At 72.0% G+C, this 57,671-nt stretch carries 45 protein-coding genes (2 of these 45 running past the window's edge); 28 read left to right on the forward strand and 17 right to left on the reverse strand.

Annotated elements, in window-relative coordinates; genetic code table 11:
* Positions 1-941: the 3' end of a DNRLRE domain-containing protein gene (locus tag ACIBAF_RS18780; RefSeq protein ID WP_399464319.1), read on the forward strand. The gene continues 5,323 nt to the left of window position 1, outside the view; 941 of the gene's 6,264 nt are visible here — the last part of the coding sequence; the start codon falls outside the window, past its left edge; it ends in the stop codon at positions 939-941.
* 303 nt (positions 942-1,244) lie between these two features.
* On the opposite strand, the gene ACIBAF_RS18785 is transcribed toward ACIBAF_RS18780, so the two are convergent.
* The 3 genes from ACIBAF_RS18785 to ACIBAF_RS18795 all read right to left on the reverse strand — a co-directional run bounded on the left by ACIBAF_RS18785 (position 1,245) and on the right by ACIBAF_RS18795 (position 6,094).
* Complete coding sequence (locus ACIBAF_RS18785) at positions 1,245-2,219, reverse strand: hypothetical protein (protein WP_399464320.1); 975 nt, start codon at positions 2,217-2,219, stop codon at positions 1,245-1,247.
* Positions 2,216-3,703 carry a hypothetical protein gene (locus tag ACIBAF_RS18790; protein WP_399464321.1) on the reverse strand — a complete coding sequence of 496 codons (1,488 nt, stop codon included), beginning with the start codon at positions 3,701-3,703 and terminating at the stop codon, positions 2,216-2,218. The genes ACIBAF_RS18785 and ACIBAF_RS18790 overlap by 4 nt, the downstream gene beginning before the upstream one ends.
* Before the next feature lie 78 nt (positions 3,704-3,781).
* On the reverse strand, positions 3,782-6,094 hold the full coding sequence (locus ACIBAF_RS18795; RefSeq protein WP_399464322.1) for a glycoside hydrolase family 3 N-terminal domain-containing protein: 2,313 nt from the start codon (positions 6,092-6,094) through the stop codon (positions 3,782-3,784).
* 113 nt (positions 6,095-6,207) lie between these two features.
* Here ACIBAF_RS18795 and ACIBAF_RS18800 point away from each other — a divergent pair, with 113 nt between their 5' ends.
* From ACIBAF_RS18800 to ACIBAF_RS18825, 6 genes are all read left to right on the forward strand, one after another.
* Complete coding sequence (locus tag ACIBAF_RS18800) at positions 6,208-7,266, forward strand: LacI family DNA-binding transcriptional regulator (RefSeq protein ID WP_399464323.1); 1,059 nt, start codon at positions 6,208-6,210, stop codon at positions 7,264-7,266.
* Between the two features lie 105 nt (positions 7,267-7,371).
* Positions 7,372-8,739: an endo-1,4-beta-xylanase gene (locus tag ACIBAF_RS18805; RefSeq protein WP_399464324.1), complete on the forward strand. Its 1,368-nt coding sequence runs from the start codon at positions 7,372-7,374 to the stop codon at positions 8,737-8,739.
* A 149-nt stretch (positions 8,740-8,888) separates the two neighbouring features.
* Complete coding sequence (locus ACIBAF_RS18810; protein ID WP_399464325.1) at positions 8,889-9,947, forward strand: LCP family protein; 1,059 nt, start codon at positions 8,889-8,891, stop codon at positions 9,945-9,947.
* A 105-nt stretch (positions 9,948-10,052) separates the two neighbouring features.
* Positions 10,053-10,409 carry a YciI family protein gene (locus ACIBAF_RS18815; protein ID WP_399464326.1) on the forward strand — a complete coding sequence of 119 codons (357 nt, stop codon included), beginning with the start codon at positions 10,053-10,055 and terminating at the stop codon, positions 10,407-10,409.
* 93 nt (positions 10,410-10,502) lie between these two features.
* On the forward strand, positions 10,503-11,819 hold the full coding sequence (locus ACIBAF_RS18820; protein ID WP_399464327.1) for an RNA polymerase sigma factor: 1,317 nt from the start codon (positions 10,503-10,505) through the stop codon (positions 11,817-11,819).
* 251 nt (positions 11,820-12,070) lie between these two features.
* Positions 12,071-14,146 carry a cell wall-binding repeat-containing protein gene (locus ACIBAF_RS18825; RefSeq protein ID WP_399464328.1) on the forward strand — a complete coding sequence of 692 codons (2,076 nt, stop codon included), beginning with the start codon at positions 12,071-12,073 and terminating at the stop codon, positions 14,144-14,146.
* A 59-nt stretch (positions 14,147-14,205) separates the two neighbouring features.
* Here the strand turns inward: ACIBAF_RS18825 and ACIBAF_RS18830 are convergent, their stop codons facing one another.
* Positions 14,206-15,375, reverse strand: a complete 1,170-nt coding sequence (locus ACIBAF_RS18830; RefSeq protein WP_399464329.1) for a methyltransferase domain-containing protein — start codon at positions 15,373-15,375, stop codon at positions 14,206-14,208.
* 276 nt (positions 15,376-15,651) lie between these two features.
* On the opposite strand from ACIBAF_RS18830, the gene ACIBAF_RS18835 reads away from it, so the two are divergent.
* The 4 genes from ACIBAF_RS18835 (at position 15,652) to groL (ending at position 19,748) form a co-directional block, all read left to right on the forward strand.
* A complete protein-coding gene (locus tag ACIBAF_RS18835) occupies positions 15,652-16,536 on the forward strand; it encodes a polysaccharide deacetylase family protein (RefSeq protein WP_399464397.1) in 885 nt (294 codons plus the stop codon).
* On the forward strand, positions 16,533-17,342 hold the full coding sequence (locus tag ACIBAF_RS18840) for a polysaccharide deacetylase family protein (RefSeq protein ID WP_399464330.1): 810 nt from the start codon (positions 16,533-16,535) through the stop codon (positions 17,340-17,342). Before ACIBAF_RS18835 ends, ACIBAF_RS18840 begins: the two co-directional genes overlap by 4 nt.
* A gap of 362 nt (positions 17,343-17,704) precedes the next feature.
* Positions 17,705-18,013 (forward strand): co-chaperone GroES, encoded by a 309-nt coding sequence (gene groES / locus ACIBAF_RS18845; RefSeq protein WP_020132158.1) that lies wholly within the window; start codon positions 17,705-17,707, stop codon positions 18,011-18,013.
* 109 nt (positions 18,014-18,122) lie between these two features.
* Complete coding sequence (gene groL, locus ACIBAF_RS18850) at positions 18,123-19,748, forward strand: chaperonin GroEL (protein WP_399464331.1); 1,626 nt, start codon at positions 18,123-18,125, stop codon at positions 19,746-19,748.
* A gap of 108 nt (positions 19,749-19,856) precedes the next feature.
* Here the strand turns inward: groL and ACIBAF_RS18855 are convergent, their stop codons facing one another.
* From ACIBAF_RS18855 to ACIBAF_RS18865, 3 genes are all read right to left on the reverse strand, one after another.
* Positions 19,857-20,564 (reverse strand): ester cyclase, encoded by a 708-nt coding sequence (locus ACIBAF_RS18855; RefSeq protein ID WP_399464332.1) that lies wholly within the window; start codon positions 20,562-20,564, stop codon positions 19,857-19,859.
* A gap of 102 nt (positions 20,565-20,666) precedes the next feature.
* Positions 20,667-21,440: an SDR family NAD(P)-dependent oxidoreductase gene (locus ACIBAF_RS18860; RefSeq protein WP_399464333.1), complete on the reverse strand. Its 774-nt coding sequence runs from the start codon at positions 21,438-21,440 to the stop codon at positions 20,667-20,669.
* A 96-nt stretch (positions 21,441-21,536) separates the two neighbouring features.
* The gene (locus tag ACIBAF_RS18865) at positions 21,537-22,205 is read right to left on the reverse strand and encodes an MOSC domain-containing protein (protein WP_399464334.1); all 669 of its coding nucleotides are present in this window, start codon (positions 22,203-22,205) and stop codon (positions 21,537-21,539) included.
* Between the two features lie 81 nt (positions 22,206-22,286).
* Here ACIBAF_RS18865 and ACIBAF_RS18870 point away from each other — a divergent pair, with 81 nt between their 5' ends.
* Entirely contained in the window at positions 22,287-23,243 is a 957-nt protein-coding gene (locus tag ACIBAF_RS18870) for a LysR family transcriptional regulator (protein WP_399464398.1), read from the forward strand.
* An 87-nt stretch (positions 23,244-23,330) separates the two neighbouring features.
* On the opposite strand, the gene ACIBAF_RS18875 is transcribed toward ACIBAF_RS18870, so the two are convergent.
* On the reverse strand, positions 23,331-23,660 hold the full coding sequence (locus ACIBAF_RS18875) for a WhiB family transcriptional regulator (protein WP_020132152.1): 330 nt from the start codon (positions 23,658-23,660) through the stop codon (positions 23,331-23,333).
* A gap of 379 nt (positions 23,661-24,039) precedes the next feature.
* Here ACIBAF_RS18875 and ACIBAF_RS18880 point away from each other — a divergent pair, with 379 nt between their 5' ends.
* The 4 genes from ACIBAF_RS18880 (at position 24,040) to ACIBAF_RS18895 (ending at position 28,710) form a co-directional block, all read left to right on the forward strand.
* On the forward strand, positions 24,040-24,651 hold the full coding sequence (locus ACIBAF_RS18880) for a response regulator transcription factor (RefSeq protein WP_003948568.1): 612 nt from the start codon (positions 24,040-24,042) through the stop codon (positions 24,649-24,651).
* Between the two features lie 561 nt (positions 24,652-25,212).
* On the forward strand, positions 25,213-25,800 hold the full coding sequence (locus ACIBAF_RS18885; RefSeq protein ID WP_079660367.1) for a sigma-70 family RNA polymerase sigma factor: 588 nt from the start codon (positions 25,213-25,215) through the stop codon (positions 25,798-25,800).
* Positions 25,801-25,967: 167 nt separating this feature from the next.
* Complete coding sequence (gene guaB / locus ACIBAF_RS18890) at positions 25,968-27,470, forward strand: IMP dehydrogenase (RefSeq protein ID WP_399464335.1); 1,503 nt, start codon at positions 25,968-25,970, stop codon at positions 27,468-27,470.
* Between the two features lie 115 nt (positions 27,471-27,585).
* Entirely contained in the window at positions 27,586-28,710 is a 1,125-nt protein-coding gene (locus tag ACIBAF_RS18895; RefSeq protein WP_399464336.1) for a GuaB3 family IMP dehydrogenase-related protein, read from the forward strand.
* 672 nt (positions 28,711-29,382) lie between these two features.
* Here the strand turns inward: ACIBAF_RS18895 and ACIBAF_RS18900 are convergent.
* Positions 29,383-30,591: a nucleotide sugar dehydrogenase gene (locus ACIBAF_RS18900; RefSeq protein ID WP_399464337.1), complete on the reverse strand. Its 1,209-nt coding sequence runs from the start codon at positions 30,589-30,591 to the stop codon at positions 29,383-29,385.
* 336 nt (positions 30,592-30,927) lie between these two features.
* Here ACIBAF_RS18900 and ACIBAF_RS18905 point away from each other — a divergent pair, with 336 nt between their 5' ends.
* From ACIBAF_RS18905 to ACIBAF_RS18945, 9 genes are all read left to right on the forward strand, one after another.
* Complete coding sequence (locus tag ACIBAF_RS18905) at positions 30,928-32,634, forward strand: glycerol-3-phosphate dehydrogenase/oxidase (RefSeq protein WP_399464338.1); 1,707 nt, start codon at positions 30,928-30,930, stop codon at positions 32,632-32,634.
* A gap of 264 nt (positions 32,635-32,898) precedes the next feature.
* Positions 32,899-35,049 carry a serine/threonine-protein kinase gene (locus tag ACIBAF_RS18910; protein WP_399464339.1) on the forward strand — a complete coding sequence of 717 codons (2,151 nt, stop codon included), beginning with the start codon at positions 32,899-32,901 and terminating at the stop codon, positions 35,047-35,049.
* A 176-nt stretch (positions 35,050-35,225) separates the two neighbouring features.
* Positions 35,226-37,892 carry a protein kinase gene (locus ACIBAF_RS18915; RefSeq protein WP_399464340.1) on the forward strand — a complete coding sequence of 889 codons (2,667 nt, stop codon included), beginning with the start codon at positions 35,226-35,228 and terminating at the stop codon, positions 37,890-37,892.
* 147 nt (positions 37,893-38,039) lie between these two features.
* Positions 38,040-39,791 (forward strand): serine/threonine-protein kinase, encoded by a 1,752-nt coding sequence (locus ACIBAF_RS18920; RefSeq protein ID WP_399464341.1) that lies wholly within the window; start codon positions 38,040-38,042, stop codon positions 39,789-39,791.
* A 62-nt stretch (positions 39,792-39,853) separates the two neighbouring features.
* On the forward strand, positions 39,854-41,491 hold the full coding sequence (locus ACIBAF_RS18925) for a serine/threonine-protein kinase (RefSeq protein ID WP_399464342.1): 1,638 nt from the start codon (positions 39,854-39,856) through the stop codon (positions 41,489-41,491).
* Positions 41,492-41,601: 110 nt separating this feature from the next.
* A complete protein-coding gene (locus ACIBAF_RS18930; RefSeq protein ID WP_399464343.1) occupies positions 41,602-41,772 on the forward strand; it encodes a hypothetical protein in 171 nt (56 codons plus the stop codon).
* A gap of 661 nt (positions 41,773-42,433) precedes the next feature.
* Positions 42,434-42,958 (forward strand): hypothetical protein, encoded by a 525-nt coding sequence (locus tag ACIBAF_RS18935; protein ID WP_399464344.1) that lies wholly within the window; start codon positions 42,434-42,436, stop codon positions 42,956-42,958.
* Between the two features lie 104 nt (positions 42,959-43,062).
* Positions 43,063-44,724 carry a succinic semialdehyde dehydrogenase gene (locus ACIBAF_RS18940; protein WP_399464345.1) on the forward strand — a complete coding sequence of 554 codons (1,662 nt, stop codon included), beginning with the start codon at positions 43,063-43,065 and terminating at the stop codon, positions 44,722-44,724.
* A gap of 47 nt (positions 44,725-44,771) precedes the next feature.
* Positions 44,772-46,634 (forward strand): GMC oxidoreductase, encoded by a 1,863-nt coding sequence (locus ACIBAF_RS18945; RefSeq protein WP_399464346.1) that lies wholly within the window; start codon positions 44,772-44,774, stop codon positions 46,632-46,634.
* Between the two features lie 92 nt (positions 46,635-46,726).
* Here ACIBAF_RS18945 and ACIBAF_RS18950 read toward each other — a convergent pair whose 3' ends face one another.
* From ACIBAF_RS18950 to ACIBAF_RS18970, 5 genes are all read right to left on the reverse strand, one after another.
* Positions 46,727-47,749: an LPXTG cell wall anchor domain-containing protein gene (locus ACIBAF_RS18950; protein WP_399464347.1), complete on the reverse strand. Its 1,023-nt coding sequence runs from the start codon at positions 47,747-47,749 to the stop codon at positions 46,727-46,729.
* 195 nt (positions 47,750-47,944) lie between these two features.
* Positions 47,945-48,676, reverse strand: coding sequence for a hypothetical protein (locus ACIBAF_RS18955; RefSeq protein WP_399464348.1), 732 nt, complete (start codon positions 48,674-48,676; stop codon positions 47,945-47,947).
* Positions 48,677-48,816: 140 nt separating this feature from the next.
* The gene (locus ACIBAF_RS18960) at positions 48,817-49,872 is read right to left on the reverse strand and encodes a hypothetical protein (RefSeq protein ID WP_399464349.1); all 1,056 of its coding nucleotides are present in this window, start codon (positions 49,870-49,872) and stop codon (positions 48,817-48,819) included.
* A 65-nt stretch (positions 49,873-49,937) separates the two neighbouring features.
* Positions 49,938-50,555: a hypothetical protein gene (locus ACIBAF_RS18965; protein ID WP_399464350.1), complete on the reverse strand. Its 618-nt coding sequence runs from the start codon at positions 50,553-50,555 to the stop codon at positions 49,938-49,940.
* 776 nt (positions 50,556-51,331) lie between these two features.
* Positions 51,332-51,655, reverse strand: a complete 324-nt coding sequence (locus tag ACIBAF_RS18970) for a chorismate mutase (protein WP_334581203.1) — start codon at positions 51,653-51,655, stop codon at positions 51,332-51,334.
* Between the two features lie 287 nt (positions 51,656-51,942).
* Between ACIBAF_RS18970 and guaA the strand changes: the two genes are divergently transcribed.
* The gene (gene guaA / locus ACIBAF_RS18975) at positions 51,943-53,523 is read left to right on the forward strand and encodes a glutamine-hydrolyzing GMP synthase (protein ID WP_079660351.1); all 1,581 of its coding nucleotides are present in this window, start codon (positions 51,943-51,945) and stop codon (positions 53,521-53,523) included.
* An 18-nt stretch (positions 53,524-53,541) separates the two neighbouring features.
* On the opposite strand, the gene ACIBAF_RS18980 is transcribed toward guaA, so the two are convergent.
* Both ACIBAF_RS18980 and ACIBAF_RS18985 read right to left on the reverse strand, forming a co-directional pair.
* The gene (locus ACIBAF_RS18980; protein WP_399464351.1) at positions 53,542-54,015 is read right to left on the reverse strand and encodes a pyridoxamine 5'-phosphate oxidase family protein; all 474 of its coding nucleotides are present in this window, start codon (positions 54,013-54,015) and stop codon (positions 53,542-53,544) included.
* 58 nt (positions 54,016-54,073) lie between these two features.
* The gene (locus tag ACIBAF_RS18985; RefSeq protein ID WP_399464352.1) at positions 54,074-54,700 is read right to left on the reverse strand and encodes a hypothetical protein; all 627 of its coding nucleotides are present in this window, start codon (positions 54,698-54,700) and stop codon (positions 54,074-54,076) included.
* Between the two features lie 110 nt (positions 54,701-54,810).
* Here ACIBAF_RS18985 and ACIBAF_RS18990 point away from each other — a divergent pair, with 110 nt between their 5' ends.
* Complete coding sequence (locus ACIBAF_RS18990) at positions 54,811-55,605, forward strand: class II aldolase/adducin family protein (RefSeq protein WP_399464353.1); 795 nt, start codon at positions 54,811-54,813, stop codon at positions 55,603-55,605.
* A gap of 11 nt (positions 55,606-55,616) precedes the next feature.
* Here ACIBAF_RS18990 and ACIBAF_RS18995 read toward each other — a convergent pair whose 3' ends face one another.
* A complete protein-coding gene (locus ACIBAF_RS18995) occupies positions 55,617-56,540 on the reverse strand; it encodes a DUF4429 domain-containing protein (RefSeq protein ID WP_399464354.1) in 924 nt (307 codons plus the stop codon).
* Positions 56,541-56,741: 201 nt separating this feature from the next.
* On the opposite strand from ACIBAF_RS18995, the gene ACIBAF_RS19000 reads away from it, so the two are divergent.
* Positions 56,742-57,671: the 5' portion of a hypothetical protein gene (locus ACIBAF_RS19000; RefSeq protein WP_399464355.1), read on the forward strand. Its footprint extends 360 nt past the window's final position; 930 of the gene's 1,290 nt are visible here — the first part of the coding sequence; the start codon lies at positions 56,742-56,744; the stop codon falls past the right edge of the window.

The following is a 57,671-nucleotide window of genomic DNA, read 5'->3' on the forward strand; positions in this document are numbered from 1 at the left end:
ACTACGCCAACGACCTCGTCCGGCAGCAGACCTCCGGCGCCAGCCGGCAGACCTGGAGCCTGGACGCGGCCGGCCGCCTCGCCTCCTGGACCACCGAGTCCGACAGCAGCGGCACCTGGACCCAGACGGGGTCCAAGACCAACCACTACGGATCGGACGGCGACAGCCCGGACTGGACCCAGGAGACCGGTTCCACCATCACCCGCAACGTCCAGGGCGTCGACGGCGGCCTGGGCGCGGTCACCAGCGCCACCGGCGACACGGTGCTGCAACTGAGCGACATCCACGGCGACGTCACCGTCCAGCTCCCGCTGGACACTGCCAAGGCGCCGGTCGCCCAGTCGTACGACGAGTACGGCAACCTGGAGGCCGACACCGCGGCCACCCGCTACGGCTGGCTCGGCGGCAAGCAGCGCTCCAGCGAGACGGTCACCGGCGCCACCCTCATGGGCGTGCGGCTGTACGACCCGACGACGGGCCGCTTCCTCTCCGTCGATCCGGTCCCGGGAGGCAACGCCAACGCCTACGAGTACTGCAACGGCGACCCCATCAACCGCTACGACCTCGACGGGAGGTGGTGGCACTGGCGCCACTGGGCCCGAAGGGTCGGCGGTTTCGTGGCGAAGCACCAAACGTGGGTCTCGTACGGCCTGGCTTTCGGCTGCTCATTCGTCACGGAAGGATGGGGGGCGCCGGCGTGCGCGGCAGGAGCCGGCGCTGTCACCGGCTGGATCTCCTACCGATACGGCACCAAGAGGCACAAGCGCCACATAGGCGGCTACTGGGCGAGCACATGGCGTGGAGCCCGGGACGGGCTGCTCGGCTACAGCGCAGGAAACGGCAGGAAGTACTACACCGGAGTGCGCAGGGGGTTCAGCAGTGTCCGCTCATGGTGGCGTGGCGGCCACGGCCGGTACACGCACAGGTGGCCCAACTACTGACGGATGGGAACGAGATGGTCTCAGACCCGCGCGTACACACACGCAGATGGGCGTCCAAGCATCCGATCTACACGGGACTGATCTTCGGGACGCTGTTCTATCTCGTGGAAATCCTGGCGACCGGAGACGCCCTCGGGGCCCTGCCGTTCGCCATGGCGATCGGAGCGATTTTCACTCTGACCGCTTTCGGTGAGCGGCGCCGTCAACGCAGAGCGAGGCTGATCCGTAAATAGCGGTCACCCTCGAGCAGAAATGAAGACACCGCCGTCGGACCATGGTCCGACGGCGGTGTTCTGCTGCTCTCTACGGCTGAGGCGAGGACAGTGCCCACACCGATGTCAGCAGTGTTCCCGCGCACAGGGCGAAGGCCAGTGCCGCGATCACGCTTCCGTCGGTCAGGACGAAGCCCGCGAGGACGCCGAGGGCGGTGCCGGACGCGGCGGTCATCGCGCCGCGCCACCACGGACGGGCGGGGGGCACGAGGGTGCCGGCGGGGAGGACGAACGCGTCCTCCAGGTCGACCCGGACGGCCTCGTGGTCGTCGAAGGACAGGAACGGCGGACGGTGCCTGCGCAGTTTTCCGAGCGGGACCAGACGGGTGCCGTCGGGAAGCGTGACGGCGGCCGGGCGCAGGCTTGTGCCGCCCGCGCGGTGCACGGTCACCTCGACCTCGCCGGAGAGCTCGTCCAGCGCCGGGTGCCACATGACGCGCTGCCAGTGACGATCGTCCTCGGGGGCCGTCAGCGCCAGCCAGGTCGTCCGCGGGTCCCGCCACGGCGACGCCAGGCGTCGGCCGTAGAGGACGCGCCCCGTCATCGGGCGGCCGGGCCGCCGCACCCTGAGGCGGAAGCGCAGGCCTCGCCAGACCCAGACGCAGGTCAGGAGCAGGGCGACCACTCCGCCCAGGACGACCGGGAAGATCAGGTCGTCCTCCGCCGCCGTCTCGTCCCCGTCGGCCGGAAAGCCCTTGGGGGTCGGGTCGTCGGCGTCGTAGGCCACCGGGAAGCGGGCGCCCTCGGTGTAGCGGTCGGTGTCGTAGATCCCGAACCGCTGGACGTGCGCATGCCCCCCGGCGTCGGTCCAGCGCACGCGGACGTCGTCCTCGTCGTCGACGTCGTCCTCGACGACCACGCCGACGGCGCTCGCGGTGGCCCGGTCGCGGGCGTCGGCGTAGCGCTGCAGGTGCAGGCCCAGCCAGGCGGCGAACAGGGCGTAGCCGGTGAGGGTGACGGCCACGCCCAGCAGGCCCACGCGCAGGGCGGGTCCGGGGCGTCTCATACGGCCCACTCCTTCGGTTCGGCGGACGCCCACAAGGTGCGTACCGGTTCGAGGTCGCCGCCGCGCACGGCCTCGTTCAGCAGTTCGTGCAGGTCGACGACCCGGCCGTCGTCCGGCGCCGTGACGACCGTGGTGAGCCAGCGGTTGGTGTACGTCCAGCCCGCCGCGCACAACGCCTCCGCGAAGGGCGGGCTCACGGCGCCGGCCAGCACGCTCCGGACGAGCGCCGGACGGACGGTCGCCGGCGCCCACCGCACCGCGGGTTCGATACGGCGGGCCAGCCGGGGCCCGGCGCCGTCGGCGAGAACGTCCAGGGCCAGGGCCACCGCCTCCGTCGCACTCTCGCGGCGGACGGCGTGCAGGAGGACGAGGCGGGTGTCGAAGCCGAGTTCGCGCAGGCGGCTGTGCGGCAGGTCGAGGAGTCGTACCGGACTCGCCTCGCCGTCGCGCGGCCCGTCGTCCGGATCCCAGTCCCGCCCGGTCAGCTCCCGCACGCACCACGCCTCGACGGCCGCCCCGGTCCGCAGGGCGAGCGGAGCCGTGCCGTACGGGCTCTCGGCGTGCGCGGGCAGCGCGGCCGCGCGGTGGTCGAGGGGCGGGTGGTCGGCCGTGGCGTACGCGTCGACGGCGTCCTCCTCGGCGGCGGCGCGGGCGGCCCGCCGGGCGACGTGCGGGTCGCTCAGGGCGGTGTCGAGGGCGTCGTAGAAGTCCTCGGGCCAGGCGTCCTCCTCGGCCAGCGCCGACAGCCAGCCCGCGCCGAGCCCCTCGAACGCGGCATCGAGCAGGCCGGCCAGGCGCAGCGCCTCGGCGGCGGCCTCGGCGCCCGCGACCCGGGCCGCGTCGGCGTCGGCGGCCAGCTCCGCGCGCCAGAGCAGGGGCTGTGAGGCGCGCAGCAGCGGGCCCGCCAGGGGCGCGAGCGGGCGGAAGCGGCCGTCGAGCCGCTCCGCGAGCACGGCGCGGGAGTACCGCAGCAGGCCGGAGCGCCGGTCGCCCATCTGCCGCTCGTGCGCCAGCTCGTGCGCGATCACGGACGCCAGCTGGGCCTCGGTGAGGTTGCGCAGCAGGGGCAGGCCGAGAAGGAGCACGCGGGTGTGCACGCCCCCGACCTTCGCGCGCCCCAGCGCCGCCTGGACGCCGGGCACGATCCGCACGAGGAGCGGCTCGCGGAAGCCGAGCCGCTCGGCCACGTCCCGCACCAGGCCGGCCAGCTCCGGTTCGTCCCCGGGGCGCACCGCCCGGCCGGGCAGCGGGCCGCGTGCCGCCATGACGGCCCTGGAGACCTCGACGGCGACCAGGAACAGCGGCGCGGCCGGCGCCCACGGGGGACCCCAGAGGAAGAGCGCGACGAACAGGACCGCTCCGGCGACCGCCCTCGGCAGCCAGGCCAGCGCGAGCATGGCGAGGCCGAGCAGCCACCCACGGGCCCTGCGGTCCTCGCCGGTGCCGGAGGCTGCCTGTGCGGTTGTGGGTATGGGGGTGTCCATGCGTCTTCCCGTCGCGTTCCCGTCACCTGGCTGGGCGGGTCGGCGGATTCTGACACGCGGGCACCCCCCGGCCACGTCTCAGGTGCGCAAAACCTCCACGTCGCAGTGCAGCCGCCGTTCCGTCCCGACCTCGCGCACCGGCCCGGTCAGCCGTACTCGGGCCACCTCCCGCGCGTGCGCGCTGGACGTGCCCAACCGCAGTTCCAGCGCCCCCGGTTCGACCACGCGCTTCCCGGACCGGTCGGTGAACGCCGACAGGTCGGCGTGGAAGCGGAACGCCACCCGCGCCGACTCGCCCGCGGCCAGCTCCAGCCGCCGGTAGCCGATCAGCCGCACGTCGGGACGGGTCACGCTGGCCACCGGGTCGTGCAGGTACAGCTGCACGACCTCCGCGCCCGCCCGCTCCCCGGTGTTGCGGACGGTGACGGACAGGTCGTAGGAGCCGTCCGTCGGGATGTCCGCGTCGGGACCGCTGAAGTCCTCCCAGGCGAACGCCGTGTACGAGCGTCCGTGGCCGAAGGGGTACAGCGGGGTCGGGTCCAGGCTGCTGACCTCGCCCGCCAGCCCCAGCGGCGGCTGGAGGTAGGTCCAGGGCTGGCCGCCCGGCACGCGCGGCACGCTCACCGGGAGGCGGCCCGAGGGGTTCACACGGCCCGACAGCACTCCCGCGACCGCCGGACCGCCCTCCTCCCCGGGGAAGAACGCCTGAACGACCGCGCCCAGCCGCCCGTGCCAGCGGCCCAGCGCGTACGGGCGGCCGGTGAGCAGGACGAGGACGACCGGGACGCCCGTCGCCACCAGCGCGTCCAGCAGTTCGCTCTGGACGCCCGGCAGATGCAGGTCGGCCACATCGCAGCCCTCGCCCGAGGTGCCCCGGCCGAACAGTCCCGCCCGGTCGCCGAGCACGGCCACGCAGACGTCCGCCTCGGAGGCGCGCGCGATGGCCTCCGTGAACCCGGACGGGTCCGGGTCCGAGACCCCGCAGCCCTCCGTGAACGTCACCTTCGCGTCCGGGAGTTCGGCCCGCAGGGACTCCAGCAGGGTCGGGATCTCGACGCCCAGGTCCGCCTCGGGGTGCTGGGTGAGGACATGGGAGGGGAAGGAGTAGCAGCCGAGCATGGCGAGGGCGTCCGCCGCCCTCGGGCCCACGACGGCGATGCGCGTGTCGGGGGAGAGGGGGAGCAGGGCGTCGGGGTTGTCCAGCAGGACCACCGACTCCTCCGCCAGCCTGCGGGCCAGGACGCGGTTGGTCGCCGGGTCGAGGTCGACCGGCCCGGCGGTCTCCGCCGGCTCGGGCCGCCAGTCCTCGTCCAGGAGGCCCAGCTCGCACTTCTGGAGCAGGACGCGGCGGGCGGCCCGGTCGACCAGTTCCTCGGGGACTTCGCCGTCCCGCACGGCGGCGACCAGCGCCTCGCCGTAGTACTTCACCGTGGGCAGCTCGACGTCGACGCCGGCCGTCAGGGCGAGCAGGGCGGTCTCGGCGGGTGTGCCGGCGACCCGGTGCAGGGTCTGCAGGAAGCCGATGCCGAAGTAGTCGGCGACGACCGTGCCCGTGAAGCCCCACTCCTCGCGCAGGAGGCGGGTCAGCAGCTCCGGGTCGGCGGAGGACGGGACGCCGTCGCGTTCCGTGTAGGCCGCCATCACCGAGCGGGCGCCGCCTTCGCGGAGCGCCATCTCGAACGGCGGAAGGGTGACGTCGGCGAACTCGCGGGTGCCCGCCCGCACCGGCGCCTGGTTGCGGGCCCCGGCCGAGGAGGCGTACCCGGCGAAGTGCTTGAGCGTGGCGACGATCCCGGCCGACTCCAGCCCGCGTACGTAGGCCGTGCCGACCGTGCCCACCAGGTACGGGTCCTCGCCGATCGTCTCCTCGACCCGTCCCCAGCGCAGGTCGCGGACGACGTCCAGGACGGGGGCCAGACCCTGGTGGACGCCGACCGCGCGCAGGTCGCGGCCGATCGCCCGGCCCATCTCCTCCACCAGCGGCGGATCGAAGGCAGCGCCCCAGGCCAGCGGGACCGGGTAGGCGGTGGCCCGCCAGGCGGTGAAGCCGGCCAGGCACTCCTCGTGGGCGACCGCCGGGATGCCGAAGCGGCCGGCGGCGGCGATCCGGCGCTGGGCGAGCGCCAGCGCGCGGACGCCGACCGCCGGGTCCACGGGGGCGGTGCCGAAGGAGCGGGTCAGCTGGCCGAGCCCCCGGGTGATCAGCTCGGCCCAGTCGTGGTCGACGGTCATGTCGTGCTGGTGCGGGGCGACTCCGTCGCCGTCCGTCGCGGCGCCGACCCACACGCCGTACAGCTGGGCGGTCTTCTCCTCGAGGGTCATCCGGGAGAGGAGGTCGTCGACGCGGGCGGCGGCGGGCAGGGCGGGGTCACGCCAGGAGGCGGTGGTCATGAGACTCCTGTCCCGAAGGATTCGAATGTTTCGTAATGCACTTCGAATGTTCCGGGAACCTATGGCGTCCCCATAGGTTCGTCAAGGGGGCGCGTGGGGATACGATCGCCGCCATGACACCCTCGGAGCCCGTGGAAACGCGGACAGAAGCGCGGCCGACACAGACCGCGACGCTCGCGGAGATCGCCCGCGAGGCCGGCGTATCGGCACCGACTGTTTCGAAGGTCCTCAACGGCCGGGCCGATGTCGCCCCCGCGACCCGCACTCGCGTCGAGGAGCTGCTGCGCGCCCACGGCTACCGGCGCCGCCGCGCCGAGGCGACCCGCTCCCCCCTGATCGACCTGGTCTTCCACGAGCTGGAGAGCGCCTGGGCGATGGAGGTCATCCGGGGCGTGGAGAACGTGGCGCGGGACGCCGGACTGAGCGTGGTGCTGAGCGAGAGCGCCGGGCGGCTCACTCCCGGCCGGACCTGGGCCGACCAGGTCGCCGCCCGCCGTCCGCACGGCGTCGTGCTCGTCCTGTCCGGGCTGGACGAGTCCCAGCGGGCGCTGCTGACCAGCCGTTCCATCCCGTTCGTGGTGATGGACCCGGCGGGCGACCCGGGGGCGGACGTGCCGTCGATCGGGGCCACCAACTGGCAGGGCGGCCTCGCCGCCACCCGGCACCTGATCGAGCTGGGGCACCGGCGGATCGGGGCGATCAGCGGGCCGCCGCAGATGATGTGCAGCCGCGCCCGGATCGACGGCTACCGGGCCGCGCTGGAGACGGCCGGGCTGCCGGTCGAGCAGGACCTCGTCAAGACCGGCGACTTCCACCACGAGACCGGCTACCGCCTCGGCCGCGAGCTGCTCTACCGCCCCGACCGGCCCACCGCCGTCTTCGCCGGCAACGACCTCCAGGCCCTCGGCTGCTACGAAGCGGCCCGCGAACTGGGCCTCAGGATCCCCGAGGACGTGAGCGTGGTCGGCTTCGACGACCTGCCGGTGGCGCGGTGGGTCGGCCCGCCGCTGACGACCGTCCGGCAGCCGCTCACGGAGATGGCGGAGGCGGCGGCCCGGCTCGTCCTCGAACTGGGCCGCTCGACGTCCGAGGAGGCGCCGACGGCGACCCGGGTGGAACTGGCGACGAGTCTGGTGGTGCGCACGAGCACCGGGGCGCCGCCCGTCTCTTAGGGGCTGCCGTGGCTGGAAGTTGACGTATTGACGGGTGTGGCGCGCGCCTCCACACTCCTCCGAAGTCAATCGGTTGGACGACCGAAACTTTCGGAGGCACCCGCAATGAGATCCTCCAGAACCCTCTCCGCACGGACCTGGCTGACCACGCTGGTCACCGGGGCCACCGCCGCCGCGGCGCTGCTCGTCGCGGCCCCCGTCTCCCATGCCGCCGACACCCCGCTGCGCGACCTCGGCGCCGCCAAGGGCAAGGTCATCGGCACCGCGGTCACCGGCTCCAAGCTCACCGGCACGTACGGCGACCTCGCCGGGGCGCAGTTCAGCTCGCTGACCCCCGGCAACGCCATGAAGTGGGGCTCCGTCGAGCCGACCCAGGGCGCCTTCAACTGGGCGGAGGCCGACCAGATCGTCGCCTTCGCCCAGGCCCACAACCAGCAGGTGCGCGGCCACACCCTGGTCTGGCACAGCCAGAACCCCGGCTGGCTGACGAACGGCAGCTGGACGCCCGCCCAGCTCAGCACCCTGCTCCAGAACCACATCAGCACCGAGGTCGGCCGCTACAAGGGCAAGCTCGCCGCCTGGGACGTCGTCAACGAGCCCTTCAACGAGGACGGCACCTACCGCTCGACCCTCTGGTACAACGGCCTCGGCGCCGACTACATCGCCAACGCCCTGACCTGGGCGCGGGCCGCCGACCCGGCCGCCAAGCTCTACGTCAACGACTACAACGTCGAGGGCGTGAACGCGAAGTCGACGGCCCTGTACAACCTGGTCAAGTCGCTGAAGGAGCGCGGGGTTCCCATCGACGGGGTCGGCCTCCAGGCCCACCTCGTCCTCGGCCAGGTGCCGTCCACCCTCCAGCAGAACATCCAGCGCTTCGCCGACCTCGGCGTCGACGTGGCGATCACCGAGCTGGACATCCGGATGACGCTGCCCTCGGACAGCGCCAAGCTCGCGCAGCAGAAGGCCGACTACAAGGCGGTCACCGCCGCCTGCGTCGCCGTCGCCCGCTGCGTGAACATGACCGTCTGGGGCTTCACCGACTCCGACTCCTGGGTGGAGAGCACCTTCCCGGGCCAGGGTGCGGCGACGCCGTACGACGCGAACTACGCGCCGAAACCGGCGTACTACGGCATCTCCGAGGCGCTCGGCGGCGGGACGACCACTCCGCCCCCGACGGGTGCGTGCACGGCCGCGTACAGCGTGGGCAGTCAGTGGAACACCGGGTTCACCGGGAACGTGACGATCTCCTGCTCGGGCGCCTCGCTGTCGTCCTGGAAGGCGACCTGGACGTACGGCGCGGGCCAGCGGATCACCCAGGCCTGGAACGCCACGTGCACCCAGTCGGGCGCGGCCGTCACGTGCGCGAACGCCTCGTACAACGGGATGGTCCCGGACGGCGGTTCGGTGTCGTTCGGGTTCAACGCGAGCTGGAGCGGCAGCAATCCGGCGCCGACGGTGACGTTGGGCTGACCTCGGGCTGCCTCCGGGCTGATCCCGGGCTGCTTCCGGGGCGATCCCGTCCTGAGAATCATGAGATTTCCACAAGAAGTTCGGCTCGCGTCCGCTCTCCTGACACTTCGCTTACAACTCGGACTTATGTTCGCCTTGTGACGGGAGACGTGGCGAGACATGACGCGAACGGGCCGGACGGCGGCAGCGGGGCGGGCCGGCGGTCGAGAGCGCTGAAGGCCGCCGGCCTCACGCTGGCCGCCGCCCTGGTGGTGGGCATCGGCACGGCCGGCTGGGCCTACTGGCACCTCAACGGCAACATCAAGAGCGTCGACATCGACAACGCGCTCGGCGACAACCGCCCGGCGAAGGCGGTGGCGACGCCCGCCCCGTCCGGCTCGGCGTCCGCCGTTCCGCTGCCCACCGAGGCCGTCAACATCCTGGTGCTGGGCTCGGACTCGCGCAGCGGCGCGGCGAACCAGGCACTCGGCGGCGGCGACAGCACGGGCGCCCGCTCCGACACGGCGATGGTCGTGCACATCGACGCGGGCCGCACGTCCGCCACCGTCGTCAGCATCCCGCGCGACACCCTCGTCACCCGCCCCTCCTGCCCGCTCGCCGACGGCGGCTCGACGGGCGTGGCGTACGGCGCGATGTTCAACACCGCCTACTCGGTCGGCGGTCCGGTCTGCGCCGTCAAGACCGTCGAGTCGATCACCGACGTCCGCATGGACCACTACGTCGAGGTCGACTTCTCGGGCTTCGCGAAGCTCGTGGACGCGCTCGGCGGGGTCACCGTCACCACCGACGCGGACATCGACGACGACGACAGCCATCTGCACCTCAAGGCCGGCGTCCACCACCTGAACGGCGCCCAGGCCCTCGCCCTGGCCCGCACCCGGCACGGCATAGGCGACGGCAGCGACCTCGGCCGCATAGGCCTCCAGCAGAAGCTCGTGAAGGCCCTCCTGGAACAGATCGCCGCCACCGACCTCCTCACCAGCCCCACCAAGCTCTACCAGGTCGCCGACGCCGTCACCGGCAGCCTCACCACGGACACCGGCCTGAACTCCCTCGCCGAACTGACGAAACTCGGCCAGAGCCTGAAGAACCTCGCGTCCGACCAGGTCAGGACGGTGATGATGCCCGTCGTACCGGCCCCCTCCGACCCCAACCGGGTGGTGGCCGAGGAACCGGCGGCGAGCGCCCTGTGGAAGTCGCTGAAATAAATTCCGGCGCGTGTGTCGATCCGGCCGTCCGCCGTTCGACGCAGAGGTGAGAGGCCGGGAAGGACCCGGCCCGCCGGAGTCGTCCGGACGCCATGAGGAGTCACCATGCCCCGTTACCTGTCGCTCGTGCGGATCGACGAGAACAACGCGCCCGCCGAGGGCCCGAGCCCCGAGCTGATGCAGCGCATGGGGGAGCTGATCGAGGAGATCACCAAGGCCGGCGTGATGCTGGAGACCGCGGGGCTGACCCCGACCTCGCAGGGCACCCGGGTGCACTACGAGGGCGGCAGGATCTCCGTCACCGACGGCCCCTTCACCGAGTCCAAGGAGGCCATCGGCGGCTACGCGATCATGCAGTGCAAGGACCAGGCCGAGGCCATCGAGTGGGCCAAGCGGTTCCTGAAGGTCCACGACGACTTCTGGACCGTGACCTGTGAGGTGCGGGAGATCGCCGAGGGCTGAGCGTTCCCCGGTGCGCACGTAGGTGCGTACGTCGGTGCGCAGGCCGGTGCGTTTCTTGGTCTGAGCGCGGCGCGGGGTGTTCGATGGTGGGCTGTGGAACAACAGCCCGCCCCGGACCCCCGGACCGCCTCGGCCGCCCGTGCCGCCTCGGACCCCCGGACCGCCATCGAGACCGTCTTCCGGCTGGAGTCGCCCCGCGTCATCGCCGCCGTCGCCCGCGTCGTGCGGGACGTCGGCATCGCCGAGGAGCTGGCGCAGGACGCGCTGGTCGCCGCCCTTGAGCAGTGGCCGAAGGACGGGGTGCCGGACAACCCGGGCGCCTGGCTCACGGCCACCGCCCGGCACCGCGCCGTCGACCTGGTCCGCCGCCGGGAGAACTACGCCCGCAAGCTCCAGCAGATCGGCCGTGACCTGGAGACCACGACCGCCCCGCCCGAGGAGCCCGCCGACCCCGACGCCATCGACGACGACCTGCTCAGGCTCGTCTTCACCGCCTGCCACCCGGTGCTGTCCGCCGAGGCCCGCATCGCCCTCACCCTGCGCCTGCTCGGCGGCCTCAGCACGCCCGAGATCGCCCGCGCCTTCCTGGTCCCCGAAGCGACGGTCGCCCAGCGCATCGTCCGCGCCAAGAAGACGCTGGCCGCGAAGAACGTGGCCTTCGAGGTGCCGTACGGGCCCGACCGCGAGGCCCGGCTCGGCTCGGTGCTGGACGTCATCTACCTGATCTTCAACGAGGGCTACGCGGCCACCGCCGGCGACGACTGGCTGCGCCCGGCGCTCTGCGAGGACGCCCTGCGGCTGGCCCGGCAGTTGGCGGCGCTGATGCCGAAGGAGCCCGAGGTGCACGGCCTGGCGTCGCTGTTGGAGTTCCAGGCCTCCCGCACGGCCGCCCGCACCGCCCCCGACGGCGCCCCGGTCCTTCTCAGGGACCAGAACCGCCGCCGCTGGAACCGCAGACTCATCGCCCGCGGCATCGCCGCCCTCGACCGCGCCGGCGCCACGTCCACCGGCGCCCCCGGCCCCTACGCCCTCCAGGCCGCCGTCGCCGCCTGCCACGCGCACGCCCCCGCCTACGAGGACACCGACTGGTCGGCCATCGTCGCCCTCTACGGCCTGCTGGCCGCCCGCGCCCCCTCCCCGGTCGTCGAACTCAACCGCGCGGTCGCGGTGTCGATGACGGACGGCCCGGTGCCCGCGCTGGCGATCGTCGACGGCCTCGCCGCCGAGCCGGCCCTGCGCGACTACCACCTGCTCCCCAGCGTCCGCGGCGACCTGCTGCTGCGCCTGGGCCGTACGACGGAGGCGAGCGCGGAGTTCGAACGCGCGGCGGAGCTGACGGCCAACGCCCGGGAACGGGAACTGCTGCGGGCGCGGGCGGAGGCGTGCCGGCCGACTGAACCCACCGACTGAACCGACCGACTGAACCGACCGAACCGGCCGACCTGAACCAGACGACCTAAAACCCGCGCAATATCGAACAGTTGTGGCTCGATATTCCGTTCCCTCTGTGTCTGATGCGCACTAAAGTGACCGAGCCGCTGTGAAACGGCTGTGTGGTCGACGGGGGATATGGCGACGGGGGAACGACGCCGACCCGGCCCGCGCGCGCGGCTCATCGACATGCGCATCGACATTTTTGTGATCCCTGGGGGGTCGACAACTTGAGACTTTTCACGCGCCGCCGTACCGCGGCGCTCGCCACCGCTGTGGTGCTCGCCGCCGCGGGCACCCTGGCCACCGCATCCGGCGCCCTCGCCGACGACGCCGGACCCTGGCCCGGCACCGAGGGCCGCATCCTCAACGACGGCGGTGGCGTGATCGACGCCGCCACCGGCACGACCGGCCGAATCCCCAACGTGGGGAGCTACGCCACCTGGGCCCCGGACGGCAGCCGGGTGCTCAGCGTGTCCGGCCAGATCTACAGCGTCCTGCCCAACGGCACCAAGAAGATCGCCCTGCCGTGGGCGCAGGGCATGCGCTCCAGCGCCCCGTACGAGGACCTGACGTTCTGGTTCGGCGGCCGTTACGTCGTCTTCGCCAGCGGCGGCCAGCTCGCCTACGGCCCGTCCGACGCCGCCTGGGCGCCCGGCCCGCTGATGCCGGCGAACCTGGAGCCGGCCACCGTCTGCGACTCCGAGCCGAGCGTGAACCCCGACGGCCTGGTCGCGTTCGAGCGCCGCGCCGGCAGCTGCGACGCCGACGCCGCCGGCGTGTACGTCTTCGACAGCAACACCAAGACGGTCAAGCTCGCCATCGCCGACGCCGAGCAGCCCGCCTGGTCCCCGGACGGCGCCAAGCTGGCGTTCGTCCGCAAGGACGCCGACGGCAACCCGCAGATCTTCACGGCGAACGCCGACGGCACCGACGCCAAGCAGGTCACCAGCGGTCCGCGCCGGTTCGCCAACCCGTCCTGGTCGCCCACCGGCAAGCGGATCGTCTTCGACGCCCACACCTCGCCGAACAGCGACGACGTGCACACCACCGAGTACGTCGACCTGGCCACCGGCGAACTCACCAAGGTCGGGGACACCGCCACCGGCGACAACCCCAGCTGGCAGCCGCTGCGCAAGAACGGCACCGGCCGGGTCTGGGGCGGCAACGCCTACCTCACCGCCACCGCCGCCTCGCGCTGGACGTGGAACACCGTCGGCCACAGCGAGCCCGGCCTGATGGACGCCAAGTCCGCGGTCCTGGTCAACCAGGACAACCCGGCGTACGCCGTCACCGCGCCCGCCCTGGCCGGCCGGAAGGAGGGCCCGGTGCTGATGACGCAGAAGACCGGGCTGTCCTCGACGACGAAGAACGAGCTGAAGCGGACCCTGAAGCCGGGCAAGCCCGTCTACCTGGTCGGCAGCACGGCCGTCCTCGACAACACGGTCGCCGCCCAGGTGAAGGCGCTCGGCTACACGCCGGTGCGGCTGACGGGCACGGACCCCTACTCGACCTCGGTCATGGTGGCCAAGACCGTCACCTCCGCCCCGAAGTACGTCTTCCTGGCCGGTGGCGCCGAGTACCGTGCGGCCCTCTCGGCGGCGGCCGCGGCCGGCTCCGACGGCGCGGCCAGCGCGGGCGGGGTCGTCCTCACCAACGGCAACAAGCTGCCCGCGTCGACGCAGGCGTACCTCAACAGCCTGAACCCCGACAAGACCATGATCATCCCGGTTGGTGCGGCGGCGCGGTACGCGCTGACCCACTCGAGCTTCTCGCGGTGGCCGTCGACGTACTCGTACTACCCGATCTCGGGCACCACGGACCCGTCCATCTCGGTGGCCATCGCCATGTTCTGGTGGACCGCGCCGAGCCAGGCCGGCCTCGCCTACTCGGGCTCCTGGCGCGACGGCGTGTCGGCCGCCTCGGCGATGAACGTCTTCGGGCCGGTTCTGTGGACCACCAGCGCCGCGGCCCCCTCGGCCGAGCTGACCAACTACTTCCAGCGTGAGTCCGCCAGCGTCAACTCCGCGGTGGCCTTCGGCGTGAACAGCTCGATCTCCCCGGCCGCGCTGAACACCGTGGGCGCCACGATCAGCGCGGGCAGCTCCTACTTCGTGTACCACCCGTACTTCAACGGGGACATCCCGGCGGGCGCACAGGCGGGCGCGCCGACGAGCTCCTTCGCCGCACCCGTCAACGGCGACGACAACGGCGACGGCCAGGCCGCCGCCACGGTGAAGCGTCCCGCCCCGGCCGGCTCCCACGAGTCGAACCTGGCGCCGCTCAAGACGCTCCAGCGCCAGTAACCGCAGGCAGCGACACCGGGCAACAGCAGGAAACAGCAGAAACAGCAGGAAACAGCAGGTCAGGCGGGGGCGCCGAGGAGCATCGTCGGCGCCCCCGCCACCCGCGTCAGGAACACGGTCACGGAGTTGGGCCCCTGCGGCCTGGGCAGCGCCTTCTTCCGCAGCTCCTCCGGCTCGACCGCCGACCCCCGCTTCTTCACGGTGAGGATCCCGACCTCCCGCTCCCGCAGCAGCGCCTTCAACTTCTTTACGTTGAACGGCAGTTGGTCGGTGATCTCGTAGGCGGCGGCGTACGGCGTGGCGCGCAGGGCATCCGCGGTGACGTAGGCGATGGTCTCGTCGATCAGCCCGCCGTCGAGGTCCCGGGCCACGTCAGCGACCAGATGCGCCCGGATGACGGCGCCGTCGGGCTCGTACAGATACCGCCCGACCGGTCGGACCGCCGGGTCGGGCAGACCGCCGCCGAGCAGCGTCCGCGGCCCCGGCAGCAGGGTCGCCCGAACGGCCCCCGCCTCGCCGGTCCCGAACCACAGCACGGCCTCCTTCACGTCCCCGCCGTCCGAGATCCACTCGGCCTCGGCCTCGGCGGGGATCGCCTCGTGCGGCACACCGGGCGCGATCTTCAGGGCGGCGCGGGGCGCGGCGAGGGCGGCCCCGACGGCCCACGACAGGGGAGGCGAGTACGCCTCCGGATCGAAGACGCGGCCGCGGCCACCGCGCCGCGCCGGGTCGACGAACACGGCGTCGTAGCCGCTCGTGTCGACGTCCGTGACGTCGGCCTCCCGCACCTCGACGAGGTCGGCGAGCCCCAGCGCGTCGGCGTTCGCGCGCGCCGCCTGCACCGTCAGCGGGTCCCGGTCCACGGCCAGGACCCGGATCCCGGCCCGGGCCAGCGCGATCGCGTCGCCGCCGATCCCGCAGCACAGGTCGGCGACGGAGGTCACGCCGAGCGCCTTCATCCGCCCGGCCCGGTACCCGGCGACGCTCGCCCGCGTCGACTGCTCCACCCCGTTCGGTGTGAAGAACATCCGCTCGGCGTCCGCGGCCCCGAACTTCGCCGCCGCCCGCTGCCGCAGCCGGGCCTGGCCCAGGGCCGCGGACACCAGGCCGGCGGGGTGTTCGCGGCGCAGCCGGGTGGCGACGGCGAGTTCGTCGGCGGGGGCGGTGCCGCGCACGGCGTCGAGGAGGGCGCGGCCCTCGGGGGTGAGGAGGGGGGCGAGGTCGTTCACCGGGTCATTGTGGGCCAGTCGGTGGATGGTGCGCCTCCGGCGGCGGTGTCGGGCGGGGTTCCGGGGCGGTGACTGCGAGGATCCGGCGCCATGGGATCTGTCGTACAAAATGATGACAATAGTGGCCGCTGCGGGGCTCGTTACCGCCCCGCCGGGGCCGGGAGAACGGGGCGCACCGGGCCCGTGAGGCGCACTGGACACAAGAGACGCACTGGGCACAAGAGGCGCACGGCGCTCCGCCTCACGGGCCTCCGGAGCGCGGCCGCCGTCCTCACCCTGGCCGCCGTCGCGACGGGCTGTGCGGGAGGCGGTGCCGCGACCGGCGGGGGAGGCAAGGGGACCCGTCCCGCGCCGGGTCAGCAGCCGGACCGCGCGCAGCACCCCGCGGCGCCCCCGGCCCGCGCCCTGCACGAGTACGCCTCCCGGCTCCGCGCCGCCCAGCAGGCCCGGGTCGCCGCGGCCAAGCGCTGGGGCCTGAAGAAGGTCCCGCTGACGCCGCCGGCGCCGCCCGCGCACACACCGGAGATCACGACCCGCGAGGGCTTCGAGGTGGACGACCACGAGGAGCTCGGCCTCCCCCCGGTCTTCACCACGATCCCGACCAAGGACCGGGTCGTCTTCCTCACCATCGACGACGGCTCCGAGAAGGACCCGGCGTTCCTGCGCATGATGAGCGACCTGAAGATCCCGTACACCGCGTTCCTCAGCGACTATCTGATCAAGGACGACTACGGCTACTTCAAGAAGATGCAGGACCGTGGCGTCGTCCTGAACAACCACACCCTCCACCACCCCTACCTGCCGGGGCTGTCGTACCGGCAGCAGAAGCGCGAGATCTGCGGCATGCAGGACGTGATGGAGCGGCACTACGGCAAACGCCCCACCCTGTTCCGCCCGCCCTACGGCAACTACAACCAGGACACCCTGCGCGCCGCCAAGTCGTGCGGCATCAGATACGCCCCCATCTGGGACGAGGAGGTCTTCGTCGACCACTGGGAGTACCGCGAGTGGGACCAGGACATCCACGCCGGCGACATCGTCCTGAGCCATTTCCGCGGTCGCGGCGACTGGAAGGGCACGATGCCCGACATGGTCCGCCGGTTCCTCGACAAGGTCACGGAGAAGGGGTACGCGGTGGCACGGCTGGAGGACTACCTGTGAGCCTGCGGTCCCTGGCTGCCGCCGTCCTGGCGCTCGGCCTGCTCACCGGCTGCGCCCAGTCCGTCGACCCGATCGAACGGCTGGGCAAGAAGGCCGCCGCCCGGGTCCGCCCACCCGGCCCGGCCGCCCAGGACCCGTACCGCCGCTGGGGTCTGACGTCCCCTCTGGCCGCCGCCCCGTCCCACCCGGCCGTCCGCCCCCTCGCCGGCAGCCCCGGCGCAGGCCTCCCCCCGGTCGTCGACCACGTCCCGACCGCCGACAAGGTCGTCTTCCTCACCTACGACGACGGCGCCGAACGCGACCCCCGCTTCGTCGACATGGTCCGCGAACTGCGCCTCCCCGTCAGCATGTTCCTGACGGACAGCGTGGTCGGCCCCGGCTACGGCCACTTCGCCCGCCTGAGGTCCGTCGGCGCGAACATCCAGAACCACACCCTGGACCACCCGGCCCTGCGCGGCCTGCCCTACGCCGGCCAGCACGCCGAGATCTGCGGCCAGCAGGACAAACTCCATGCCCGCTTCGGCCTGCGCCCCCGCCTCTTCCGCCCGCCCTACGGCGCCTACGACACCGCCACCCGCCGCGCCGCCGCCGACTGCGGCATCACGGCGATCGTCCTCTGGCGCGCCTCCATGGGCCCCACCGACCTCGTCTACACCCGCGGCTCCCCCCGCCTCCGCCCCGGCGACGTCATCGCCGTCGACCCGGACGAGTCCCTGGGCCCGACCCTGCGCGACCGCACGACGCGCCTGCTGCGCCGGGTGCAGGAACAGGGGCTCACGGTGGGCCGCTTGGAGGACTATTTGTAGGGCCACACCTTGGCGCCGGCCAGGATCCCTCAGCCCGTCTGGGGGTCCCCCCTCTGGGGGGTTGAGGACGAGGCCCTTTCAGGGCCGAAGCGGGGGCCCGGGGGCGGCAGCCCCCGGTGACGTCCACACGAACTCCGGGCAGCCGACGACACGAACGCCCACTGAAAACCGGCCGACGCGCCGCAGGCATTGGCACTCCGCTTGACCGAGTGCTAATCGCAGTCATAGTCTCGGCTCTGGCACTCACCACTGGAGAGTGCCAACACAGCGACGGGCAGGTCCGGCACCCGCGACGACGGATCCACCTGGTCGCCACCTCAGACAGTTAACCCCGTGAGATCTCCGAAGGGGGAGGTCGGATCGTGACGACCACCAGCTCCAAGGTTGCCATCAAGCCGCTTGAGGACCGCATCGTGGTCCAGCCGCTCGACGCCGAGCAGACCACCGCCTCTGGCCTGGTCATCCCGGACACCGCGAAGGAGAAGCCCCAGGAGGGCGCCGTCCTCGCCGTGGGCCCGGGCCGCTTCGAGAACGGCGAGCGCCTGCCGCTCGACGTCAAGGTTGGCGACGTCGTCCTGTACAGCAAGTACGGCGGCACCGAGGTGAAGTACAACGGCGAGGAGTACCTCGTCCTCTCGGCTCGCGACGTGCTCGCGATCATCGAGAAGTAGTTCACCCAGTTTTGCAGTGATCTGCGCCCCTGGCCCCCGCGACTTTGTGAAGCCGGGTGCTGGGGGCGCAGTTCGTTCCCACGTTTTCCGAGAGGGCTGAACCGCTCCCATGGCGAAGATCCTGAAGTTCGACGAGGACGCCCGTCGCGCCCTCGAGCGCGGCGTCAACAAGCTTGCCGACACGGTCAAGGTGACGATCGGCCCCAAGGGCCGCAACGTCGTCATCGACAAGAAGTTCGGCGCCCCCACCATCACCAACGACGGTGTCACGATCGCCCGTGAGGTCGAGCTCGACGACCCGTACGAGAACCTCGGCGCGCAGCTGGTGAAGGAGGTGGCGACCAAGACCAACGACATCGCGGGCGACGGCACCACCACCGCCACCGTCCTGGCCCAGGCGCTCGTCCGCGAGGGCCTGAAGAACGTCGCCGCCGGCGCCTCCCCGGCCTCCCTGAAGAAGGGCATCGACGCCGCCGTCAAGGCGATCTCCGAGGATCTGCTGGCCACCGCCCGCCCGATCGACGAGAAGTCCGACATCGCCGCCGTCGCCGCGCTGTCCGCCCAGGACACGCAGGTCGGCGAGCTCATCGCCGAGGCGATGGACAAGGTCGGCAAGGACGGCGTCATCACCGTCGAGGAGTCCAACACCTTCGGTCTGGAGCTGGACTTCACCGAGGGCATGGCCTTCGACAAGGGCTACCTGTCGCCGTACTTCGTGACGGACCAGGAGCGCATGGAGGCCGTCCTCGAGGACCCCTACATCCTCATCAACCAGGGCAAGATCTCCTCCATCGCCGACCTGCTGCCGCTCCTGGAGAAGGTCATCCAGACCAACTCCTCCAAGCCGCTGCTGATCATCGCCGAGGACCTGGAGGGCGAGGCGCTCTCCACCCTCGTCGTCAACAAGATCCGCGGCACGTTCAACGCGGTCGCCGTGAAGGCCCCCGGCTTCGGTGACCGTCGCAAGGCGATGCTCCAGGACATGGCCGTCCTCACCGGCGCCACCGTCATCTCCGAGGAGGTCGGCCTCAAGCTCGACCAGGTCGGCATCGACGTGCTCGGCTCCGCCCGCCGCGTCACCGTCACCAAGGACGACACCACCCTCGTCGACGGCGCCGGCAACTCCGAGGACGTCGTGGGCCGCATCGCCCAGATCAAGGCCGAGATCGAGAACACGGACTCCGACTGGGACCGCGAGAAGCTCCAGGAGCGCCTCGCGAAGCTGGCCGGCGGCGTGTGCGTGATCAAGGTCGGTGCCGCCACCGAGGTGGAGCTGAAGGAGAAGAAGCACCGCCTGGAGGACGCCATCTCCGCGACCCGCGCCGCGGTCGAGGAGGGCATCGTCTCCGGTGGCGGTTCCGCGCTCGTCCACGCCGCCAAGGTGCTGGAGGGCGGCCTGGGCAAGACCGGCGACGAGGCGACCGGTGTCGCCGTCGTCCGCCGCGCCGTCGTCGAGCCGCTGCGCTGGATCGCCGAGAACGCCGGCCTGGAGGGCTACGTCATCACCTCCAAGGTCGCCGAGCTTGACAAGGGCCAGGGCTTCAACGCCGCCACCGGCGAGTACGGCGACCTGGTCAAGGCCGGCGTCATCGACCCGGTCAAGGTCACCCGCTCCGCCCTGGAGAACGCCGCCTCCATCGCCTCCCTCCTCCTGACGACCGAGACCCTGGTCGTCGAGAAGAAGGAAGAGGAAGAGCCGGCCGCCGCGGGCCACGGCCACGGCCACGCCCACTGAGGCACGCAGCACCGAGCAGCACGAAGAAGCCCCCGTTCCGGTCACGGAACGGGGGCTTCCCCCTTCGCGGGCGGTCTCTTCGCGGGCAGTCCTGTGGCCCTGCGGCTCTCAGGTCTCAAGCGCGTCCAGCGCCCCCAGCTGCCCCATCAGCCCGAGCCGGTCGTACTGCCACCAGCCCTCGACGATCTTCCCGTCCTCCCGGCACCGGAAGACGGTCGTCCCGGTCATCGTGACCTGCCTCCCGGTGGCCGGGAGCCCCATGAAGTCGCCCTTGTGGGTCCCGCGCCAGGTCCACCGGTTGCACACCCGGTCACCCTGGCCGATCTGGTCCTCCACGGAGAAGGCGAAGTCGAAGCCGCCCCGCCACATCTCGACCTCCCGCCGCATCGCGTCCATGCCCATGGTGTCCTGCTCGTTGGCGGGATCGTGGTCGTGATAGTCCTCGGCGATCAGCCCGTCGAGCGGCGGCAGTTCACCGTGCATGCCCACGGTCTCGAAGAACCGCCGCGCGGTCTGCGCGTACAACTGCTCGTCCCGCACGACGTCGAGATCCGTGAACGTCGGCATCTCGTCGCACAGGGCCACCAGCTCCCGGAACACCTTGTCGGTCTCCGGCAGGTTCGAGTTCCGCATCGCCTCCTCGTACGACGGGAACTCCACGATCTCGATGAAGTGCGACGCGTCCGAGCGGTCCTTGCCGACCACCGCGTGCGTCGCCGTCCGCTTCCCCTTGGTCTGTTCGACCCATGTGTCCATCAGCCGGTCCATCTCGTCGAACCGGCTGGTCCTGCAGTCGATGAGCTGTACGAACGTCATAGCGCAGCCTCCGGCCCCCCTGGGTCCGGTCCCCGTCACGCCCATCTTCCCACCGGAGCGCCGACGCCACCTGCCCACCAGGGCGGTCGTTGCCGAGACCGGTCACTGAGGCCCGTACTTCCGTCCCGTCTTCGAGCTGATCCCGCCCAGCAGCGACCGCGGCGCCACCTTCACCAGCCCCATCAGCGCCTTGTAACGCGGGTCGGGGATCGACAGCGACTTCCCGCGCGCCAGATCGTCCAACGCCGCGGCGACCAGTTTGTCCGCGTCCAGCCACATCCAGCCCGGGATGTTGTCCGTGCCCATCCCGGCCCGCTCGTGGAACTCCGTGCGCACGAACCCCGGGCACAGCGCCATCAGCCGCACCCCGCTGCCCGCCAGGTCCTTCGCCGCGCCCTGCGTGAACTGCACGACCCACGCCTTGGACGCCCCGTACGTCCCGCGCGGCAGGAACGCCGCCACCGAGGCCACGTTGACGACACCCCCGCGCCCGCGCTCCCGCATCGTCGCCGCCGCCGCGGACGTCAGCCGCAGCACCGCCTCGCAGTGCACCTTGAGCATCTTCAGCTCGTCGGCCATGGACACGTCGAGATAGCGGCCCTTGTTGCCGAAGCCCGCGTTGTTGATCAGCAGGTCGATGGGGTTCTTGCGGTCGCCGAGGCGGGCGGCCACCGTCTCGATGCCCTCGTCCGTCGCCAGGTCGGCCGTCAGCACCTCCGCCTCGATGCCGTGCCGGTCGTGCAACTCGGTCGCCTGCTCGCGCAGCCGCTTGGTGTCCCGTGCCACGAGGACGAGATCATGCCCGTCCGCCGCGAGTCTGCGCGCGAACGCGGCGCCGATGCCCGCGGTCGAACCCGTAATGAGAGCCGTTGTCATGGCAGAAGCGTAGTGACCCGGAGTGCCCCCGTCCGTTCTCTGCACGCGGCCTCCAGAACGTGAAGACCCGGTGAGCGCCCGGCCCGTGACCTGGGCTCAGCCCCCCAGCTCCGCCGCGTGCTTGCGGGCCGCGGCCAGCAACTCCGGATGCAGCGCCTCGCCCGCCGCGAGCAGTCGGGGCAGCAGCTCCCGGTGCGTGGTGACGGCCCGGAACTGCAGGGCCACCGTCACGTCGTGGTCCGGCCGGTGCACGATCTCGACCGGGTCCCCGGCGCGGATCTCACCCGGCGCGATCACCCGCAGGTACGCCCCCGGCGCGCCCCGCTCCGTGAACCGCTTCACCCACCGCTGCTCGCCCAGGTGACCCTGAAAGGTCATACAGGGGATGCGCCCGCAGGTGATCTCCAGGACGACACCGGACCCGATGCGCCAGCGCTCGCCGATCAGCGCGCCGGACACGTCGAGGCCCGCCGTCGTGAGGTTCTCGCCGAACGAGCCGTCGGCCAGAGGGCGCCCCAGCGCGCGTTCCCACTCGTCGAGGTCCTCGCGCGCCATCGCGTACACGGCCTGGTCGTCGCCGCCGTGGTGTTGTCGCTTGCACACCGCGTCCCCGGCCAGCCCGCTCCCGCCGATGCCCTTGGGTCCGGGCGCGGCCACCCGCACCGGCCCGTCCACCGGCCGCTTGTCCATCCCGGTCACGCCTTCCGGGTTGTCCGTGTACGGCACAGCCTTCGCGCGGCCCAGGTTGACTGACAGAAGCCTCATGTCGCCACGCTAAGCGACCGGATGTCAAAGCGTCGACCGATTATTCGCCGACCTACCCAAGGTTCACTTATGCTCGACCTCATGATCGAGGCCCGTCATCTCCGTGTCCTGCGCGCCGTGGCCGCCACCGGCTCGTTCTCGGCGGCCGGCCGAGAGCTGGGCTGCACCCAGCCGGCCGTCAGTCAGCAGATGAAGGCCCTGGAGGCGTCCGTCGGCACGCCCCTGCTGGTCCGCAGCGGCCGCGAGATGCGTCTGACCCAGGCGGGCGAGGCCCTCGTCCGGCATGCGGCCGGCATCCTCTCCGGGCTGACCGCCGCCGAGGAGGAGGTCGCCGCCATCGCGGGCCTGCGGGCCGGCCGGGTCCGCCTGGTCTCCTTCCCCAGCGGCAGCTCCGCCCTCGTCCCGACCGCCCTCGCCGCCCTGCGCGCCGCCCACCCCGGCACCCGCGTCTCCCTGGAGGAGGCCGAGCCGCCACGGTCGGTCGAACTGCTGCGAGAGGGCGACTGCGACATCGCCCTCGCCTTCCGCTACGAACGCGCCCCGGCCGGCGGCTCCGGTGAGGCAGGGAAAGCGGGGGGTGCGGGGGAGGCCGGCGAAGGCGAGTGGGACGACCTGGTCGTACGGCCGCTGCTGACGGACCGGCTGGTCGCCCTCGTCCCCGAAGGCCACCGCCTCGCCCGCACCGGCTCCTCGGGGTCCGTCGCCATCGGCGACCTCGCGACCGAGCCGTGGATCGCGGGCTGCCCGCGCTGCCGCGGCCAGCTCGTCCAGGTGTGCGAGAACGCGGGCTTCACGCCCCGTATCGACTTCGCGACCGACGACTACCCGGCAGTGGTCGGCCTGGTGGGCGCCGGCCTGGGCGTCGCCGTCCTGCCCCAGCTCGCGATCGACTCCGTACGACCCCGGGGCGCCCGTGCGGTGACACTGGAACCGGCGGTGCGGCGGGAGATCGTCGCGCTCACCCTGCCCGACCTGGCCCAGGTGCCGGCGGTGACGGCCACGCTGGAGCAGCTGGGACGGGCCGCGGCGCGCCACTAGGGCGACGGACGGCGCGCCGGCAGCACGGCGCCCCAGTACGAAGCGGAGGGCACGCGCGCGTGCCCTCCGCTTTGAAGAAACGTTCCTTCATGTGTTCGACGAGGCGTCTCTCGCACCCGAGGACGCCGATACCAGGCGGTTGCGCGCCCGCCCCATGAGCTCCTCGCGCTCGTCCTCGGTCAACCCGCCCCACACGCCGTACGGCTCGCGTACCGCCAGCGCGTGCGCTGCGCACTGCGCACGGACCGGGCACCTCATGCAGACCTCCTTGGCCGAGTTCTCTCGAGCGCTCCGAGCCGCCCCGCGCTCACCCTCCGGATGGAAGAAGAGCGAACTGTCCACCCCGCGGCAGGCAGCCAGCAGCTGCCAGTCCCACAGGTCAGCGTTCGGTCCGGGAAGGCGGGAGAAATCTGCCATTACGTGACCCCTTGTAGCCGTTCTGAGCGGATACGGTGCCCACGACCGTACAACTACGATCTAAGGAGATGAAAATATGACTCATTGCGAATCTAGCCTCAGACACCAGTAAAAGGGAAGAAATAGGGCCGAATGGGGCATGGGTTGTGATGAAAGCTTGAGGGTCCGTGTGGCTGCCTCCTCTGTGTCCACGCCCTCACGTAGAGTGCCGAAGAATGCACGCAGCCCCGTAACTCTTTCGAGTGACCGTCGTTGAGAGTGCGGTGGCGGTTGAAAACACAAACGCTCGGGCAGGCGTCCGAGACGGTCGACCGCACAGGTGACGATTCGTACCAGCCTGGAGGCACAAGGTGACGCGCATCAGCTGCGGAGGGCGGCCATGACTTCCGTCCTCGTCTGCGACGACTCCCCGCTTGCCCGAGAGGCGCTCCGCCGCGCGGTCGCGACCGTGCCCGGCGTCGAGCGCGTGACGACGGCGGCCAACGGCGAGGAAGTCCTCCGCCGCTGGGGAGCCGACCGCTCGGACCTGATTCTGATGGACGTACGCATGCCCGGACTGGGCGGCGTCGAGACCGTACGGCGGCTGCTGTCCGCCGACCCCGGGGCACGCATCATCATGCTGACCGTCGCCGAGGACCTCGACGGCGTCGCCCTCGCGGTCGCCGCCGGCGCCCGCGGCTACCTGCACAAGGACGCCTCGCGCGCGGAGCTGCGGGCGACCGTCACCCAGGCCCTCGCCGACCCGACGTGGCGGCTCGCCCCGCGCCGGCTGCGCTCGGCCGAGATGGGCGCGGCGCCCACGCTCACCGCGCGTGAGATCCAGGTACTCGAAGGCATGAGCCACGGCCGCTCCAACGCGGAGATCGGACGCGAGCTGTTCCTCTCCGAGGACACCGTCAAGACGCACGCCCGGCGGCTGTTCAAGAAACTCGGCGCGTCGGACCGCGCGCACGCCGTGGCGCTCGGCTTCCGCTGGGGACTGGTCCGCTAGGGCGCGTTTCGAAAGTAGCGTCGTCTGCCCGAAGGGCAGGCCCGGCGGCGCCATGGGGGTCCCCCCGCGCGAGCGCAGTCGAGCGTGCGTGCGTGCCAGGCGTCGCCGGGCAGACGGGACTTTCGAAACACGCCCTACGGACTGCCCGGCTGCCCGGCCCCGTGGCCCGGACCGGTCCGCGGTGGGACAGGTCCTGGGCCGTCCGGCCGACCGGACCGGTTCGGAACGATTCGGATCGGGCCGGTTCAGGGTGACATCGGTCATTCAGTGAGGGGAGCGGGCTCATGGGCGAACCTACCTGCTCAGAAGCGGTCCGGAGGCGGGGCGAGACCCCCTCCGACCGCACGGCGGGCGAGAGCGGCGCCCCGTCCCGCCGGGTGCCCGCTGCTCGTTTCGCCGCGGATGCCGCATCCTTGAGGTGTGGAGTTCCTCGGGGACGAGTCGGTCGAGCGGAAGGGGAGGGCGCACGGGATGAGTTCCAGCGCACCTGCTCATAACGCTTCGGTGCACAACGACGGGCACGGTGCCGCGGCCGGTCCGGCCGCAGTGCACCATGGACCGATGCGCGATGACGAGGCGGTCACTGCCGTGGGGACGATCGGATCGCTCGTCCATCGCGCCGTGGACGGCGACGAGCAGGCCACCCACGACCTGCTGGCCCACGTCCACCCGCTGGCCCTGCGTTACTGCCGCACCCGGCTGTCCCGGCTGCCCGGCGACGCACGGCACTTCGTGGAGGACCTCGCCCAGGAGGTCTGCGTGGCCGTCCTCCTCGCCCTGCCCCGCTACCGGGACACCGGCAGGCCCTTCGAGGCCTTCGTCTTCGCCATCGCCGCGCACAAGGTCGCCGACCTCCAGCGCGCCGCGATGCGCCACCCGGGCTCGACGGCGGTCCCGTCCGACGAGATGCCCGAACGCCCGGACGACTCGCTCGGCCCCGAGGAGCGCGCCCTCCTCAGCAGCGATGCCGAATGGGCCAAGAAACTGCTGGCCAACCTGCCCGAGAACCAGCGGGAACTGCTCCTGCTGCGCATCGCGGTGGGCCTCACCGCGGAGGAGACCGGCCAGATGTTGGGAATGTCACCCGGCGCGGTCCGCGTGGCCCAGCACCGGGCGCTGAGCAGGCTTCGGGCACTCGCCGAGCAGTAACGATCCCGGTGACAGATCCCGGAAACAGCGCCTTCGGTGAACAGGCGGCCCACTGTTTCCGTACGAACATACGAAGCCCGGAGTCACACTCGACCGTGGAATTCGGGAGGTGCGCTTCCCGTTAGCATGGACATCCGCACCGATCAAGGCCATTTGGGGAAGGTGTCATGACTGCCAACGTCGACGGAGTGCCCGGAAAATTCGCGACCCTCGGGCTCACCTACGACGACGTGCTGCTGCTGCCGGGCGCATCCGAGGTGCTCCCCAACGCGGTCGACACCTCGTCCCGCATCTCCCGGAACGTCCGTGTCAACATCCCGCTGCTCTCGGCGGCGATGGACAAGGTCACCGAGTCCCGCATGGCGATCGCGATGGCCCGCCAGGGCGGCGTCGGCGTGCTGCACCGCAACCTCTCCATCGAGGACCAGGTCAACCAGGTCGACCTCGTGAAGCGCTCCGAGTCCGGCATGGTCACCGACCCGATCACCGTGCACCCGGACGCCACGCTCGCCGAGGCCGACGCCCTGTGTGCGAAGTTCCGCATCAGCGGCGTCCCGGTCACCGACGGCGACAAGAAGCTCCTCGGCATCGTCACCAACCGCGACATGGCCTTCGAGACCGACCGCACCCGCCGGGTGCGCGAGGTCATGACGCCGATGCCGCTGGTCACCGGCCATGTCGGCATCTCCGGCACGGACGCCATGGAACTGCTGCGCCGCCACAAGATCGAGAAGCTTCCGCTGGTCGACGAGGCGGGCGTCCTCAAGGGCCTCATCACCGTCAAGGACTTCGTCAAGGCCGAGCAGTACCCCCGGGCCGCGAAGGACGCCGAGGGCCGCCTCCTCGTCGGCGCCGCCGTAGGCGCCAGCCCCGAGGCGCTGGAGCGCGCCCAGGCCCTCGCCGAGGCCGGCGTGGACTTCCTGGTCGTCGACACCTCGCACGGTCACAACAGCAACGCCCTCAGCTGGATGTCCAAGATCAAGTCGAGCGTCCGCGTCGACGTGATCGGCGGCAACGTCGCCACCCGCGACGGCGCCCAGGCCCTGATCGACGCCGGCGTCGACGGCATCAAGGTCGGCGTCGGCCCCGGCTCGATCTGCACCACCCGCGTGGTCGCCGGCATCGGCGTCCCGCAGGTCACCGCCATCTACGAGGCCTCCCTCGCGGCCCGCCCGGCCGGGATCCCGCTGATCGGCGACGGCGGCCTGCAGTACTCCGGCGACATCGGCAAGGCGCTCGCCGCCGGCGCCGACACGGTGATGCTGGGCTCGCTGCTCGCGGGCTGCGAGGAGTCCCCGGGCGAGCTGCAGTTCATCAACGGCAAGCAGTTCAAGTCGTACCGCGGCATGGGCTCGCTGGGCGCCATGCAGTCCCGCGGGCAGGCCAAGTCGTACTCCAAGGACCGCTACTTCCAGGCCGAGGTCGCCGCCGACGACAAGCTCGTGCCCGAGGGCATCGAGGGCCAGGTGCCCTACCGCGGCCCGCTCGGCAACGTGCTGCACCAGCTCGTCGGCGGTCTGCGCCAGACCATGGGCTACGTGGGCGCCGCCACCATCGAGGAGATGGAGTCCAAGGGCCGCTTCGTCCGGATCACCTCCGCGGGTCTCAAGGAGAGCCACCCGCACGACATCCAGATGACGGTCGAGGCGCCGAACTACAGCAGCAAGTAGTCGCACGCGCGCGTGCGGCACGGCGCGAGGGCGGTCCCGGAGCACCGGGGCCGCCCTTGTCGTACCCGTCGGCGATACTGGAAGACGCTGAACGCATCAGGGAAAGGCCACACACGTGACTGAGATCGAGATCGGGCGCGGCAAGCGCGGCCGCCGGGCGTACGCCTTCGACGACATCGCCGTCGTCCCCAGCCGCCGTACGCGGGACCCGAAGGAGGTCTCGATCGCCTGGCAGATCGACGCCTACCGTTTCGAGCTGCCCTTCCTGGCCGCCCCCATGGACTCGGTCGTCTCCCCGGCCACCGCGATCCGCATCGGCGAGCTGGGCGGCCTCGGCGTGCTCAACCTTGAGGGCCTGTGGACGCGGCACGAGGACCCGCAGCCGCTGCTCGACGAGATCGTGGGCCTGCCCGTCGAGGCGGCCACCCGCCGCCTCCAGGAGATCTACGCCGCTCCCATCAAGGAAGAGCTGATCGGCCGGCGCATCAAGGAGGTGCGCGACTCCGGCGTGGTCACCGCCGCCGCGCTCTCCCCGCAGCGCACGGCCCAGTTCTCCAAGGCCGTCGTCGACGCGGGCGTGGACATCTTCGTCATCCGCGGTACGACGGTGTCGGCCGAGCACGTCTCCGGCTCGCACGAGCCGCTGAACCTGAAGCAGTTCATCTACGAGCTCGACGTCCCGGTGATCGTCGGCGGCTGCGCCACCTACACGGCGGCCCTGCACCTGATGCGGACGGGCGCGGCGGGCGTCCTGGTCGGCTTCGGCGGCGGCGCGGCGCACACCACGCGCAACGTGCTGGGCATCCAGGTCCCGATGGCGACCGCGGTGGCCGACGTCGCCGCCGCCCGCCGCGACTACATGGACGAGTCCGGCGGCCGGTACGTGCACGTGATCGCGGACGGCGGCGTCGGCTGGTCCGGCGACCTGCCCAAGGCGATCGCCTGCGGCGCCGACTCCGTGATGATGGGCTCCCCGCTCGCGCGCGCGACCGACGCGCCCGGCCGTGGCCACCACTGGGGCATGGAGGCCGTCAACGAGGAGCTGCCGCGCGGCAAGAAGGTCGACCTCGGCACGGTCGGCACCATCGAGGAGGTCCTCACGGGCCCCTCGCACACGCCCGACGGCTCCATGAACTTCTTCGGCGCCCTGCGCCGCGCCATGGCCACCACCGGCTACAGCGAGCTCAAGGAGTTCCAGCGGGTCGAGGTCACGGTGGCGGACTCGGTGCACCGGCGGTAGCCCGCAGTCCCTGGGACGTGACAGGGGCCGGTCCGCTCACTCGGGTGAGCGGACCGGCCCCTTTCGCATGCCCGTCGGCATCCCAGGGGGCGGTCCGGGGCGTGTGGCGTGGGGCGGGGGCGCGCGGTTGCGTTCGGGCCGGATGCGGGCTGGTCAGGGGGGTTGCGGGCGGTAGCGTCCTTGTCGGCGCCCCAGTTGTGTGGGGTGCCCCCTTCCAAGGACATCGATCCGGACCCCGGCCCTCGGGGCCCGGCCCGAGTTCCTGAACGTGCCGTCCACCGGGACATGGGCGGTGTCGTGGAAGGGGGCGCCCATGGGCCGCCACCGCAAGCCCACCCGCTGGGATCGCATCCGTCTTCGGATGGTGCAGTACCGGAGGAGGTGGATCTTGCGTCTTTTCGGATGGTGAGCGGCCGCCCCCAAACACATTAGGGGCGGACACTCTGTGATTCATCCAGGAGCCTGCCGCAGTTACCGGCTGCGGTGGGCTCCACCTGTTTCGGACGGTGAGCGGCCGCCCCCAGACACACTAGGGGCGGACACTCTGGGATCCATCCAGGAGCCTGCCGCAGTTACCCGCTGCGGTGGGCTCCACCTGTTTCGTACGTTACCGGTGAGCCCTGCCGCACGCCACCAGCCCCCGGAGCCCGGGTCGGCCGTGTGCGCCCCGCTTCACAACCGGTGCGCCGCCCCCGTGGGCGTGGCACCCCGCGTGTCCAGCAGCAGCTGGGCCTTCACCGACAGGCCCTGGAGGTCGTACGTGCGGTGCTGCTGGAGGAGGATCGTCAGGTCGGCTTCGGCGGCGGCCTCGTAGAGCGAGTCGGCGCGGGGGACCGGGCGGTCCAGGACGCTCCAGGACGGGACGTGCGGGTCGTGGTAGCTGACGGCCGCGCCCAGCTCCATCAGGCGGATCGCGATCTCGCGCGCGGGTGTGCCCTGCTGGTCGGCGAGGTCGGGCTTGTAGGTGACGCCGAGCAGCAGCACGCGCGCGCCCCGCGCCGACTTGCCGTGCTCGTTGAGGAGGGCCGCGGCGCGCTGGACGACGTAGCGGGGCATGCGGCTGTTGACCTGCTGGGCGAGTTCCACCATGCGCAGGGGGCTGCCGGGGTGGCCGGTGCGGTCCAGGGGGACGGAGTGGCCGCCGACGCCGGGGCCGGGGCGGAAGGACTCGAAGCCGAACGGCTTGGTCTCCGCGCAGCGGACGACGTCCCACAGGTCGACGCCCAAGTCGTGGCAGAGGACGGCCATTTCGTTGACGAGCGCGATGTTGACGTGTCGGAAGTTGGTCTCCAGGAGCTGCACGGTCTCGGCTTCCCGCAGGCCACGCGCGCGTACCACCTTGTCGGTGAGGCGGCTGTAGAAGGTCGCCGCGGACTCGGTGCAGGCGGGGGTGAGTCCGCCGATGACCTTCGGCGTGTTGGCCGGGGTGAAGGCGCGGCTGCCCGGGTCGACCCGGCTGGGGGAGTAGGCGAGGTGGAAATCGCGGCCCGCGCGCAGGCCTGACATCTCCTCCAGCAGCGGTCGCAGGAATTCCTCCGTCGCACCGGGGTACACGGGCGACTCAAGGATCACGGTGGTGTGCGGGCGCAGGTGTCCGGCGAGGGTGCGGGCGGCCGCCTCCACCTGGCTCAGGTCGAGTGCGCCGTCCGCGTCGCGCGAGGTCGGGGCACAGATGACGGCGGTGCGCACCCGGCCCAGTTCGGCGGGGTTGGTGGCGGGCCGGAAGCCCCCCGAGAGCATCCGGCGCAGTTCGGCGGGGCTGAGGGAGCCGGCCTCGGGGCCGGTGCGGTAGCCGACGGTGGCGATGCCGGCGGCCACTGCGGCCTGGGCCAGGGGCAGGCCGAGCGGGCCGAGTCCGATGACGGCGAGATCTGCGGGCATGGCGTATGCCGTCCTTCCCAATAACCGAGGTGGGACAGGTGCGCAAGCCCTGTGGACAGGATGGACGAGCGCAATGTCAGACTAGGAGTAAATATGACCGTTATGCGGGATTGATCGGCTGTGTTGATCTGCCGTGTTGGCCGGCCGTGCGTGATCGGCCGTGCGTGACCGGCCCGTTTCCCGGGAGGTCCGCTCCGGTTCTGTGAGAGTTGTCCACAGGCTGGGGGTGAGTGGTGGCTGAAGTCGGGCAACACGGTCAGAATTTGGGCACGGGGGTTACGGACCGGGCTTCGCCCTGACGGGTGCGGCCGACGCGACCGACAGCGGGAGGCAGCGGTGAGGACAGCGACACTGGGGCCGGTGCAGCGAGCCGAGTCACTGGCGGCCATGGCCGAGCGCGAGTTGGACGTGCTGGTGGTGGGAGCGGGTGTGGTCGGCGCGGGCACCGCCCTGGACGCCGTGACGCGCGGCCTGTCCACGGGGCTGGTGGAGGCGCGCGACTGGGCGTCGGGCACGTCGAGCAGGTCCAGCAAGCTGATCCACGGCGGCCTGCGTTACCTGGAGATGCTCGACTTCGCCCTCGTGCGGGAAGCGCTCAAGGAACGCGGGCTGCTGCTGGAGCGGCTCGCTCCGCATCTCGTGAAGCCGGTGCCCTTCCTGTATCCGCTTCAGCACAAGGGCTGGGAGCGGCTGTACGCCGGTTCGGGCGTCGCGCTCTACGACGCCATGTCCATGGCCCGCGGGCACGGCCGGGGCCTGCCGACGCACCGCCACCTGACCCGCCGTCACGCCTTGCGCGTCGCGCCCGCCTTGAAGAAGGACGCGCTGGTCGGCGCGTTGCAGTACTACGACGCGCAGATGGACGACGCCCGCTTCGTCGCCACCCTCGTGCGCACGGCGGCGGCCTATGGGGCGAAGGCGGCCAACCGCGCGCGGGTGACGGGCTTTCTGCGCGAGGGCGAACGGGTCGTGGGCGCGCGCGTCCAGGACGTCGAGGCGGGCGGGGAGTACGAGGTCCGCGCCCGGCAGATCGTCAACGCCACGGGCGTGTGGACCGACGACACCCAGGCCATGGTGGGGGAGCGGGGGCAATTCCACGTCCGCGCCTCCAAAGGCATCCACCTCGTCGTGCCGCGGGACCGGATCAGCTCCTCCACCGGGCTGATCCTGCGCACCGAGAAGTCCGTGCTGTTCGTCATCCCCTGGGGCCGGCACTGGATCATCGGCACCACCGACACCGACTGGGACCTCGACAAGGCCCACCCGGCCGCGTCCAGCGCCGACATCGACTACCTCCTCGAGCATGTGAACTCGGTGCTCGCGGTACCGCTGACCAGGGACGACGTCGAGGGCGTGTACGCGGGTCTACGGCCCCTGCTGGCCGGCGAGTCCGACGCCACCAGCAAGCTGTCGCGGGAGCACACCGTCGCGCATCCGGTGCCGGGGCTGGTGGTCGTGGCGGGCGGCAAGTACACGACGTACCGGGTGATGGCGAAGGACGCGACCGACGAGGCGGTGCGCGGGCTCGACCAGCGGGTCGCCGACTGCGTCACGGAGGACGTGCCGCTGCTGGGCGCGGAGGGCTACCGGGCGCTGTGGAACGCGCGGGCGCGGACCGCCGCGCGGACGGGCCTGCACGTGGTGCGGGTGGAGCACCTGCTGAACCGCTTCGGTTCGCTGGCGGAGGAGGTGCTGGAGCTCATCGCGGCCGACCCCTCGCTCGGCGAGCCGCTGCACGCCGCCGACGACTACCTGCGCGCCGAGATCGTCTACGCCGCCTCCCACGAGGGGGCACGCCACCTGGACGACGTGCTGACGCGCCGTACGCGCATCTCCATCGAGACCTTCGACCGCGGCGCGCGCAGCGCCCGGGAGGCCGCCGAACTGATGGCGCCGGTCCTCGGCTGGGACAAGGACCACATCGAACGCGAGGTCCAGCACTACGAGAAGCGGGTGGAGGCCGAGCGGGAGTCGCAACGCCAGCCCGACGACCTGACGGCGGACGCGGCCCGCCTGGGCGCACCGGACATCGTGCCCCTCTGATCTGCTCCGCCGCCCCGACTCCCCCCTACCTCGAGCGACTTGGGCGGGCGTGCGACCGATTCACTCGAACGAGCGTAGGGAACCGGGATCTCTGTTCGGAACCGGCTCGTTCTCATGGGTACGAGGGCAGAACTCGGCCTTCTGGCCGGAATGGTCCACTTCTGGGGTGCGGTCGGGATGCGATGAGGGGCACCCTGGGCGTCGGGCACTTGTCGGGTGAGGGACAATGGAGGCTCTGTCAGGGCGGGTTGCATGAGGGGACGCATGTCGGAGGCGGAGCGGGCGGGGTCATCCCGTCAGGACAAGAGCGCACGTCTCCTCGCCGGGCGGTACCGGCTGGGAGACGTACTCGGCCGCGGCGGCATGGGGACGGTGTGGCGTGCCGAGGACGAGACCCTCGGGCGCACGGTCGCCGTCAAGGAGCTGCGGTTCCCGGGGAACATCGACGAGGACGAGAAGCGGCGGCTGATCACACGGACGCTGCGCGAGGCCAAGGCCATCGCACGGATCCGCAACAACAGCGCGGTGACGGTCTTCGACGTGGTCGAGGAGGACGACCGGCCGTGGATCGTGATGGAGCTCGTCGAAGGCAAGTCGCTCGCCGAGGTCATCCGTGAGGACGGCGTGCTGGAGCCGAAGCGCGCGGCCGAGGTCGGGCTGGCGATCCTCGACGTGCTGCGGTCGGCGCACCGCGAGGGCATCCTGCACCGTGACGTGAAGCCGTCGAACGTGCTGATCGCCGAGGACGGCCGGGTCGTGCTCACCGACTTCGGCATCGCCCAGGTCGAGGGCGACCCGTCGATCACCTCCACCGGCATGCTCGTCGGCGCGCCCTCCTACATCTCCCCGGAGCGGGCCCGCGGCCACAAGCCGGGACCGGCGGCCGACCTGTGGTCGCTCGGCGGTCTGCTGTACGCGGCGGTCGAAGGCGCGCCCCCGTACGACAAGGGCTCCGCGATCGCGACGCTTACCGCGGTGATGACCGAGCAGTTGGAGGAGCCGAAGAACGCGGGTCCCCTGAAGGACGTCATCTACGGGCTGCTCACCAAGGATCCCGCGCGACGGCTCGACGACGCCGGTGCGCGGGCGATGTTCAACGCGGTGCTCCACGCACCCGAGCCGCATCACGCCGAGCCGGCCGACGCGACGAAGGTCGTGCCGCTGCCGGCGCAGCCGGACGCCCCGGGAGGCAAGGGGAGTTCATCGGGCGCGGAGGCGGGCGAGAAGCTGCGCGGGGCGTTCCGGTCCGTGCGAAAGGCCGCCGTCGCCGCGGGGGCGGCCACCTCGGCGGCCGCGTCCCGCGCCAAGTCGGCGAACGGGTCGGGTGCTTCCGGTTCCGTGAGCGCGGAGGCGCCGAAGGGCGGGGCGGCACGGGGCACCGGGACCGCACCGTCCGCCGCTGCCCCGTCCGCCTCGCCGGCGTCCCAGGCCAGGACGGCATCGGCCTCGTCGTCGGCACCGACGTCGGCGCCCAGGCCGACGGCCGGAGCGGCATCGGCTTCGCCGTCGTCGCCCCCGTCGTCGTCCCCGTCGGTTCCTGCGGCGCGTTCCGGCTCCCCTTCCGGCTCGGCTCCCGCTTCCGGTTCGCGGGGGAACGGGGAAGGGGGCGGACGCAGCTCGGGATGGCCCGTGATGACGCCGCCGGACCTGCCGCCGCGGCCCGTGCCCAGGGCCCCGCTGACCGACGTGGTGCCGAAGCGCACGCTGGTGATCATCGCCGTGGTCGTGGTGCTCGCGGTGCTCGGTACCGTGCTGGCCCTCACCCTCGGCGGTGACGACGACACCGCGGGCGGCTCGAAGAGCGGCGGCGGTTCCCGCACGGTGGCCGGCGGCAGCGCGAGCGCCGACACCAAGGAGGACGAGGGCAGCGGGACGCGTACGGACGGGTCGTCGGCGCCGTCCGGCTCCTCCTCCGGCGCCACGCCGAGCAACACCGCCGCGGCCGGCGGCGCCGGGTCCGGCGTCACCGCCACCGAGACCAGCAAGGCGGCGACGACACACGAGGGCGGGCAGGGCTACTCGATCGGGCTGCCCACAGGGTGGAAGTACAAGTCCTCGGGCGCCGCGGGGGACCGATTCACCGGGCCCGACGGACAGACGCTGCTCGTCGCCTGGACGACCACGCCCAAGGACGACCCCGTCGCCGACTGGAAGAACCAGGAGCGCTACATGAAGCGCTCTCAGTACCAGAAGGTCCGAATAGAGAAGGTGAACTACCGGGGCTGGAACACGGCCGACTGGGAGTTCACCTACACGGAGGGCGGGACGGCGTACCGCACGATCGACCGCGGGTTCGTCGTGAGCGCCAGCCAGGGGTACGCGCTGATGTACACGGCGAAGTCCGCCACGTGGGGCACCGACCTGCGGGCGAACACCTGGACGACGCTGACGGACACCTTCACGCCGAAGAAGTAGCGGCCGTCGGCAACGGCGTTGGGGGCGCGAGATCTCGCATCCCCTCTCTGCGGGTTGCCTCCGGCACGTATCGTGAGTGCCTGCGGACCGTACGCATCCAGCAACACGGCCGGATAAGGCTGTAACGGCACGCAGGACGAACGGAATTGACCGACCGGGCGGCCGGGGGAGGCAACGTGGACGACTATGCGGGTCGGGTACTCGTCGACCGCTACCGCCTGCCGTTGCCGCTTTCCGACGAGTACGAACTCACCGAGACCCGGGCCTTCGACACCTACAGCGGGCAGGAAGTCCTGGTCCGCCAGGTGCCGTTGCCGGAGGTCGTCGAGGCGGAGGTGCTCGACGCGGAGGGGCTGCCCGACGGGTTCACGGCCCGCGAGCGCGGAGCGCGGCGGCCAGGGGTGCGGGGCGTGGGCGCGAGTGCGGCCGCCGGCGCGGGCGCCGGGACGAGACGGCCCGCCGACCCCGTCGTACGGCGGGCGATGGAGGCGGCGCAGGCCGCGGCGAGCATTCCCGACCATCCGCGGCTGGACCAGGTCTTCGACGTGTTCGCCGAGGGCGGCTCGCTGTGGATAGTGAGTGAACTGGTCGCCGCCCGGCCGCTGGCCGCGCTGCTAGCCGAGCAGCCGCTGACGCCGTACCGGGCGGCCGAGGTCGCCTCCGACGTGCTCACGGCGCTGCGGGTGCTGCACGCACATGGCTGGGTGCACCGGAACATCACCGCGCGCACGGTCCTCGTCTGCGACGACGGGCGGGTCATGCTGACCGGCCTCGCGGTCGGCGCGGCCGAAGAGGCGCTGTGCGGGTACGACCCGGTGCCGACGGACGAGGATGCCTCCGGCGGTAACGGTGAGAGCGGCCGTGACAGCGGGAGCGCCGGGAACGGTGGGAACGGTGGGGCAGGCGGAGGAAGCGGGCCTCGGGCCGTGGCGGCGCCGCTTCAGCCCGGTGGTGTGAGTGGGTCTGCTGTTGGACCGACTGGGACTGGTGGCTTTGGTGGGGTGGGTGCTGGGGTTGGCGGTGTTGCCGGGGGCGGTTTCGGGCCGGGCGTGGGTGCGGCAGCCGAGGCGGTGGATCCTGAGGCCGCTCGGCGCGCTGCCATAGAGGCGCGGGCGACCGGTGTGTTGCCGGTGCCGGCGGGCGAGTCGTCCGGCGGGGGCGGGGTGGTGGCCCGCAGGGCGCCCTTGGAGACCGGCGGAGACATCCGTGCCGCGCGGGCCGGCGCGATCGCCGCGTACCGGGCGGGCGCGCGGGCGGCGGCCCGGGTGCAGGAGGCCCAGGAGGCGCAGCAGAACGGGCGCGCGGCCCTGCCCGGCGCCCGGACCGCGGCGGACGACGCCCCGGGGGCCGGGGACGGCGGACCTCCCGGGCAGATAGCCGACCCCTACGGCGTCCGGGGCGCCCCCGTGCCGGGCGCCTCGCCGCACGCTTCCCTTCCGCACCCTTCCCTCCCGCACGCTTCCCTCCCGCCCGGGCAGGAACCGTCGGGTGAGGTGCGGGCCGGGGCGCGTTGGGACGAGGTCGCGGCTGAGGCGCCCGGGAGCGTTCCCCGGCGCGGCCCCGCCACCGCGCTGGCCGCCGAGCGGGCACGGCAGGCGCGGATGGCCGTCGTCGGGCCGGTCACCGAACGGTGGGCGCCCGAGCAGGCCGGACCGGTGCACGAGAACTGGCAGCTGGCCGCGCCGATCGGTCCCGCGACCGACCTGTGGGCGCTCGGCGCGCTGCTCTTCCGGGCCGTACAGGGGCATGCGCCGTACCCGGAGGAGTCGACGGCCGAGCTGGTGCAGCTGGTGTGCGCCGAGCCGCCCGCGTTCGCCGAGGAGTGCGGACCGCTCAGGCCGGTCGTGGAGTCCCTGTTGCGCCAGGACCCCACCGAGCGTCTCGACTTCGAGGAGTTGCGGGGCTGGCTGCGCTCCCTGGTCCGTTCCGCACCGGAGCCGGAGGCGGGCACGTACGTCGTCGCCGCGCCGCCCGCCGATCCGCGCCGACTGCCGATCGTCCGCCGCAAGGGCGAGCTGGTGCGCAGACGGCGCGCCGGACTGCCCGCGACGCACGCGCGGCACAAGCGGGGCCGCCCGGACACGGGCCGCTCGCCGCGCAGCCTGGGCCGCACACTGCTGTTGCTGATCCTGCTGGTGCTGGCCGCGGCGATCGCCTACGCCATGCTGTTCATGCCCAAGGCCGGCGAGGACGGAGCGGCCGGTGCGGACGGTTCCCAGCGGACCGGGTCGACCGCGACATCGGCGGGCCAGGCGGGCCAGGCGCCCGACGCGAGCAGCGAGCCCAGGCCCGACCAGACCTCGCCGGGCGCCGGCGCCTCCGCGTCCTCGGAAGCCACCCGGACGCAGACCGGCGGCGCCGGCAGCACGGGCGGCGCCGGCGCGAACGTCGCCGACGGGTTCACCGTCCGTAAGGACGACGCCGGCTTCCAGGTGGCCGTGGCCAACGGCTGGGACCGTACGCCGAAGAACGGGCGCGGGCAGGTCGTCTACGCGCACGGCGACTTCGAGCTGATCGTCGTACCGGGGCGCGACAGCGCGTCGTCGAACGGCAGCGACCCGATGGTCTACCAGCGGGAGAAGGAGAGCGAGCTCCAGCCGTACCGCGACTCCAGCTGGGCGACGGCCTCCGGGCTGCGTACGACGACGGTGGGCGCGCGGACCATGGCCGAGGGGCAGTTCACCTGGACCGACGGCGCCGGACGGGCGCTCTACGTACGCAACCTCGCCGTTCTCATCTCCGGGCGGTACCACATCGTGCAGGTCAGAGGCCCCGAGGCGGAGCGGGACGAGGTCACGCGGCTGTACGAGCAGGCGTCGGCCACGTACCAGTACACCGGCTGAGAGCACCCCGGTCCGCGCTGGTTCCCGCATGCCCGTGGAAGCGACAACCGTCACAGTGCTGTCTCCTTGGGACCCCGCTGGTTCCACGAATGCGACCCGGTCTTTACGCTGACCCTGTCAAGAGCATTGCGGGGCAACGTGAATCAGATGCAGGGCCTGCTCCTCGCGGGCCGCTACCGGCTCGCCGATTCCATCGGCAGCGGCGGCATGGGCCGGGTGTGGCGTGCGCACGACGAATTGCTGCACCGGGCCGTCGCCATCAAGGAGCTGACGGCCGCGCTCTACGTCTCGGAGGGCGACCAGGCCGTCCTGCTGGCGCGGACCAGGGCGGAGGCGCGCGCGGCGGCGCGGATCAACCACTCCGCCGTGGTCACCGTGCACGACGTGCTCGAACACGACGGCCGGCCGTGGATCGTGATGGAGCTGGTCGAGGGCCGCTCGCTGGCCGACGCCGTCAAGGAGGACGGGCGCGTCGAGCCCGCCGAGGCGGCCCGGATCGGCCTGTGGGTGCTGCGTGCCCTGCGTGCCGCGCACTCCGCCGGCGTCCTGCACCGTGACGTCAAGCCCGGCAACGTGCTCCTCGGGCACGACGGCCGCGTCCTGCTCACCGACTTCGGCATCGCGCAGATCGAGGGCGACTCGACCATCACGCGCACCGGTGAGGTCGTCGGCTCGGTCGACTACCTCGCCCCCGAGCGGGTGCGCGGCCACGATCCCGGACCGTCGTCCGACCTGTGGGCGCTGGGCGCGACGCTGTACACAGCGGTGGAGGGGCGGTCGCCGTTCCGGCGCACCTCGCCGCTGACCACGCTGCAGGCCGTCGTCGAGGAGGAGGCCGCCGACCCGCGGTACGCCGGCCCGCTCGGCCCCGTCATCACCGCCCTGCTGCGCAAGGACCCGGCCACCCGCCCCGACACCACCGAGGCCGAGCACCTTCTCGCCGAGGTGGCCGAGGGCCGACGCCCGAACGGGGCGCAGGCGTACGTGCCGACGCAGTTCGGCGGCCTCGACCGGGCCACGGGAGGTCACCCCACCTCGCACTCCATGTCCCACCCCACGTCCGGCACGGGCGGTATCTCCGGCACCGCCGGTACGGCGTACGTTCCCGTGGCGCCGGAGGCCTCGACACCGGTTCCCGGCCATGGCCACGGTCATGGCAACGGCCACGGTCACGGGCCGGGGCACCCCATGACCGACCCGACGGCCGTGGGCCCGACGCACCTCGGCCCGGACTCGTCCGCGTCGGCCGCCCAGCCGCCCCGGCGCCGCCGACTGCGCACGCTCGCGCTCGTGATCGTCGTCGCCGCGCTGGTCGGCGGGGGTACGGCGGTGGCGCTGCAGGCGTGGGACAAGGGGCAGCCGGAGGCCAGTGGTTCGGCGGGGCAGGCGTCGTCGTCCGCATCGCCGAAACCGACGAGCACCGCCGCGTCCGACTCCGGGAAGCCGGTCGACGACCCGCTCGGCTTCGGGCTCTCGCTGCCCGACGGCTGGGAGCGGAAGGTGTACCAGGACGACGGCGACCTCCAGCAGATCGACTACTCGCCCGACGGCGGCGAGCACTTCGTGCGCATCGCCCTCGACAAGTCCCCCGACTTCAGCGACCCGTACGCGCATCAGATCGACCTGGAACAGCAGCTCAAGCGGCTGGTCGACTACAACCGGGTCACCCTGGAGAAGAACGTCTACCGCGACCGCGACGGCTCCGAGTGGGAGTACACCTGGACCGCGCAGCCCAAGGACACGGAGTTCCCCGGGCCGCGCCGCGCGATCGAGGAGACGTACGTCGCCCGTGACGGCACCGAGTACGCGATCTACATGTCCTCGCCCGCGGCGGACTGGGCCACGACGGCCAAGCAGTTCAAGTCCGTACTGCAGAGCTGGCGCGAACCGGCCTCATAGCCGTCGTCAGTTGGCCGGACGGCGCCCCGGAGGCGTGGCGTCCGGTGGGGCATGATGGGCGCATGGGGACCGAGGGGGGCGGGAACGCCGTACGGGTCATCGCGGGCCGTTACCGGCTGGAGGCGAGGCTCGGGCGCGGCGGCATGGGGGTCGTGTGGCGGGCCACCGACCAGCTGCTGGGACGGCGTGTCGCCGTCAAGGAGCTGACCCAGGACGACACGCTGTCGGACGAGGAGGCGCGGGGCCGCCGCGACCGGACGCTGCGCGAGGCCCGCGCGGTCGCCCAGCTGAGCCACCCGCACATCATCGTCGTGCACGACGTCGTCGAGGACGGCGAACGCCCGTACATCGTCATGGAGTTGATCGACGGCGGCTCGCTCGCCGACCGGATCGCCGCGCACGGCCCGCTCGCGCCGGACGAGGCGGCCCGGATCGGCGTCGCCCTGCTGGGCGCCCTGCGCGCCGCACACGCGGCCGGGGTCCTGCACCGGGACATCAAGCCCGCGAACGTCCTGCTGGAACGCGACAGCGACCGCGTGGTCCTCACCGACTTCGGCATCGCGCAGGTCGCGGGCGCCACCACGCTCACCGAGACCGGCTCGTTCGTCGGCTCGCCCGAGTACACCGCGCCGGAGCGGATGTCCGGGGCGCGGACCGGCGCGGAGTCCGACCTGTGGTCGCTGGGCGCGCTGCTGTGCACGGCGCTCAGCGGCGAATCCCCCTTCCGGCGCGACTCGTTGGGCGGCATCCTGCACGCCGTCGTCTTCGCCGAGATCCGCACGCCCGTGCAGGCCGGGCCGCTCCTGCCCGTCGTACGGGGGCTGTTGGAGCGCGATCCGGACCGGCGGCTGGGCGGGGCGGAGGCGGAGCGGCTGCTGCGCGCCTACCTGGACACGGGGCGGACGCCGCAGCCGGTGTCGTCCGGCTACACGCCGACCCAGGCCGACCTCCCTCAGCCGAGGCCGGCCCCGCCCGCCCGGGAGCGCTCCACGCGCGGTGTGCTGGTGGCCGCGCTGCTGGTCGCCGCGATGGCGGGGGCGGGCGTGTCGGCGGCGGCACTGCTGATGAAGGGGGAGGACGGCGACGGGGGGCGCACGCCCACGAGTTCGGCGCCGGGGGCCGGCGGTTCGGCGAGCGGTTCGGCGAGCGGTTCGGCGAGTCCTGCGCCCACACCCACCTCCCGGCCTTCTTCCGTGCCCGCCACGCCGTCCCCCACGACGGTTCCCGTGCAGCCCGTCGGGGGGAGCCGTCCGCCGTCCGCGCCCTCCGGCTACCGTGTGGCCGACGACCCCGGCGGGTTCGCGCTGGCCGTGCCGGACGGCTTCACGCGGACGCCGCAGGGCGAGCGGGTCTTCTACATGTCCCCGGGAGAGGTCTTCCGCCTCGGCGTCAAGGTCGCCGACCCGCAACCGGGCGGCCCGCTGAGCGTGATGGAGCGGGCGGCCGCCAAGGGCGCGGACACCAACCCCGGCTACCACGACGGCCGGGTCACGCAGACCACGCACGGCGGACGTCCCGCCGCCCTCTGGGAGTTCACCTGGGACGGCTTCAGCGCGGCGGAGGGCCCTCGGCACACGTACGACCTGTGCTGGGAGGAAGGCGGGCGGCTGTACGACGTGTGGGTGTCGGCGCCGGTCGGGAAGGTGCGAGAGGCGCGGGAGTACTTCGACGTCGCCGTCGACACGTTCATGACACGGTGAGGTTCACGGCACCCGAAGTCGGCTCGGCCCGGACAAAGGCGAGTTGGTGATGCCGGCGCAGTTCGCCGGTTCGGGTGGGGGGTGAGGGGGATCGTCGTCGTCATGGAGGCATGAGCAACGACGGTGACCCCGGCGGCGCCAAGGGACGGACGGTGGGCGGGCGTTACCGGCTGCTGGAACGCATCGGCTCTGGCGGCATGGGCACCGTCTGGCGGCCCCACGACGAGCTCGTCGAGCGCGAAGTCGCCGTCAAACAGCCGCAGTTGTCCGGCGACCCCTAGGCCGGGCCGCCGCAGGCCGGGCCGCTGCAGACCGGGGCGCTGCAGGCCGGGCCGCTGCAGGCCGGGGCGCTGCAGGTCGGGGCGCTGCAGGCCGGGGCGCTCCAGGCCGGGCGCTCCAGGCCGGGCCGCTGCAGGTCGGGCGCTGCAGGTCGGGCGCTGCAGGGCGGGGCGCTCCAGACCGGGCCGCTGCAGGCCGGGGCGCTGCAGGTCGGGGCGCTGCAGGCCGGGGCGCTCCAGGCCGGGCGCTCCAGGTCGGGCGCTCCAGGTCGGGCCGCTGCAGACCGGGCCGCTGCAGGCCGGGCGCTCCAGACCGGGGCGCTGCAGGCCGGGCCGCTGCAGGTCGGGCGCTGCAGGTCGCCGCTGCAGACCGGGCCGCTCCAGGCCGGGCGCTCCAGGCCGGGCGCTCCAGACCGGGGCGCTGCAGACCGGGCCGCTGCAGACCGGGCCGCTCCAGGCCGGGCCGCTCCAGACCGGGGCGCTGCAGGCCGGGGCGCTGCAGGCCGGGCCGCCGCGTCCCACTTCGAGCTCCCGGCCCCGGCGGCCCCTCCGCCGTCGGCCCCCTGCCCTTGCGTTGCTCACCGGGTTGCTCGTCGGCGGGGTCTGGGTGGGGATCGCCCTGCTCCCGGGGGAGCGCGGGAGCGGGGCGGGCGGGGAGCGGGCGGTGACCTACTCCAGTTCGGCGCCGGCCGCTCCGGCGGAGCCCGCCCCCGCGGGGGCGCGTTGGGTCGCCCACCAGGAGGACGGAATGGACGCCGTGCTCTCCCTCCCGAGTCCGTACCGGGAGTCCGCCCGGCAGGGCGCCGCCGGTCGGCAGCCGCGCCAGGTGGTCTACTCGGCGCGCTCCGTCGACGTACGCCTCACGCAGTGGGACCGGGCGCCCGCCGCGCCGATGGCTCTGGCGGCCCAGGCGCACGAGACCTGGCAGGGCCGCGCTCCCGACGCGCGCACCCGGAACACCCGCACCACCTTCCACGGCTACGACGCCGCCCTCGCCGACACCGCCTACGGGCTGGACGACACGCCGACCCGCGTCATGGAGCTCTTCGTCCGCACCGGCGACGCCCGCCTGTACGAGTTGCGCGTAGACATGCCGAAGGGCACTGCGGACGAGAAGCAGGGCGCCACCGTGTTCAAGCAGGCCCGCGACCGTCTGAAGATCGGTGAACGACCTCCCCCAACGCCCTGATCAGCAGGTTTGTTGCCAGTGAACGCTGGCGTCGTGTGTGCGGTCGGTGAAACCGTATTACCGGCGGGTACCCAAAGTCTTCCCCACGTCATACCCTGCGCCTCATGACGGACTCGCAGGCCCCGGAAACGACGCCGGAAGCAACGCCGGAAACGACGCCGGAAACGACGTCGGCCAAGACCGGCACCAACCCGATCGCCCCCACCCCCACCGGCGTCCGCACCGCCGCCGACGTGGTCACTCCGGAGCTGGTCGCCCAGCTCACCAAGGGCGTGACCGGCTCCGGCCGTACGGCCAACCACACGCCGTTCACCGGCGAGAAGCTGGCCGACCTGCCCGAGTCCACCCCGGCGGACGTGGAGCGGGCCTACGAGGCGGCCCGCAGGGCGCAGGCCGTCTGGGCGCGCACGCCCGTGCGGGAGCGCGCCGCCGTCCTGCTCCGTTTCCACGACCTGATACTGGCCCGTCAGGCCGAGGTGCTCGACCTCATCCAGCTGGAGACCGGCAAGGCGCGCCTGCACGCCCACGAGGAGGTGCAGGCCGTCGCCGTCGCTGCACGGCACTACGGCCGCAAGGCCCCCGCCTACCTGCGCCCCAAGCGGCACGCCGGCGCCATGCCGACCCTGACGAAGGTCACCGAGCTGCGCCACCCGCGCGGCGTCGTCGGCCAGATCGCCCCCTGGAACTACCCGCTGGAGCTGTCGGTCGGCGACGCGCTCCCCGCGTTCGTCGCGGGCAACGCGGTCGTCATGAAGCCCGACACCGAGACCTGCCTGACCGCCCTGTGGGCGCGTGACCTGCTCGTCGAGGCCGGCCTGCCCGCCGACGTCTTCCAGGTCGTGATCGGCGAGGGCCCGGTCGTCGGCCCGGAGGTCGTCCGGCACGCCGACTACGTCTCCTTCACGGGCTCCACCCGCACCGGCCGCGAGGTCGCCCAGGGCGCCGCCGCCCGTCTCGTCGGCGTCTCCCTCGAACTCGGCGGCAAGAACGCCATGCTGGTCCTCGAGGACGCCGACATCGAGAAGGCCGCGGCCGGCGCCGTCCGCGCCTGCTTCTCCTCCGCCGGTCAACTCTGCATCTCCATCGAGCGGCTGTACGTCCACGAGTCGATCGCGGACGCCTTCGTCGAGCGCTTCGCCGCCCGCACCAGGGCCATGCGCCTCGGCACCTCCCTCGCCTACGGCGCCGACATGGGCTCCCTGGTCGGCGAGCGCCAGCTGGAGACGGTGACCCGGCACGTGGACGAGGCCGTCGCCAAGGGCGCCAAGGTCGTCGCCGGCGGCGTCGCCCGCCCGGACATCGGCCCGTACTTCTTCGAGCCGACCATCCTCGACGGCGTGACCGAGCCCATGGCGGTCTGCGCCGAGGAGACCTTCGGCCCGGTCGTCTCCATCTACCGGTTCAAGACCGAGGACGAGGCGGTCGAGCAGGCCAACGCCACGCCGTACGGCCTGAACTCGTCGGTGTGGACGAAGGACGGCCGCCGCGGCCGGGACGTCGCCTCCCGGGTGCGGGCCGGAACCGTGAACGTCAACGAGGGCTACGCCGCCGCCTACGGCAGCGTCCAGTCCCCCATGGGCGGCATGAAGGACTCCGGCCTCGGCCGCCGCCACGGCTCCGACGGCATCCTCAAGTACACGGAGGCCCAGACGGTCGCCCAGCAGCGCCTGCTGCCGCTGGCCCCGGCCCTGGGCATGGACGACGCGAAGTACGCGGAGTTCATGAGCCGAAGCCTGAAGGTGATGAAGGCACTCCGGCTGCGCTAGGGCGTGTTCCGCCCCCGCCCCCCGCCCGTTCTCAACGAGGAGAGCACGTGCCCCAGGACGCCCACGCCTACGACTACGACGTTCTCGTCGTCGGCTCAGGATTCGGCGGTTCCGTGACCGCCCTGCGCCTGACGGAAAAGGGTTACCGAGTCGGCGTCCTGGAAGCCGGCCGCCGCTTCACCCGCGAGTCGCTGCCGAAGAACTCCTGGGACCTGAAGAACTACCTCTGGGCCCCGAGACTCGGCCTGTACGGCATCCAGCGCATCCACCTGCTGGGCAACGTCATGGTCCTGGCCGGCGCGGGCGTGGGCGGCGGCTCTCTCAACTACGCCAACACCCTCTACGTACCGCCGAAGCCCTTCTTCGACGACCCCCAGTGGCGTGACATCACGGACTGGCAGGAGGAGCTGAAGCCGTACTACGACCAGGCGCGCCGCATGCTCGGCGTACGGCTCAACCCGACCACGACCCCCTCCGACGTGCACCTCAAGGCGGCCGCGCAGCGGATGGGCGTCGGCGACACCTTCCACATGGCGCCGGTCGGCGTGTTCTTCGGCGACGGCGAGGACGCGGACGGCACGGGCGCGAAGGCGAGGCCGGGGGAGCCGGTGCCCGACCCCTACTTCGGCGGCGTCGGCCCCGACCGCAACGCCTGCACCGAGTGCGGCGAGTGCATGACCGGCTGCCGGCACGGCGCGAAGAACACCCTCAACGAGAACTACCTCCACCTCGCCGAACAGGCGGGCGCGGTCGTGCACCCCCTGACGACGGTCGTGTCGGTCACGGACGACTCGCAGGGCGGCTACGCGGTCGCCACCCTCCCCACCGACGCGAAGAAGACAGGCGGGAAGAAGACAGGCGGGAAGAAGACAGGCGGGAAGAAGACAGGCGGGAAGAAGACAGGCAGGGGGAAGAAGGACGGGGGCCGGATCTTCAAGGCCCGCCGGGTCGTCCTCGCCGCCGGGACGTACGGCACCCAGACCCTCCTGCACCGCATGAAGGCGGGCCGCCAACTCCCGTACCTGTCCGACCGGTTGGGCGAGCTGACCCGTACCAACTCCGAGGCCCTGGTCGGCGCGCAGACCGACGACCGCCGCTACCGCAAGGCGACCGGCGCGCCGAAGGCGGACTTCACGCGCGGGGTCGCCATCACCTCCTCGATCCACCCGGACGAGAACACCCACATCGAGCCGGTCCGCTACGGCAAGGGCTCCAACTCGATGGGCGGCCTGTCGATCCTGCAAGTGCCCTACGCGCAGGGCTCGTCGCGGGTCGCGGGCTGGCTGGCGAACGCGGCCCGCCACCCCCTGCTCGTCCTGCGCTCGCTGTCCAACCGCCGCTGGTCGGAGCGGACCATCATCGGCCTGGTCATGCAGTCCCTGGACAACTCACTGACGACGTACCTGAAGCCGGACGGCGTCGGCAAGGGGCTGCTGACGGCACGTCAGGGGCATGGCGCCCCCAATCCCAAGCAGATCAGGGCCGCTTCCGAGGCGGCCTCCGCGATCGCCGCCGACATCAACGGCTTCGCCGGTTCCAACGTGGGCGAGCTGATGGGCACCCCGCTCACCGCCCACTTCCTCGGCGGCTGCCCGATCGGCGACTCGCGCGAGACCGGCGTCATCGACCCGTACCACCGCCTCTACGGCCACCCCGGCATCTCCGTCGTCGACGGCGCCGCCGTCTCGGCGAACCTGGGCGTGAACCCGTCGCTCACCATCACCGCCCAGGCCGAGCGCGCGATGTCGTACTGGCCGAACAAGGGCGAGACGGACCCGCGTCCGGCGCAGGGAGCGGCGTACGAGCGGCTGAAGCCGGTGGAGCCGGTCAGCCCGGCGGTCCCGGCGGAGGCGTTCGGCGCGCTGAAGCTGCCGTTCCTGGGCATGCCGACCGTCCCGCCCAAGCAGTAGGGCCACCGCCCGGGGAATGGGCGAAGGGACCCGCGCCCCCCTCCGAGCGCAGGTCCCTTCGCTGGTCCTTCGGTCCTCAGACCCAAGACGTGTTACGCGTGCGTGCCCACCTTGCGGCGGCGTGCGGCGAACACCGCGCCCGCACCGGCGATCACGGTGACCCCGCCGACCAGGCCGATCATCGGCAGCGCGGAGCTGGAGCCGGTGGAGGCGAGGCTGCCGCTGATCGGCTTGGCGCCGCCCTGGGGCCGGGCGCCGGCGCCGCTGGTGGGCTTGTCGCCGTTCGGCTTGGCGTCGCCGGCCCCGCCCGCGTCGCCGCCGGCGGCGAGGATCTCGACGTCGTACTCGTCACCGTTGTAGTGGCAGTCGGCCTTGTCGCCCACGTAGACGGCCTCGCTCATCGCGAGCGAGGAGCCCGCCGGAGCCTTCGCGCCGACCTTCACCCGCAGGTCGATGGTGGCGGAGGAGTCCTTCTCCAGCTCGTCCAGCAGACCCACGAAGGAGCCGGTGACGTTGACGGTCTTGCCCTTCTCGTCCTCGTAGGAGTCCTGGTAGGCGTTGGTCCACTTGCCGTCCTCCTTGACCTGGACGACGGCGAGGCCCTCGGACAGCCAGGCGTCCGTGTCGTCGGAGTACTCCAGGAACGTGGCCATGTACACGTTCTTGAAGTCGACGTCGGAGTTGTTCTCCACCTCGTACGTGAAGTCGTGCCAGCCGGAACCGGCGACGATCTTGCTCGGCAGGCCGCTGATCGTCGCCGAGAGGTTCTTGTCCAGGTCGACGCTCTTGCAGTCCGTGTACGGGTCGAACCCGCCCTCGTCCTCGCTTGCCGAAGCGCTCGCGCCGGCCGTGCCCGAGCCGGTCGCGGACGGCGACGTGGTGTCCGACGGCGTACCGGACGCCTTCAGGCCGCCGTCCGACGCGGACGACGAGGACGGCGACGTGGTGTCGGTCGGCGAGCCAGAGGCGCCCGGGGCGTCCGAGTCGGCCGTGGCCGGGGTGGAGGTGACGGTCTCCGTCGCGGTCGCGCTCGGGGAGGAGGTGTCGTTCTCCTCCGCGAAGGCGGCGGGCGCGGACAGCAGGGCGAGTGGCGCGATGACAGCGGTCGCGGCCATGGTGACCATCGTGCGGCGGAGCTTCATGAAGACCTCGGTCGATCTGGTTGGGGGGAGGCCTTCCGCATGGGGGTGTGGGAGTGGGCCTTGTTTCGCTAGGTGTGACAGGTGAAGCCTGTGAACAGTTGCCCTCCGCTCACAGGATCTTTATGTGGCGCGCATCACATTGTCCGGGGGTCGGGTGGCGGTTCGGATTCAGCCATCGGTCGGCTTTGCACCCCGCAGGATCCCCTGGACGCCGGCGGCCGGTTTCCCCACGGCCCGGTACGCCACCGGTTCCTCGTCGCCGGGGACCAGCCGCTGCTCCAGCGCCGAGCGGTAGGCGTCGACGGTGACAGTCTCCCCCTGGAACTCCCCGTCGCCGATCCGACCGCCGTCGCAGGGCAGAACAGCGCCCGACCCGAGCGGGGCCCACGCTCCGTCGGAGAAGTGTCCGAATGCGACCACGTAGTCGTGGCCGACCTCCAGCCGCGAGGAGGCCCGCGACCCCACTTCCCTCTTCGCACCGTCCTTCAGCTGCCACCCGTCGGCGGTGACCGACACCGTGACCGGCAGCGCCGGCGCGCCGGAACGGGCCCAGAGCCGCTGCCCGACCCGCAGGTCGACCGTCCGCGCCAGGTAGTCCTCGCCCGAGTCGTCGCCCGTGTCCGCACGTGAGGCGTCGCGCAGCTCGCGCTCGGCCGTGACCCGGACGACCGCGACCTGGTCGCCGTGCGACACCCAGTCGGTCGCGGTGAACGAGGGCACAGCCTCCTTCTCCGACTCGCCGAGCACGACGTTCCCGCCTGCGCCTGCGCCGGCGGTGTCGTGACCGGGGCCAGGGCCAGGGCCGGGATCGGGGCCGTCGTCCGTCAGCGGGACGAGCGCGAGCGCGCCGGCGACGGCCGCGCCGAGCACCACCCCCGTGATCTTCGTGCGCGTGGTCATGGCCACGGGACTCCCCCTCGGTCGGTACGGCAGGTCGCCACTGTGACGCCGCGAGGCCTCTGTTCGTTCAGGGAGGGCGGCCCGGCCGAGCCGTGGCCCGAGCGCTCGGGCCACGACTCGCATCCGTCACTTCATCGCGGTCACTCGGCGTCGTCCGTGTCGTTCGGCAGGAGGTCGCCGACGTCGATGGTGCAGGCGCGCCCGATCCGGGTGGCCGCCGTCTTGCGGATGGCGCTGGCGGTCCAGGTGGACGTGTCGCCGGAGCGGAGCTGTGCCGCGTAGGCCCGCAGGATCGTGGCGTCCGCCGGCGTCTCCGTCATCCCGGCCAGGTCGCCCACGACGTCCGAGAGCTCACTCGGCGAGTACTTGCTGCCGGCGTCGGTCGCGAGCGGCGCCGCCACCCGGCAGAAGGTGTCCGCGGCCGCCGCCGCGGCCGCCGCGGCCTTGGCGACCAGCCGGGCCCGGGCCACCGCGTCGAGGGCGTAGTTCTGTGCGGCGGTGGCGTCGGGGGTCGCGCTGGTCAGCATCGCCTTGACGCCGGCTGCGGTCTTGCCGGCCGCCTGGTAGGTGAGGGGCTCGGCCACCCCAGTGACCAGCCGCGCCGCCATCGAAGAGCGGTACGCCGAGGCGGTGACCGTCGCGCCCTGGTACTCGCCCTGGCCCACCTCGTTGCCGTCGTAGGGCAGGATCGCGCCGGTCCCCAGCGTCGACCACTCGCCGTCGGAGAAGTGGGCGAACGAGACCAGGTAGTCGTGCCCGACCTCCATGCGGGAGGAGTCCTGCGAGCTCACCCGGAGCTTGCTGGCGTCCTGCTTGAACTCCCAGCCGTCGGCGATGACCGACAGGGTGTCGGGCAGGGCGGTGGCGCCGGACCGCGACCACACGCGCTCCTTGACCTGGAGATCGATCGTCCGGGACAGGTATCCCTCGCCGGCCGCGATCTCCTCGCTGTCGGCGACCCCTTCGTGCTCGGCGGCCACATGGACGACCGCCGCCTGGTCGCCGTACGACACCCAGTCGCTCGCGGTGCGGGACGGGATGGCGTCCTTCGACTCGCCGAGGACGACGCCGCCGCGCCGGCCCGCCGCATCGGCGTGCGCGTCGTCCGCGAACGGGACGAGCGCGGCCGAACCGATCAGGACACCGGCCACGGCGGCGCCCAGCACGGTCCCCGTCACTTTCATTCTGGTGCTCATTGCCACGAGATTCCCCCTGGTCAGCTCGTCAGATGTGAACTGTTCTCGGCAGATCCGGTCGGACCTCAGTAGGTCGCGTTGATGTTCTCTTTGTTGTTGGCGCCGAGCTTGTAGACGTCGTTGTACGACATGCAGCCGAGGCGGTCGTCGTACAGGCCGAGCCGGGGGCTGGCGTCGGGGCCGTGCGTCAGGCCGACGGCGTGCCCGGTCTCGTGGCAGGCGTCCGACTTGTTGACCGAGCCGATGTCGGTGTGGTTCTTGTTGAAGACGATGTAGTGCTGGTCGCACGTCTTCGCGTTGACGGCGTCATCACACCAGGTGATGCCGATCTTCCCGCGCGTGAGGGTCTTCGACTTGTAGATGACGTCGGTCTCCGCGCCGCCTACGTAGACACCCGAGGACTGGACCTTCACGACGAGGTCGGTCGGCCCGAAGTAGTCCTTCGCCGCACGGGCGATGGTCTTCTTCTCGGCCGCGGTCAGACTGCCCTCTCTGTAGAGGGTGAGGGTCTTGTTGTCCGTCTGGCAGAACCCGTCGCCCATGTCGCCGTCGAAACAGGTGTGGAAGTAGTTGCTGGTCGGGTACATGTTGTCGGTCAGTGCGGCCTGGACCATGGTGGTGCCCGCGGCCAGGGCGGCGGTCGCCACCCCTATGACGAAGATCGTCCTCCGTTTGATCGCCACCTGCGATCCCCCCTGTCTGTCCGCCGCCTGTGCGATTCGTCGGAGGTTCCGATGAGTGCGGGGCGGATGGGGCGATCTAACGGGATCAAGCACTGGCCAAAAGTTGACCAAGCGCTGTTTGGCTCGAAGTGATCCCTAAGAGGCTCGATGTGTGCATAGCGTGAAAGATCGGCGAAAGTTTTGAGAAATCAATGACTCTCGCCGGGGATCCTTCCTGGCCGTTCCCCGACGGCTCGCCTGGCCGCGGCTCGCCCGGACATGACTCGCCCGGACATGACTCGCCCGGACATGACGAAGGGCCTCGCGGGACGGAATCCGCGAGGCCCTTCGTCATCGTCAGCACCGGCGTCAGGGCAGCGCCGGTGCCTGGGAGCGGCGCCGGGGGGTTGCGCCGCTGGCTTGTCGAGTGCCGTGCAAGGCCGGGTGGAGTGCACGGCCTTGCGGGGCCGAAAGGGAGCTTTCTACGCATCGTGCTGGATGAGCGCGGCCCCCGCAACCGTTTGACCCAGCCCTTGTGCATTTTTGCATTTTCCGCCGGTCGGCCCCGGGCGTCCCCGAGGCCGGCCGTTCTCTTGGGTGACCGGGCTGCTGTCCCCTGCCGTCCGGTCACCTGTCCGGAGCGAGGTCCCACGACGCACGGCACGATCCGCACGCCTCATCGCTCCAGCGAGCCACGCGTGGTTCTTACGGGCCCGCCCCTGGCTGGAGCGGACACCGGGACAACGACACCGTCCGTGGGGCGGTCACGCGCCGTACGGGTGAGAGGCCGCCCGAACTCAGATGCGACCCCGGCACAGCTCCAGGAGCGTCATGGCGAGGGACGTGCCCGGCTTGCCCAGCGCCTCGCTGTAGTGGCTGAGGATCTCCATCTCACGGGAGAGGTTCACCCGCCGCCCGCCGGACGTGATCCGCGCCTCCTGGACGACGGCGGACACCGCCATCCGTTCCTGGATCAGCCCGATGATCCGGTCGTCCAGGGCGTCGATGCGCTCGCGTGCACCGGTGATCACGTCGGCGGCCTCGGGGGTACGGGCGCCGGTCACGTCGGTGGCGGTCATGGGGGCTCCTCGTCGGTTCGGTGGGACGCCCCGGAGCGACAGGATCCGGAAAACACCAGGCGCCCCGGACCTTGTCGGCCCGGGGCGCCTGGGAAGTCGCTTGTCAGTTGCTCAAGCAGCACGACCATGGCAGCCGGTGGGCCGGTTGCCATAGGTAAAGACGAAGGTCGTGTGCGGAAGCATGCGGTCAGTATGCAGGGTCGCCGGGCGACATCCAAGGCGGTTCGCATCCTGAGACGAGGAGGCCGTCCGGTCACGGGACCGGACCCACGCCCACCTCGGTAGAATTGGCCAGCACAGAGACCCCGCCCAACCGCCGGAAGGCCCCCGTGTCATCAGCGACTCCCGCTGCCGCCGCCCCCGACACCGTCCTGGTCGTCGACTTCGGCGCGCAGTACGCCCAGCTCATCGCCCGTCGAGTCCGCGAGGCGCGGGTCTACAGCGAGATCGTGCCGAGCACCACGCCGGTCGAGGAGATGCTCGCCAAGAACCCGGCGGCGATCATCCTCTCCGGCGGCCCCTCGTCCGTGTACGAGGAGGGCGCCCCGACCGTCGACCGCGCCCTCTTCGAGGCCGGCGTCCCCGTCTTCGGCATGTGCTACGGCTTCCAGCTGATGGCGCAGACCCTCGGCGGCACCGTCGACAACACCGGCGCCCGTGAGTACGGCCGCACCGACCTGCACGTCTCCCGTTCGTCCTCCACCCTCTTCGAGGGCACCCCGGCCGAGCAGGCCGTGTGGATGTCGCACGGCGACGCCTGCTCCGCCGCCCCCGAGGGCTTCTCCGTCTCGGCGTCCACGGACGTCGTCCCGGTCGCCGCCTTCGAGAACGACGAGAAGAAGCTGTACGGCGTCCAGTACCACCCCGAGGTCATGCACTCCACGCACGGCCAGCAGGTGCTGGAGCACTTCCTCTACCGAGGCGCAGGGCTCACCCCGTCCTGGACCACGGGCAACGTCATCGAGGAACAGGTCGCGGCCATCCGCGAGCAGGTCGGCGACAAGCGCGCCATCTGCGGCCTCTCCGGCGGCGTGGACTCCGCGGTCGCCGCCGCCCTCGTCCAGAAGGCCATCGGCTCCCAGCTGACCTGCGTCTACGTCGACCACGGTCTGATGCGCAAGGGCGAGACCGAGCAGGTCGAGAAGGACTTCGTGGCCGCGACCGGCGTCCAGCTGAAGGTCGTCGACGCGGAGGAGCGTTTCCTCACCGCCCTCAAGGGGGTCAGCGACCCCGAGGAGAAGCGGAAGATCATCGGCCGCGAGTTCATCCGCGTCTTCGAGCAGGCCCAGGCGGAGATCATCGCCGACGAGGGCCCGGCCGTGGAGTTCCTCGTCCAGGGCACGCTGTACCCGGACGTCGTCGAGTCCGGCGGCGGCACCGGCACCGCGAACATCAAGTCGCACCACAACGTGGGCGGCCTGCCGGAGGACCTCGAGTTCCAGCTGATCGAGCCGCTGCGCAAGCTGTTCAAGGACGAGGTCCGGATGGTCGGCCAGGAACTCGGCCTGCCGGAGGAGATCGTCCAGCGTCAGCCGTTCCCGGGCCCCGGCCTCGGCATCCGGATCGTCGGCGAGGTCACCAAGGACCGCCTCGACCTGCTCCGCGACGCCGACGCCATCGCCCGCGAGGAGCTGACGGCCGCCGGTCTCGACCGGGAGATCTGGCAGTGCCCGGTGGTCCTCCTCGCCGACGTCCGCAGCGTCGGCGTCCAGGGCGACGGCCGCACCTACGGCCACCCGATCGTCCTGCGCCCGGTCTCCTCCGAGGACGCCATGACCGCCGACTGGTCACGCCTGCCGTACGACGTCCTGGCGAAGATCTCCACCCGGATCACCAACGAGGTGCGTGACGTCAACCGTGTCGTCGTCGACGTCACCTCGAAGCCGCCGGGCACCATCGAGTGGGAGTAGTCCCCGCTGTCCTGAAGGTCACGTCCGCTTGAGAGTGCGCACCGGCTCTCCGGGCTTCCAGACCTGGGCGACCAGATACGTGTCGTCCTCGACGTAGGTCCGCACGACCTCCGTCAGCTCGGTGCGGAAGAGGTGGAACGGCTCCGGCGGTTCCACCTCTTTCACGTAACCCGCCTTCGCCGCCCCGTCCACCACCTCCACGGCCCGGCCGGCGATCCGTACGTCGCCCCCGCCCATCCCGGTGCCCTCGCCCGGGTTGGCCTGGAGGGCGAAGCGGGGGTCCCGGCGCAGGTCGAGGGCCTTGAGCGAGCCCGGCATCATGCCGAGCCACAGCTCACCGCCGAGGAAACGGACCTCGATGCCGGTGGTGCGTGGGGAGCCGTCCTTGCGCAGGGTCGCGAGGACGTGGTGCGTGAAGGCCCCGAAACGGTCCTCGGCGAGCTTCGCGAGTGCGGGTTCGGCTGCGGCGAAGGCCGCCCAGTTCGCTGTCATACGGCGAGTCTGACGCCGATACCCGACAGCCGCTGTCCGGTATGGCCAGGACTTCGGCTCAGAACCCCTGCGGCACCGGCCGCACATACCGCTCCAGCCCCGCCGCGTCCCGCACCGGCGTGCACCCGGCCGCCGTGAGCTGCTTGGCCAGTTTCGCGCGCCGGCTCGTGTTCACCCGCAGCGCGCCCAGCATGAACGCCGGCATCAGCACGGCGAGCGGGAGCAGCACGGCGTACACGCCGGTCAGTACGGCCATCAGCAGGAACAGCACCGCCGAGCCCCAGCCGATGAACTGCAGCTGCCTGCGGTTGGCGGCCGCGCCGAGGGCGTCGTGGCGGATGAGCGCCGTGATCAGGTCGACGTCCGGCTGGGCCTCGGGGACCGGGGTGAGCGAGCCCAGGTACATGCCCGGCACAGGCCGTCCGGGGCCCGGGTCGGGGAAGGCCGCCGAGTTCGCCGCGGCCCGCTGCCGCGCCAACGGGCTGGGATCGCGCACCAACTGGACGTGCAGGATGCGCTGCTTGCCGACAAGACGCACGCTCTCGTACCGGAAGCCGTAGCACTCGGCGATGTAGACCAGCGCGCCGAACGTCTGCAACTCGGCGAAGGGATGGACGAGCTCGATGGCGTTGCGCGTCGAGATCTGACGCATGAGGGAGGTGATGTGGCGATCGGCGATGCTCAAGACGTGCTCCGAAGGTGACGGAAATCGTCATCTTTGCATAACGGCTCTGCCCTTTTGCACTGACCGACGGTAACTTCCGCGTCGTAAAGCAACCCAGTGCTGGAGGACCGATGCACGGGCCCACGCCGCCTGCCCCGCTGCCCACCGACCGGCTGCAGTTCGCGATGCCGCCGATGCACGACTCGATGGAGGACGAGCGCCGGCACCGCAAGGAACGGCTGGCAGGGGCGGTGCGGATCTTCGGGCGACTCGGCTTCGAGGACGGCGTCTCCGGGCACATCACCGCCCGCGACCCCGAGTTCAGCGACTGCTTCTGGGTCAACCCGTTCGGGATGCCGTTCAAGCACGTCACCGTCAGCGACCTGGTGCTGGCCAACGCCGACGGGCAGGTCGTCGAGGGCCGCTACCACGTCAACCAGGCCGCCTTCACCGTGCACGCGCAGGTCCACGCCGCCCGCCCCGACGTCGTCGCCGTCGCCCACTGCCACTCGGTCCACGGCCGCGCCCTGGCCGCGCTCGGCGAGCTGCTCGACCCCATCACCCAGGAGAGCTGCGCGTTCTACGAGGACCACGCCCTCTACGACGCCTACACCGGGGTGGCCGTCGACGCCGGGGAGGGGCGGCGCATCGCGGCCGCGCTCGGATCCCACAAGGCGCTCGTGCTGCGCAACCACGGCCTGCTGACGGTCGGCGACTCCGTCGACGCGGCCGCCTGGTGGTTCCTGTCGATGGAACGCTCCAGCCAGGTCCAGCTGACCGCGCGGGCGGCGGGCCGACCCGTCCTGATCGACCACCGGGCGGCGGTGGCGACCCGGGAACAGCTCGGCGGCGACCTGGTGGCCTGGATCAACTACCAGCCGCTCTGGCAGGACATCAGCCGCAGCGAACCGGACCTGTTGAGCTGAGCACGGGGGAGTCAGAATCCCCTCAGGACGACCGCCTTCGTCCTCGCGAACTCCTCGTCCGTCAGCACCCCGTCCCGGTGCAGCTCGCCCAGTTCACGCAGCCGGCGCAGCAGTACGTCGTGGTGGTCGGCCCGGGGCGGGAGGGACGCGGTCACCCGCCGGAACCGGTCGGCGCCCGCGCCCGCGCTCTCGCCCTCGTCCTCGTGACCGGGCTCGGTGTGCGCGCGGGCCGAGGGGTGCGGGAGACGGGCGGTGACCGCGGTCGCCACCAGGGCCGTCAGCAGGTCGCGGCTCACGTTGCCCCACAGGTCCAGGGCGTACGGGTCCTTTTCGGCGGGCAGTTTCGAGAACACCGTCTCGCGGGTCACGAAGCGCAGGAAGCCGTCCTCGTAACCGGAGTTGGGCAGCCACTCGACCTGCACGAGGTCACCGACGTCGATCACGCGCGGGCCGGTCGCCCGCTTCACCCGGTCCGAGGTGTCCGCCCAGTCGACGCGCACCTGGATGCCGTCGAAGGAGACCGTCCCGTCGGACGACCGCACGGAGACCGGAACCGGCGGACCCGGCAGCAGATACGCCCCGGTCGCCTCATGGGGGATCTGCTCGAGCAGCAGCGCGTGCCGGATCTCCTCGGCGAGGTACTCGGCGACCCCGGAACGGTCCATGTCCACCGTGAGCCGATAGGGATCGGCCGTGTCGGGCAGCCGACCGCCGGTCGCCTGCAACAGCGGATCCGCCCCCTCACGCAGCCGCATCCGCAGCCGGCCGCGCCTGCGTTCGGGCTCGTAGACGATCCCGGCGACCGCCTCCAGAGGCACGGCGATCTCCCCGTACGTCTGCCGGAACAGCGGCACGGAGCGGTGCAGCCCAGGCGTGATCCTGACCGTCGTGCCGTCGAAGGCCCAGGTCCCGTCACGCTGGATGATCTCGGCCATACGGAAATTCTCGCAGCCGGGTCAACACGGCCCGCCCCGCTTCACCCGCGCCGATCACACCTACCGGAAACGACATGGTGTGCCGTAGGGCACAATTCGCTGTCATCACAGGGGAGTTGTTCACAGGGTGGCGGGCGGGGTCCGCAGCGGGTTCTCCAGGGCCGCCATCCGATCGGGTCGCGGGGAAGGCAGGCGTCGGACGTGGCGGTGCAGGAGGCGAGACAGGGCACGGTCCCTGGCCCGGGAGCGGGCGCACACCAGGGCGGCTGCACCTGCGGGGACTGTCCGCACGGGGCGCGCGAAGGGCACCGGCGCGCGGTGGCCGCGTTTCTGGTGAAACGGGACGAGTTCGCGGCCGGTCAGGGCCTGCCGGCCGCCGTCGCCCACTCCGCGTCCGCCTCCCGGCAGTGGGTCTCCGAGGAGCTGACGCAGTCCGCGGAACTCGTCGCCGACCGCGGACGCGCCGAGGGCGAGGCCTGGCTGGCCCGCCTGTGGCTCCGCACGTCGGTCACCGTATGGGTGACGGTCGTCGTGCTGCTGCTGGTCCAGTCCCTGACCGCCGTCGGTGCGGGCTGGACCGCCGCCCGCAGCGCCGGACTCCTCGCCGCGCTCGTCGTCGCCGGCGTGCTGACCGCCGCCTCCTGGTTCCACCGGGCCCGCGGCGGGGCGCTCGCCCCGGTGATCGGCGAGGACAACCGCCTCTCCACCTCCCGCGCGGTCGCCGCCGCCTGGGTCCTGCTCGTCGCCTACGCCGTGCTGGTCCTGGTCGGACGACTCGCCGCCGCCTCCGACCACGCCGAACGCGACGCACTGATCGCCGGCCTCGACCTCGCCCGGGGCGCCGGTGTGGTGACCGTCCTCGCCGTGGTCTGCGGGATCGCCGTGCTGGTGCGCCGGGTGGTCGGCCTGCGCGTCCTCGCCCAGCGGCTCCAGAAGGTCCGCGCCCACCGGCCGCGCGCCGCCGACCTGCTGACCGACGACGCCGGCCGCGGCACCTTCGCCGACATCCAGTACGTCGTGATCGGCGCCGTCGCCCTCGTCTTCGCCGCGGTCCGGCTGGCCCGCCGCCCCGACCAGCTCCCCGACCTGCCCTGGGGCCTGGCCGTCGTCGTCCTGGTCTCGGCCGCGACC

The sequence above is a fragment of the Streptomyces sp. NPDC051677 genome (assembly GCF_044453465.1).
In the GTDB taxonomy this organism is placed as follows: domain Bacteria; phylum Actinomycetota; class Actinomycetes; order Streptomycetales; family Streptomycetaceae; genus Streptomyces.

Excerpts from the sequence above, each read along its gene's own strand:
- ACIBAF_RS18785 (WP_399464320.1), bottom strand. The coding sequence starts at position 2,219 with ATGAGACGCCCCGGACCCGCCCTGCGCGTGGGCCTGCTGGGCGTGGCC.
- ACIBAF_RS18790 (WP_399464321.1), bottom strand. The coding sequence starts at position 3,703 with ATGGACACCCCCATACCCACAACCGCACAGGCAGCCTCCGGCACCGGC.
- ACIBAF_RS18795 (WP_399464322.1), bottom strand. The coding sequence starts at position 6,094 with ATGACCACCGCCTCCTGGCGTGACCCCGCCCTGCCCGCCGCCGCCCGC.
- ACIBAF_RS18800 (WP_399464323.1), top strand. The coding sequence starts at position 6,208 with ATGACACCCTCGGAGCCCGTGGAAACGCGGACAGAAGCGCGGCCGACA.
- ACIBAF_RS18805 (WP_399464324.1), top strand. The coding sequence starts at position 7,372 with ATGAGATCCTCCAGAACCCTCTCCGCACGGACCTGGCTGACCACGCTG.
- ACIBAF_RS18815 (WP_399464326.1), top strand. The coding sequence starts at position 10,053 with ATGCCCCGTTACCTGTCGCTCGTGCGGATCGACGAGAACAACGCGCCC.
- groL (WP_399464331.1), top strand. The coding sequence starts at position 18,123 with ATGGCGAAGATCCTGAAGTTCGACGAGGACGCCCGTCGCGCCCTCGAG.
- ACIBAF_RS18855 (WP_399464332.1), bottom strand. The coding sequence starts at position 20,564 with ATGACGTTCGTACAGCTCATCGACTGCAGGACCAGCCGGTTCGACGAG.
- ACIBAF_RS18860 (WP_399464333.1), bottom strand. The coding sequence starts at position 21,440 with ATGACAACGGCTCTCATTACGGGTTCGACCGCGGGCATCGGCGCCGCG.
- ACIBAF_RS18865 (WP_399464334.1), bottom strand. The coding sequence starts at position 22,205 with ATGAGGCTTCTGTCAGTCAACCTGGGCCGCGCGAAGGCTGTGCCGTAC.
- ACIBAF_RS18870 (WP_399464398.1), top strand. The coding sequence starts at position 22,287 with ATGATCGAGGCCCGTCATCTCCGTGTCCTGCGCGCCGTGGCCGCCACC.
- ACIBAF_RS18875 (WP_020132152.1), bottom strand. The coding sequence starts at position 23,660 with ATGGCAGATTTCTCCCGCCTTCCCGGACCGAACGCTGACCTGTGGGAC.
- ACIBAF_RS18880 (WP_003948568.1), top strand. The coding sequence starts at position 24,040 with ATGACTTCCGTCCTCGTCTGCGACGACTCCCCGCTTGCCCGAGAGGCG.
- ACIBAF_RS18885 (WP_079660367.1), top strand. The coding sequence starts at position 25,213 with ATGCGCGATGACGAGGCGGTCACTGCCGTGGGGACGATCGGATCGCTC.
- guaB (WP_399464335.1), top strand. The coding sequence starts at position 25,968 with ATGACTGCCAACGTCGACGGAGTGCCCGGAAAATTCGCGACCCTCGGG.
- ACIBAF_RS18900 (WP_399464337.1), bottom strand. The coding sequence starts at position 30,591 with ATGCCCGCAGATCTCGCCGTCATCGGACTCGGCCCGCTCGGCCTGCCC.
- ACIBAF_RS18910 (WP_399464339.1), top strand. The coding sequence starts at position 32,899 with ATGTCGGAGGCGGAGCGGGCGGGGTCATCCCGTCAGGACAAGAGCGCA.
- ACIBAF_RS18920 (WP_399464341.1), top strand. The coding sequence starts at position 38,040 with ATGCAGGGCCTGCTCCTCGCGGGCCGCTACCGGCTCGCCGATTCCATC.
- ACIBAF_RS18925 (WP_399464342.1), top strand. The coding sequence starts at position 39,854 with ATGGGGACCGAGGGGGGCGGGAACGCCGTACGGGTCATCGCGGGCCGT.
- ACIBAF_RS18930 (WP_399464343.1), top strand. The coding sequence starts at position 41,602 with ATGAGCAACGACGGTGACCCCGGCGGCGCCAAGGGACGGACGGTGGGC.
- ACIBAF_RS18940 (WP_399464345.1), top strand. The coding sequence starts at position 43,063 with ATGACGGACTCGCAGGCCCCGGAAACGACGCCGGAAGCAACGCCGGAA.
- ACIBAF_RS18950 (WP_399464347.1), bottom strand. The coding sequence starts at position 47,749 with ATGGCCGCGACCGCTGTCATCGCGCCACTCGCCCTGCTGTCCGCGCCC.
- ACIBAF_RS18955 (WP_399464348.1), bottom strand. The coding sequence starts at position 48,676 with ATGACCACGCGCACGAAGATCACGGGGGTGGTGCTCGGCGCGGCCGTC.
- ACIBAF_RS18960 (WP_399464349.1), bottom strand. The coding sequence starts at position 49,872 with ATGAGCACCAGAATGAAAGTGACGGGGACCGTGCTGGGCGCCGCCGTG.
- ACIBAF_RS18980 (WP_399464351.1), bottom strand. The coding sequence starts at position 54,015 with ATGACAGCGAACTGGGCGGCCTTCGCCGCAGCCGAACCCGCACTCGCG.
- ACIBAF_RS18990 (WP_399464353.1), top strand. The coding sequence starts at position 54,811 with ATGCACGGGCCCACGCCGCCTGCCCCGCTGCCCACCGACCGGCTGCAG.
- ACIBAF_RS18995 (WP_399464354.1), bottom strand. The coding sequence starts at position 56,540 with ATGGCCGAGATCATCCAGCGTGACGGGACCTGGGCCTTCGACGGCACG.